43 protein-coding genes and 1 pseudogene (2 of these 44 only partly in view) are annotated in these 57671 nt (G+C 64.2%); 11 read left to right on the top strand and 33 right to left on the bottom strand.

Annotated elements, in window-relative coordinates:
* The 4 genes from QTI45_RS32175 to QTI45_RS32190 form a co-directional block, all read right to left on the bottom strand.
* Positions 1-1446: the 5' portion of an aldehyde dehydrogenase (NADP(+)) gene (locus QTI45_RS32175; protein ID WP_286657266.1), read on the bottom strand. Its footprint begins 141 nt before the window's first position; the window shows 1446 of its 1587 coding nt (coding positions 1-1446); the start codon lies at positions 1444-1446; the stop codon falls past the left edge of the window.
* A 131-nt stretch (positions 1447-1577) separates the two neighbouring features.
* The gene (locus QTI45_RS32180) at positions 1578-2270 is read right to left on the bottom strand and encodes a response regulator transcription factor (RefSeq protein WP_286657267.1); all 693 of its coding nucleotides are present in this window, start codon (positions 2268-2270) and stop codon (positions 1578-1580) included.
* A gap of 174 nt (positions 2271-2444) precedes the next feature.
* On the bottom strand, positions 2445-3677 hold the full coding sequence (locus QTI45_RS32185; protein WP_286657268.1) for a YbfB/YjiJ family MFS transporter: 1233 nt from the start codon (positions 3675-3677) through the stop codon (positions 2445-2447).
* A gap of 26 nt (positions 3678-3703) precedes the next feature.
* A complete protein-coding gene (locus QTI45_RS32190) occupies positions 3704-4615 on the bottom strand; it encodes an alpha/beta fold hydrolase (RefSeq protein WP_286657269.1) in 912 nt (303 codons plus the stop codon).
* Between the two features lie 474 nt (positions 4616-5089).
* Between QTI45_RS32190 and QTI45_RS32195 the strand changes: the two genes are divergently transcribed.
* Positions 5090-6373 carry a carbohydrate porin gene (locus QTI45_RS32195; protein WP_286657299.1) on the top strand — a complete coding sequence of 428 codons (1284 nt, stop codon included), beginning with the start codon at positions 5090-5092 and terminating at the stop codon, positions 6371-6373.
* Between the two features lie 45 nt (positions 6374-6418).
* Here QTI45_RS32195 and QTI45_RS32200 read toward each other — a convergent pair whose 3' ends face one another.
* From QTI45_RS32200 to QTI45_RS32220, 5 genes are all read right to left on the bottom strand, one after another.
* Positions 6419-7477 carry an alpha/beta fold hydrolase gene (locus tag QTI45_RS32200; protein WP_286657270.1) on the bottom strand — a complete coding sequence of 353 codons (1059 nt, stop codon included), beginning with the start codon at positions 7475-7477 and terminating at the stop codon, positions 6419-6421.
* A 122-nt stretch (positions 7478-7599) separates the two neighbouring features.
* A complete protein-coding gene (locus QTI45_RS32205) occupies positions 7600-8433 on the bottom strand; it encodes an enoyl-CoA hydratase/isomerase family protein (RefSeq protein WP_286657271.1) in 834 nt (277 codons plus the stop codon).
* 109 nt (positions 8434-8542) lie between these two features.
* The gene (locus QTI45_RS32210) at positions 8543-8731 is read right to left on the bottom strand and encodes a hypothetical protein (protein WP_286372996.1); all 189 of its coding nucleotides are present in this window, start codon (positions 8729-8731) and stop codon (positions 8543-8545) included.
* 32 nt (positions 8732-8763) lie between these two features.
* A complete protein-coding gene (locus QTI45_RS32215; protein WP_353621359.1) occupies positions 8764-9264 on the bottom strand; it encodes a VOC family protein in 501 nt (166 codons plus the stop codon).
* Between the two features lie 44 nt (positions 9265-9308).
* A complete protein-coding gene (locus QTI45_RS32220; protein ID WP_286657272.1) occupies positions 9309-10712 on the bottom strand; it encodes a dihydrolipoyl dehydrogenase family protein in 1404 nt (467 codons plus the stop codon).
* A gap of 342 nt (positions 10713-11054) precedes the next feature.
* Between QTI45_RS32220 and QTI45_RS32225 the strand changes: the two genes are divergently transcribed.
* Positions 11055-12383 (top strand): epoxide hydrolase family protein, encoded by a 1329-nt coding sequence (locus QTI45_RS32225; RefSeq protein WP_286657300.1) that lies wholly within the window; start codon positions 11055-11057, stop codon positions 12381-12383.
* A gap of 451 nt (positions 12384-12834) precedes the next feature.
* Here the strand turns inward: QTI45_RS32225 and QTI45_RS32230 are convergent, their stop codons facing one another.
* On the bottom strand, positions 12835-13545 hold the full coding sequence (locus QTI45_RS32230) for an SDR family NAD(P)-dependent oxidoreductase (protein WP_286372999.1): 711 nt from the start codon (positions 13543-13545) through the stop codon (positions 12835-12837).
* 245 nt (positions 13546-13790) lie between these two features.
* Here QTI45_RS32230 and QTI45_RS32235 point away from each other — a divergent pair, with 245 nt between their 5' ends.
* The 3 genes from QTI45_RS32235 (at position 13791) to QTI45_RS32245 (ending at position 19828) form a co-directional block, all read left to right on the top strand.
* Positions 13791-14906, top strand: a complete 1116-nt coding sequence (locus QTI45_RS32235; RefSeq protein ID WP_286373000.1) for a redoxin domain-containing protein — start codon at positions 13791-13793, stop codon at positions 14904-14906.
* Positions 14907-15368: 462 nt separating this feature from the next.
* Entirely contained in the window at positions 15369-18431 is a 3063-nt protein-coding gene (locus tag QTI45_RS32240) for a PAS domain-containing sensor histidine kinase (protein ID WP_286373001.1), read from the top strand.
* Between the two features lie 440 nt (positions 18432-18871).
* The gene (locus QTI45_RS32245; protein ID WP_286373002.1) at positions 18872-19828 is read left to right on the top strand and encodes an enoyl-CoA hydratase/isomerase family protein; all 957 of its coding nucleotides are present in this window, start codon (positions 18872-18874) and stop codon (positions 19826-19828) included.
* A 501-nt stretch (positions 19829-20329) separates the two neighbouring features.
* On the opposite strand, the gene QTI45_RS32250 is transcribed toward QTI45_RS32245, so the two are convergent.
* The 9 genes from QTI45_RS32250 to QTI45_RS32290 form a co-directional block, all read right to left on the bottom strand.
* The gene (locus QTI45_RS32250) at positions 20330-20782 is read right to left on the bottom strand and encodes a hypothetical protein (RefSeq protein WP_286373003.1); all 453 of its coding nucleotides are present in this window, start codon (positions 20780-20782) and stop codon (positions 20330-20332) included.
* A 431-nt stretch (positions 20783-21213) separates the two neighbouring features.
* On the bottom strand, positions 21214-22245 hold the full coding sequence (locus QTI45_RS32255; RefSeq protein WP_286373004.1) for a D-cysteine desulfhydrase family protein: 1032 nt from the start codon (positions 22243-22245) through the stop codon (positions 21214-21216).
* Positions 22246-22354: 109 nt separating this feature from the next.
* Positions 22355-24553, bottom strand: coding sequence for a xanthine dehydrogenase family protein molybdopterin-binding subunit (locus QTI45_RS32260; RefSeq protein ID WP_286373005.1), 2199 nt, complete (start codon positions 24551-24553; stop codon positions 22355-22357).
* Position 24554: 1 nt separating this feature from the next.
* Positions 24555-25049, bottom strand: coding sequence for a (2Fe-2S)-binding protein (locus QTI45_RS32265; protein ID WP_286373006.1), 495 nt, complete (start codon positions 25047-25049; stop codon positions 24555-24557).
* A 46-nt stretch (positions 25050-25095) separates the two neighbouring features.
* Positions 25096-25608 carry a RidA family protein gene (locus QTI45_RS32270; RefSeq protein ID WP_286373007.1) on the bottom strand — a complete coding sequence of 171 codons (513 nt, stop codon included), beginning with the start codon at positions 25606-25608 and terminating at the stop codon, positions 25096-25098.
* A gap of 118 nt (positions 25609-25726) precedes the next feature.
* Positions 25727-26155: a cupin domain-containing protein gene (locus tag QTI45_RS32275; RefSeq protein ID WP_286373008.1), complete on the bottom strand. Its 429-nt coding sequence runs from the start codon at positions 26153-26155 to the stop codon at positions 25727-25729.
* 244 nt (positions 26156-26399) lie between these two features.
* Positions 26400-26780, bottom strand: a complete 381-nt coding sequence (locus QTI45_RS32280; protein ID WP_286373009.1) for an EF-hand domain-containing protein — start codon at positions 26778-26780, stop codon at positions 26400-26402.
* 165 nt (positions 26781-26945) lie between these two features.
* The gene (locus QTI45_RS32285; RefSeq protein WP_286373010.1) at positions 26946-27500 is read right to left on the bottom strand and encodes a flavodoxin family protein; all 555 of its coding nucleotides are present in this window, start codon (positions 27498-27500) and stop codon (positions 26946-26948) included.
* A gap of 52 nt (positions 27501-27552) precedes the next feature.
* Positions 27553-28269 (bottom strand): DsbA family protein, encoded by a 717-nt coding sequence (locus QTI45_RS32290; protein ID WP_353621360.1) that lies wholly within the window; start codon positions 28267-28269, stop codon positions 27553-27555.
* Between the two features lie 129 nt (positions 28270-28398).
* On the opposite strand from QTI45_RS32290, the gene QTI45_RS32295 reads away from it, so the two are divergent.
* Positions 28399-29316 (top strand): LysR family transcriptional regulator, encoded by a 918-nt coding sequence (locus QTI45_RS32295; protein ID WP_286373011.1) that lies wholly within the window; start codon positions 28399-28401, stop codon positions 29314-29316.
* Positions 29317-29362: 46 nt separating this feature from the next.
* Here QTI45_RS32295 and QTI45_RS32300 read toward each other — a convergent pair whose 3' ends face one another.
* Together QTI45_RS32300 and QTI45_RS32305 are read right to left on the bottom strand one after the other, a co-directional pair.
* Positions 29363-34906 carry a trifunctional serine/threonine-protein kinase/ATP-binding protein/sensor histidine kinase gene (locus tag QTI45_RS32300; RefSeq protein WP_286657273.1) on the bottom strand — a complete coding sequence of 1848 codons (5544 nt, stop codon included), beginning with the start codon at positions 34904-34906 and terminating at the stop codon, positions 29363-29365.
* A gap of 193 nt (positions 34907-35099) precedes the next feature.
* Complete coding sequence (locus QTI45_RS32305; RefSeq protein WP_286373013.1) at positions 35100-35345, bottom strand: hypothetical protein; 246 nt, start codon at positions 35343-35345, stop codon at positions 35100-35102.
* Between the two features lie 389 nt (positions 35346-35734).
* On the opposite strand from QTI45_RS32305, the gene QTI45_RS32310 reads away from it, so the two are divergent.
* A complete protein-coding gene (locus QTI45_RS32310) occupies positions 35735-36148 on the top strand; it encodes an Hsp20/alpha crystallin family protein (RefSeq protein WP_286373014.1) in 414 nt (137 codons plus the stop codon).
* On the top strand, positions 36148-38586 hold the full coding sequence (gene lon / locus QTI45_RS32315) for an endopeptidase La (RefSeq protein WP_286373015.1): 2439 nt from the start codon (positions 36148-36150) through the stop codon (positions 38584-38586). Before QTI45_RS32310 ends, lon begins: the two co-directional genes overlap by 1 nt.
* A gap of 189 nt (positions 38587-38775) precedes the next feature.
* On the opposite strand, the gene QTI45_RS32320 is transcribed toward lon, so the two are convergent.
* From QTI45_RS32320 to ligD, 3 genes and pseudogenes are all read right to left on the bottom strand, one after another.
* Entirely contained in the window at positions 38776-41682 is a 2907-nt protein-coding gene (locus tag QTI45_RS32320; RefSeq protein ID WP_286657274.1) for a sensor histidine kinase, read from the bottom strand.
* 876 nt (positions 41683-42558) lie between these two features.
* A pseudogene (locus QTI45_RS32325) lies at positions 42559-43439 on the bottom strand (exodeoxyribonuclease III).
* Positions 43440-43492: 53 nt separating this feature from the next.
* The gene (gene ligD / locus QTI45_RS32330) at positions 43493-46060 is read right to left on the bottom strand and encodes a DNA ligase D (protein ID WP_286657275.1); all 2568 of its coding nucleotides are present in this window, start codon (positions 46058-46060) and stop codon (positions 43493-43495) included.
* A 206-nt stretch (positions 46061-46266) separates the two neighbouring features.
* Here ligD and QTI45_RS32335 point away from each other — a divergent pair, with 206 nt between their 5' ends.
* Positions 46267-46452: a DUF3606 domain-containing protein gene (locus QTI45_RS32335; protein WP_286657276.1), complete on the top strand. Its 186-nt coding sequence runs from the start codon at positions 46267-46269 to the stop codon at positions 46450-46452.
* Positions 46453-46546: 94 nt separating this feature from the next.
* Here QTI45_RS32335 and QTI45_RS32340 read toward each other — a convergent pair whose 3' ends face one another.
* Both QTI45_RS32340 and QTI45_RS32345 read right to left on the bottom strand, forming a co-directional pair.
* Entirely contained in the window at positions 46547-46789 is a 243-nt protein-coding gene (locus QTI45_RS32340; protein WP_286657277.1) for a hypothetical protein, read from the bottom strand.
* A gap of 878 nt (positions 46790-47667) precedes the next feature.
* Complete coding sequence (locus QTI45_RS32345) at positions 47668-48825, bottom strand: PAS domain-containing sensor histidine kinase (protein ID WP_286657278.1); 1158 nt, start codon at positions 48823-48825, stop codon at positions 47668-47670.
* Positions 48826-48982: 157 nt separating this feature from the next.
* Here QTI45_RS32345 and QTI45_RS32350 point away from each other — a divergent pair, with 157 nt between their 5' ends.
* Positions 48983-50275, top strand: coding sequence for a phospholipase D-like domain-containing protein (locus tag QTI45_RS32350; RefSeq protein WP_286657279.1), 1293 nt, complete (start codon positions 48983-48985; stop codon positions 50273-50275).
* A 107-nt stretch (positions 50276-50382) separates the two neighbouring features.
* Here the strand turns inward: QTI45_RS32350 and QTI45_RS32355 are convergent, their stop codons facing one another.
* From QTI45_RS32355 to QTI45_RS32375, 5 genes are all read right to left on the bottom strand, one after another.
* Positions 50383-50547, bottom strand: a complete 165-nt coding sequence (locus QTI45_RS32355; RefSeq protein ID WP_286373022.1) for a hypothetical protein — start codon at positions 50545-50547, stop codon at positions 50383-50385.
* A 296-nt stretch (positions 50548-50843) separates the two neighbouring features.
* Positions 50844-51290: a hypothetical protein gene (locus tag QTI45_RS32360; RefSeq protein WP_286657280.1), complete on the bottom strand. Its 447-nt coding sequence runs from the start codon at positions 51288-51290 to the stop codon at positions 50844-50846.
* A gap of 130 nt (positions 51291-51420) precedes the next feature.
* Entirely contained in the window at positions 51421-52224 is an 804-nt protein-coding gene (locus QTI45_RS32365) for a tetratricopeptide repeat protein (protein ID WP_286657281.1), read from the bottom strand.
* A gap of 52 nt (positions 52225-52276) precedes the next feature.
* The gene (gene ku / locus QTI45_RS32370; protein ID WP_286373025.1) at positions 52277-53206 is read right to left on the bottom strand and encodes a non-homologous end joining protein Ku; all 930 of its coding nucleotides are present in this window, start codon (positions 53204-53206) and stop codon (positions 52277-52279) included.
* Positions 53207-53344: 138 nt separating this feature from the next.
* Positions 53345-55777 carry a catalase gene (locus QTI45_RS32375; protein ID WP_286657282.1) on the bottom strand — a complete coding sequence of 811 codons (2433 nt, stop codon included), beginning with the start codon at positions 55775-55777 and terminating at the stop codon, positions 53345-53347.
* 259 nt (positions 55778-56036) lie between these two features.
* Between QTI45_RS32375 and QTI45_RS32380 the strand changes: the two genes are divergently transcribed.
* Positions 56037-56420: a hypothetical protein gene (locus tag QTI45_RS32380; protein WP_286657283.1), complete on the top strand. Its 384-nt coding sequence runs from the start codon at positions 56037-56039 to the stop codon at positions 56418-56420.
* Between the two features lie 750 nt (positions 56421-57170).
* Here QTI45_RS32380 and QTI45_RS32385 read toward each other — a convergent pair.
* Positions 57171-57596, bottom strand: coding sequence for a hypothetical protein (locus QTI45_RS32385; protein WP_286657284.1), 426 nt, complete (start codon positions 57594-57596; stop codon positions 57171-57173).
* Positions 57597-57609: 13 nt separating this feature from the next.
* Positions 57610-57671 carry the 3' end of a hypothetical protein gene (locus QTI45_RS32390; protein WP_286657285.1) on the bottom strand. Its footprint extends 214 nt past the window's final position, so only the last 62 of its 276 coding nucleotides appear in the window; its start codon lies beyond the right edge, outside the window; its stop codon occupies positions 57610-57612.

A 57671-nucleotide genomic window follows, 5' to 3' on the forward strand; every position in this document is an offset into this window, starting at 1 on the left:
CATGCCGACGGACGTGAAGCGACTGTCCGTGGTGGCAGGAAATGGGCCCGTGTGAATGGCTGCATGGGAGACTTCCTGGGGATGCGAGAAGGCGTTGGCGATCAGACGGCCGGTGCGCCGCTCGAGGATCGGAATCAGGCGTGAAGCGGTCGGGGAGTCCGAGTTGTCCAGGTGAATGGTTGCCGTCAGCTGGCCGCGAAGCGATCGCGCCACCCGGACCATCTCATCGACGGACGCTACGACGACCAGCAGGGCGGAGGGTCCGAAAACCTCCTCGGAGAGAGCGGGCTGGGTCAGGAACGTCGATCCGCTCGTTTCGAAAAGACAGGCCTGGCCGTGCCATTGGCCGGTCGGCGCCTTGCCTTCGGCGATCCGGCGCGCGCCATGGTCCCGCATTCTCGTCAGGCCGGCCGAGTAGGCGCGGAAGATGCCAGGTGTCAGCATCGTCCTGGCCTCCGTCGCAACGACCATTTTTGTCATGGCCGCGCGAAGGCCGGCGAGGCCCTGACCGTCTACGGCGATTGCGATAGCCGGTTTGAGACAGGCTTGCCCGACGTTCACGAGCATTCGCTCGATGAACCCTGCGCCGATCTCTGCACCACGGCCGGCCACGGCGCCCGGCAGGAGGAAGGTGGGATTCACGCTCGTCATCTCCGCAAACACCGGAATCGGCTCTTCGCGCGATTGCGCAGCGCGAAACAGCGCCATCCCGCCGCCTTGGGAACCTGTGAAGGTGACTGCCTTCACTAGCGGATGCGTGACCAGCGCCTCCCCGATCTCGTTGCCCGGCCCGCGCAAGAGCGAGAACACGCCCTCGTGAAACCCGCTTTCGCGGACCGCGTCCCGAACGGCTCTGGCCTCTAGTTCCGAGGCGCCCGGGTGCGCGTTGTGTGCCTTGAGGATCACGGGGCAACCTGCCGCCAGGGCGGAGGCCGTGTCACCGCCGACCACTGAATAGAGGATGGGGAAATTGCTTGCCCCGAAGATGACCACGGGGCCCAGCGCCACCTTGTGCATGCGGTGATCCATGCGTGGACGGGGCAGACGCTCCGGTTGGGCCGGGTCGATGGCCACCCGCTGGAAGTCCCCGGATCTCACCACCTGCGCGAACTGGCGCAGCTGCGTTGCCGTCTTGAGCGCTTCCAATTCCAGCGATGCTGCGGGCAGGCCCGTCTCCATGGACGCGCGCAGCGCCAGTTCGCTGCGCAGAGCGTCAAGATTGGCTGCGATGCGCTCGAGGAACGCTGCGCGCAGTGACGGTGTGGTTTGGCTGTAGCTCTCGAAAGCCTCATCGGCCAGCCTTGCGGCGCGATCGACCTCTGCAATGCCTCCAAGCGAGAACGGCGGGTCGATCTCATGGCCCGTGTCGGGATCAAGTGCACGCAGGCTGCCTTCGGTTCCTATGACATCGATGGCACCGATGATCAGTGTTCCAGTCAGATTCACATTGATCTCCAGGTTGAATTCGAGGCGGCGCTATCTCACCGAAGAGATCGTGTGAGTCAGCCGTTGAGCGGGATGGGAGGTGGACAGCTGAGTCACGTGCCTTGCTGAGTTTCGCGGCATGCAGATGCGCCTCAGGCAAACTGCGGTCGCGCCTCGAGCATGCGCGCGCTCGGCCCAAAGCTGGCGAATGAAGTCGGCTTCTGCTCGTCGACCAGGCCGCGATTGACCGCGATGCTGGCGGCTTGCGTGCGGGAAATGGCACCGAGCTTGGTCATGATGGCGCTCACGTGCGACTTCACCGTCCCCAGCTCGATGGCGAGGTGCCTGGCGATCTCCTTGTTGCAATGACCCGTCGCGACGAGCCTTAACACTTGGTTCTCGCGCAGGGTGAGGACTGCCCCGGCGAGGCTGTCAGCCATGCGCTGCGCCGCGACGGGGCAGAGGTACCTTGCGCCGTTGCCCACTGCTCTGACAGCGTCGACGAGCTCAACCAGCGAGCCGCCCAGCAGCAGATACCCGTGAACGCCATGCTGGACGGCGCGCCGGATATCCGCCTCGCGGTCGTTGGCGGTGAGCGCCAGGATTCTCGGTCCAGCCGCTTTCCCGTGAGCCGATTGGCGACCCTCTTGAATGAGCCGTAACGCGTTTGGATAGTCTGCGATCACTATATCGATGTGGACCGGGCGGCACGTTGCGTCGTCACTGCCGTCGACGAAAATCTGAAGGTCTTCATGCTGGCGCAACGCCGTGACGAGACCGGTGCAAACGATAGGGTCAGGGTACGTGACCATGACGTTCAATGGACGAATCGGAAGGCGGTTCATTTGACTTCTCCTAAGATGATGGGGAATTGCCGCGTCGGCCCTGGGCAGAACCGGCGCGGCGCGATAACTGGCATATGACTACAAGGAAGAATGGAAGGCCATTGCACGTTGGTATTGCTGACACCTATGCATCGGCCACCTGGCGTTGAACGAGTCGAGCCATGGTCACAGGGGTCACTTTTGTGCGTCCTGCTGGGTGCGCCAGGCATCTGATGCAAGGTCGATGACCAGAGCCAGGGCAATCGCCGCTGCGCCCAGGTAAAACAGCAATGCGTAGTCACCGCCACTGCGGTCCAACAAGAACGCCAAGGCATAGGCAGCGATGGCCTGAAGCGTTGCAAAGCCCGTTGTCGCACTGCCCCATGCAGCGCGTTGCGCCACAGCATGGTGCTGGAGCAGCTCCGCGACGCGGCCCAGGACGAGCGGCACGATGCCAGGCGTGAAGGCGCCGACAACGAAACTCGAAACGATCAGCCAGACGGCGTCAGTGGCGAATGCGGGAATGACCACTGCTGCGGCTTGCATCACGTAAGCCACGCGGAGCGCCGTCCCGAAACCGATGCGATCGGCGAGGTGGCCGCTCAGGATCGGGCCGACCATGGCGCCCAAGCCGAACACGACCCAGTACTGCGCACCGGCTGCAAGGCCCCGGTCCAGGCCGCGGACCACAAAGTCGACAAGAAAGATCATGTGCGGCACCAGGCCGGCCGCGTTCAGCGCATATTGGGCGTAGAGCCCTTTCAGGCGATGCGTTGCCGCTAAGCGGGGAACGACGTCATTGACCTTGGCGGTGTTCGGCGCCTGGGCGGGCCACCCCATCCATGCGAGGGCCGTGAGCGAGAGGGCAAGCACGCCGAGACCGAGCCAGGTCTCGCGAAGACCTTGATGAAGCAGCAGCGGCACGAGCGTTCCGGATGCGGCGATACCCAGGCCGATTCCGGTAAAGATGACGCCGCTCGCAAGGCCGCGGCGGTTCGCAGGAATGTGTGCGAGCACCGTCGGTGCCGCCAGCACCATCAACGTGCCGCCTGCTGCACCGGACAGCAAACGCCAGGCGAAGAACCAACTGAAGCTGACGGGCCACGCGCACGCAAGGATTGCCAGCGATGCCAGCAGCATGGCGCAGCGCAATACGGTACGCGGCCGCAGATGCGAGGCAAGGGGTGATGCAATCACGGCACCTAGCAGATACCCGGCGAGATTGGCCGCACCGAGGTAGGCGGCATCGCCGGCGCTGAACCAACGGGCCCCGACGATTGCGGGCAACAGCGGAGTGTAGGCAAACCGTGCAAGCCCCAAGCCGACGAGACTGGCGCAAAACCCCGCGAGGGTGGCGCGCCAGGGCAGCACGAGGTCAGGCGATGCGCTGCCGCGGTGATCCAGTGAACCTGCACGGTACTTTGTCATGGCTTCTGTTCCGAGGGTTGTTGCGTTCAATCACGCCTGATAGGTCCTGCAACTGCCGAAGCATTGGAAAGAAACCTGCGTATGTGGGTCGCTGCGACGTCGACCGCCTCATCCAGTGCAAAGTGGCCGGCGTCCAGAAGATGAACTTCGGCATCCGGCAAATCTCGCGCGTAGGCCCTTGCGCCGTCCACCGTGAACGATGGATCGTGCCTTCCCCAAAGCACCAGGGTCGGCGGGCGGTTGTCTCGCAGCCAGGCCTGCCATTGCCCATAGGAAGCCACGTTGGTACGGTAGTCGTAGAACAGGTCTGATTGGATCTGATCCTGCCCTGGGCGGGAGAGCGCAGCGAACTCGTCGGTCCAGGTGTCGGGGTTGTAGCGATCTGGATGCGGACTCGTGCCCACGTGGCGAATCCTTGCGCCCTCCAATGAAGTGAAGGCAGAGAGAACGCTCGCTTCGTGCGCTTCGCGATCGGCCCAGTACGCGCGCCTTGCCTCCCACATCGGACCCAGTCCTTCCTCGTGCGCCACTGCGTTCTGGACAATCAAGCCGCGAATGCGCTCGGGTCGGCGCTGTGCATGGCGCAGGCCGATCGGACCTCCATAGTCTTGCATATAGAGAAAGTACCCTTTCAGATTCAACGCATCGGTGAATCCGTCGACGATCCGTGCAAGGTGGTCGAAGGTATAGGCGAATTCAGTTGCGGCTGGCGCATCGCTGTGACCAAAGCCAGGATAGTCCGGTGCGATCAGGTGGTATTGATCGGCCAGAAGAGGAATCAGCGTATCGAACATCCTGGAGGACGACGGGAATCCATGCAAAAGCATTAGCGTCGGAGCCTGCGCCGGGCCGGCCTCTCGATAGAAGATGTTCAGTCCCTCGACCTCGACGGTTCGATAGCGAGTGGTCGCATGGCTCACGGTGGCGTGCTTTGGCATGGGGGACTCCATTGGCGGTGCGGTAGATTCGCAGATCGAGGCTTCCGCTGATCGGTCCGATCGACAAGGTCGATTGACGACTCGATCTCTGGCGGCATGGCAATGACACCAGACGATTGACCTCAGGTCGATAAGACGATGGTGTCGATCAACACCTTCGAACTGGGCTTCACCGTGACACGGTATCTGAATTCGAGTGGAGCAATTGATCCCAGTCCTTCCGTGATCTGAAGAATCCGCGATACCTTCGTGCAATGGAATCACCCGCAGAGTTCTGATTTGATCGGTCTCCATGCGCACCAGTCGCGCATTCACACGGAGACCGAGTTGTCAACACCAGCGTCAATCCCAGGAATTCGATTTTCAGAACGTGTGAAAAAGGGCGACGGAGAAAGGGATGCGGCCGACGAACTCGTGCACTCGGACGATGCTCGGCGAGGATGCCGAACTGGAGTCGCGCGTGCGCGCCATTTCATTGGTGTCTTGGCAGCGCTCGGCCTTTCGATTGGCGCCAGCGGCGCACGTGCGGACCAGGTTGTCCCGGGCAGCTACCTGCTGGGCGACTGGGGCGGTCAGCGCACGCGGCTGGAAGATCAAGGCGTGCGCCTCAGTTTCGAATACGGCAGTCAGGTCGCGCATAACTTCAGTGGAGGCAGTGACCGGCTGACGCGATACGCCGACCAGTGGATGTTCCAGGCGACCGTCGACATGCAAAGGCGATGGGGGTGGAAAGGCGCGACTTTCCAGGGCACCATCACAGACCGCAATGGCCGCAACCTTGGCGCGGATGCAAAGATCGGCAACAGCATGCTGCTCCAGGAAATCTATGGCCGCGGCCAGACATGGCACCTCACCCAGTTCTGGGTCAACCAACGGCTACTGGATGATCGGCTTCAGGTGAAGTTTGGCCGCCTCACGGTGGGCGAGGACTTTGCGAGCTTCCTGTGTGACTTTCAAAATCTGACATTCTGCGGCTCGCAGCCCGGGAATCTGGTCAGCAACTACTGGGTGAACTGGCCCACCAGCCAATGGGCAGTGCGCGTCAAGGTTCAATCCTCCGAACGGACTTACCTTCAGTCCGGGGTGTACCAAGTCAATCCCCGCTATGTGGAGGACGACTATGCCCGTCGCAGCGGCTGGACGCTGGGCAATCCGAGCGGCACCACCGGTGCGTTGATTCCGCTGGAATTTGGATGGCAGGTCGTCCCCGGCGGCCGGAGCGGTTCATACAAGGTGGGCGCCTGGTACAACACGTCCGATGGGGCCGATCTGTACGACGACACCGCTCGCAACTCCCGCGGCCTCACCGGCCTGGATCCGCTTCAGCACAGCGGCCAGTACGGGGCTTATCTCAACTTCCAGCAGCAGATCACGGGTACCGAAGAAGGGCGCGGTGCATCCGTGTTTCTCAACATCACGCAGACCGACCGGCGTACGGCAGTCCTCGATCGGCAGATCGCCTTCGGCGTGGTGTATCAGGGGCCGTTCGGGCAGGTCCGCGATGCGATCGGCCTTGCGATGGGGACGACCCACAACAACGCCCGGCATGCGAGCTACGTGCGCGACAGCAACGCGCGCACCGGCGAGGCCATCGCGGCCGGCGGCGGCAACGAATACGCAATCGAAGCGTATTACACGTGGGCACCGTTGCCCGGACTCTATGTGCGTCCCAACGTCCAGTACATCGTGCACCCCGGCGGAACCAGCGCAAACAGAAATGCCTTCGTGTTGGGGCTGAAGACCCAGGTCTCATTCTGATCGCCCCTCGCAGGGGGGCCGGAGGCACCCCCTGCTTGCAGGGACTCAAAGGCGGACCGAGTCCACGACGGCGCTTGCAAACGCGTCAGGTGCCTCCTGAGGCAAGTTGTGCCCGATGCCGCCCTTGATGAGTCGATGGGCGTAGGGTCCCGAGAACCGCTTCGCGTAGGTGCTCGCATCGGGGTGAGGCGCTCCGTTGGCGTCGCCTTCAAGGGTAATGGTCGGTACAGTGATGGCTGGGCCACGCGCCAGGCGATCTTCGAGATCGAGATACTTCGCTTCGCCTTCCGCCAATCCCAGCCGCCAGCGGTAGTTGTGAATCACGATGTTGACGTGATCGGGATTGTCGAAGGCAAGCGCACTGCGTTCAAATGTGGCGGCATCGAAATCCCACTTCGGTGATGCAAGCTGCCAGATCAATTTTGCAAAATCCTTTCGATTCTTGTCGTAGCCTTCGCGGCCGCGCTCCGTAGCGAAGTAGTACTGGTACCACCACTGCAGCTCAGCTTGCGGCGGCAAGGGGATCTTTCCTGATGCCTGGCTGCCGATCAGGTATCCGCTGACCGAGACCAGTGCATTGACGCGGTGGGGCCACAAGGCCGCCATGATGCAGGCTGTCCGCGCACCCCAGTCGCATCCCGCGACGATCGCCTTCTCGATCTTCAGCGCATCCATCAAGGCCAGCATGTCGACGGCGATGGCCGCTTGCTGGCCATTGCGGACCGTCTCGCTCGACAGGAATCGTGTCGTTCCGTAGCCGCGCAGGTGCGGGACGATGACACGGTATCCCGCCTTGGCCAGCAATGGCGCAACGTCGACGTACGTGTGAATGTCGTAGGGCCATCCGTGCAGGAGTATCACCGGTGCACCATGGGCGGGACCCGCTTCGAAGTAGCCGACTTTGAGCACGCCGGCATCGATGTTCTTGAGTGGTTCGAGACGTTTCAGCGAAGCGCCGCCGCGCGGGGCCGCCGCTTCGCTGGAGGAAGACGATCCCGCAGGCTGTGCGAGGGCCGGAACGATGCCGCCTAGCTGCGAGATGGCCACACCGATCGATGCGGTTCCGATGAACGAACGCCGAGGCAGATTGAACGAGCGGGACATTGAAGACTCCTTGGAATCAGGGGGGAGAACGACGGCGCCGGGTTGGCGTTGCCGTGATGGCATGAGATGCGAGCAGGGTTGGAATGACGACACCGAAGCGCGTCGGAGACATCGAGTGCAAGTCAATTCCCTGGTCCGAGGTAGGCGGCCACGTGATGACCCAGCCGAAGCTCGGTGTCCGACATCGACTGCAAGCCCTTGGCGGCCAAGGCGGCCGATCTGGCGCGAGTTTCGGGACGGGCGACGGATGCGTAGAAAGCCTGGAGTGCCGGTGGAAAATCACTGTCTGGAGGCAGGCTCGCCTGATCCACGAAACGTTTCGTTTCGATGATCGCGGCTTTTTCAAAGCCGGCAAGCCGGCGCGCAAATGCATCGACAAAGGCAAGCAGTTCGGCATCGGGAAACGAGCGATTCACATAGCCGTACCGTTCGGCGAGCTCGCCGCCGAAATCGTCGGCGCCGAGCAGAACCTCGAGGGCCCGACCCCGGCCCATGAGGCGCGGCAGGCGAGCCATGGGGCCGCCGCCCGGAACGGCGCCTACGCCCACCTCGAACTGGCCCAGCATGGCTCTTTCCCGACTGGCGAAGCGCATGTCGCAAGCGAGCGCGAATTCACTGCCCGCCCCGCGTGCGCGGCCACGGATGCACGCGATCGTGGCGGCGGGGACTCTGCTCAACCGCGTCAGCACGTCCAGCCATGGATGCAAACCAGAGCGTCCGGGCTTCATCGCCATGGTGGTTGCGACGAACATGTCATAGTGCGCGAGGTAGAACTCGGGGTTTGCGCTGTCGAAGACCACAACGCGCACGGATGGATCGGTTTCCAGGCGTGCGATCAGCCCATCGAGCTCAACGATGGTCGCGGGGCCGATCACGTTGATCGGTGGGTTGTCGAAGGTGGCGGTCCAGTACGCAGGCGTGTGTTGTGTGAGTTTGATCTGGGACGCGGAGGTCATGCGTTCTCTCCAATGGGTTGAGTTCGGACACGAGCCTCGGAAGCCCGTGAGCAGCGACGAGAAACGCGGCGAAGTGTTCGCCTTGCGGTGAATGACGGAGGTGCGCCTTTCATTTGAGGACTTCGTCCATATGAAGCGCAGCAGCAATTTCGGATTCTTCGACACTCTTCCCGTGCGCTCGAGCAACGATGAAGGCGGCATACCAATCGGACCAGTGGTGCTTGGGGGCGGAGGCCTCGTAGAGTCCGTGGCGCTGCTCGGCGTCGCGGAGCAGCTCGGTCAATGTTGCGACGTTCATTTGGAGATTCGTCCAATCAGGTTCCGCTTGCGTCACACGCGTCCGGGAAGCCGGGTCTTGACCTCTTGGAGCAACCAGCCGTTGCCGTCCGGATCGCTGAACGAGGCCCACGAGCAGTAGGAGCGTCCCTCGGGATCCGGGCCTGCAACGCGTGCCTGCTTTCCAGCGTGGTGAAACACCCCGCCCTCGTCATGAAAGACCGCGTCGACATCGACACCTTGGCGGATCAGCTGGGCGCGCGCGGCTGCGATGTCGTCGACGACGAGCATCAAGTCCTGAATCGAGCCCGGTGCAGCCGCCGTCACGTTGCTGCCGAAGATGACCGAGCATTGCGACCCGGGGGGCGTCAGCTGCACCACCCGCAAGTCCTCGCCATTGGCGAAGTCGGCATCGAGGCGCCATCCCAGGTCAGTGTAAAAGCGTTTGGCGCGATCCACGTCGGACACGGGTAGCACGACGACTTCGAGCTTCATTTCGACGATGCGATCGTTCGCCCGCTGTGGTGCTTGCTCGCTGCCCTTTGGTTTGGCCATGATGAACTCCTTGGTTTGAGGGATCTGTACCGAGAGCTGCTCGGTCAGTGAGTGACCTTCGCCGCGAGTTCCTGGAGGCTTTCCCCCAGCACGCGGTTGAAGGCCGGAAAAGGGTGAATGACGTCGGCCATCACTTTGAGTGGAATGCCCAGCTTGACCGCAACCACGAGCTCTCCGATGACTTCGCCTGCTCGTGGGGTGACGAGGGTGGCGCCGACCAGGACGCCGCGCTTTCGATCGCCGATCAGTTTCAGCATGCCGCCGCGGAAGTCATGGATGTAGCCGCGCGCCGTGTCTCCCGGTTCTGCGCGAACAACAACCACATCGATGCCGCGCGCTTGGGCAGCGGCCTCCGTGAGCCCGACGGAAGCGACCTCGGGGTCAATGAATGTCACGCGCGGAACGGCGGAATGATCGGCCTGTTCGTCGAGTCCGCGCAGGCGCCGCGCGACGATTTGACCGTGGTAGTAGGCAAGATGGGTGAAGCCCCCGAGTCCCGTGACGTCGCCCGCCCCCCAAATGCCACTTTGCGACTCCAGCGTCCTTGGGTCGACTTTCAGCCAGCCTCGTTGTGTCTGGGCGATGCCAGTGGCGGACCAGGCCTCGGCGTTCGCGCGTCGACCGGTTGCCACCAGCAGGCGCTCGGCGGAGATCACGCTGCCCGATTTCAGATGAACTTTGACCGCCGCACTTCGTCCGGGGTTGGCGCGCGAACTGGCATCCGGATCCCGCTCGACGGCAACACAGGGATCCGAGACGATCAAGGTCACGCCGTCGGCCTCAAGATGAGGTCGCACCGCAGCCCCGACCTCTGGCTCTTCGAGGCCCAGCAGTGCGGCTCCCGCCTCGAGAATCGTCACCTTTGCCCCGAGGCGCGCAAAGGCCTGGCCAAGTTCCACGCCAATGGCGCCGCCGCCAAGAATGGCCAATGAACGCGGCACCTCGTTCGGGAGGGTCGCCTGACGATTGGTCCAGAAATCGACGCTGCCCAGTCCTGGGATCGGTGGAATCGACGCTGTGCTTCCAGTGGCAATCACGACCGCGCGGCGCGCGATGAGCCGTTGGCCGCCGACGTCCACGGTGCGCGTGTCGGTCAGATGGCCGACGCCTCGGTAGAGGCGTGCGCCGGTGGATTCGAGCGCCTTGGCGGGGCGACCGTCGTCAAGATCGCGTGCCATCCAGAGGACGCGTTGGGAGATCTTGGGTACGTCGATCGTCCATTCGACTCTCGACGCCGCCAGGTGGCGGGCACGCTTGGCTTCACTCAATGTTTCGCCCGATCGAAGCAAGGTCTTGGAAGGAATGCAGCCCCAGTAGGGGCATTCGCCCCCCACCAACTCACGCTCCACCACAGCGAGTGACAACCCGCTGTTCTTCAAGCCCGTAGCGATGGCTTCACCGGCGACCCCGCCACCGAGGCAAACGACGTCGAATTCTTGTGATGACACGGATCCTCCTTGGGTCGCAGGTGCACATTGCAGGCGACGATGGGGATGAAACCAGACTCAACGACGTGAGTCGATTGGACGATGGTATTGACGGGCGCCGGTCGCCATTGAACTCCGCGCTGCGGCCTCGTTGCAACGCAGGTCAACAATGCAATTTGATGCGCTCACGCTCCACGCGTCTGGCCGCAGCAACCAGCGCCGGGGCCGTGATGGCGTTCGCAAACAGATTGCCGGCAACACCATCGTCCAATGGCGAACCACTCCCGCTTCTGTTTTGATCGCCTCGCTTGCGCCTTTTGGTCGCGCAACTGACCGACTCACTACTTAGCAACGGGAATGATCATGTCTTCAGTACTTATGTCTTCGAACCGACGTGGCTTCTTCGCGGCCTCCGCTGCCGCAGGCGCCCTTTTCTCCAGAACTGCGCTCGCGCAAAACAGCATCGGGGACGAGCCCCAAGGTCCACCCGTGGATGCGGGCGTCGGGAGGCGCGAACCGACCGGCGACACGTCGATCCGACCCTTCCGCATCCATGTGCCGGAGGCGGTGCTGGTCGATCTGCGGCGCCGAATCGTGGCGACGCGGTGGCCCGAGCGCGAGACGGTGAACGACCTGTCGCAAGGCGTTCGGCTGGCCAAGATCCAGCCGCTGGTGACCTACTGGGGAACGCGGTACGACTGGCGCAAGGTGGAAAGGAAGCTCAATGCCCTGCCACAGTTCGTGACCGAGATCGACGGGCTCGACATCCAGTTCGCGCACGTGCGATCGCGGCATCCCAACGCGATGCCGCTGATCATCACGCATGGCTGGCCGGGTTCGGTGATGGAACTCCTGAAGGTGGTCGGGCCACTGACCGACCCGACCGCTCACGGTGGAAAGGCGGAAGATGCGTTTCATCTTGTGTTGCCTTCGATGCCAGGCTACGGCTTCTCAGGGAAGCCACGTAGCACGGGCTGGGGCGCAGATCGCATTGCGACCGCGTGGGATGTGCTCATGAAACGATTGGGCTACAAGCGATATGTGTCCCAGGGTGGAGACTGGGGATCCGTGGTCGCCGACAAGATGGCGATTCAAGCGCCTGAAGGATTGCTGGGCATTCATGTCAACATGCCGGCGACTGTGCCGCCGGATGTCGCCAAGGCGCTCAATAACGGTGACCCCGCCCCTTCCGGCTTGTCGGAGAAGGAGAAGGCCGCGTTCGATTCGATGAACTACCTCTACAAGAAAGGTGCCGGTTACGCCGCGATGATGGTGACGCGCCCTCAGACATTGGGCTACGCACTAGAGGATTCGCCCGCCGGACTTGCAGCGTTCTTCTACGACAAGTTTACCGACTGGAGCTACAGCGGCGGCGATGCGGACAGGGCGTTCACCAAAGACGAGATGCTCGATGACATCACCCTCTATTGGGTGACGAAGACCGCAACCTCCGCTGCCCAGCTCTACTGGGAGAACAACGCCAACAACTTCAACGCCGTGAGCATCTCACTGCCTGCAGCGGTAACGGTATTCCCTGGAGAGATCTACCGTGCGCCCCGCAGCTGGGTCGAGCGAAGCTATCACAACCTGATCTATTTCAACGAGGTGGACAAGGGTGGACATTTCGCCGCGTGGGAGCAGCCGGAGATCTTCAGCAGGGAGATTCGCGCGGCGTTCAGGTCGTTGCGTTGATCGATGGGTCGGTTTCGTCCGAAGGATCGTCTCGTTCGTGACCTTGCGGTCGCGCCGGAGCATCTTGTCGCGGGTGCTGGAGGGCACCGCTGCCGGGCGCATCCACTCGCGGTCGGGATGAGCATGTGTGGGACAGCGGCGCTGCGCTCAAGAGCGCATTGCACCGCCTCGATCGGATGTCGGCAGGCTCTCCCTGTGAGTGCAGGGCTTGCTTGGGCGTGCGGGATCGCCCATCGTGCAAGTAGCAGTCGTTGGCTTTGCCAGCCAGGACAGAGGGCAGGGAGCCGAAGCCTCACACGGCAAGGGCCCGTCCGTTCCACGGGGACGTCTGCTCTCGCTATCACCTTCAAGAGTGGCCGAATCGGCTCCGAGCAAAGGGCTCTCCCGATTCAGCCATCACAGCGCCACGCGCCATTTTTTGGGGGCGATCAAACTGGTGGAAGGTATCTGCTCAGTGGCCCGCGCTTTGGCCGCCGTCCACATGCAGGATCTCACCGGTCACGAAAGACGCGGACTCCAGGTACAGCACCGCTTCGACGATATCGCGAATGTCCCCGATGCGCCCTACCGGGTGCAGGGCCGACAGCGCGGCGTGAGTCTCGGGAGAATGCATTGGCGTCTTGATGATGCCTGGGGATACAGCATTGAACCGGATACCGCGGGCGGCATACTCAATGGCGAGCGACTTGGTCGCGGAGTTCAACCCTCCCTTGGTTAGTGACGCCAGAACGGACGGCACATTGGCATTTGCATGATCGACAAGGCTTGTCGTGATGCTCACTACGTGACCGGATCGATTCCGCTCCATGGCTTCGACGGCCGCTTGGGTGATGTAGAAGAAGCCGGCAACATTGGTCGCCAACTTCGAGCGAAAGTCGGCCTCGGTGTATTGGGTGAACGGCTTCGCAATGAAGATCCCTGCGTTGTTGACGAGACTGTCGATGCGTCCGAAGCGCTCGAGACCTTGTGAGATCACGCGCTTCGCAGTCTCTCCGGTCCCGATGTCCCCGGCGACTGCCAGGACGTCGGGGTCGTCGGAGGCCTTGATGGATCGTGATGTAGCGATGACTTTGTAGTTGTGCTCGCGAAATCCTTTGACAAGTCCGGCACCGATGCCTTGCGAGGCACCGGTGACAATGACGACCTTCTGTGGAGTGCTCATGATTCTGGGTCCTTCGATGGGCCAAGTTGCTTGGCGTTGGTTCCATCTGACCACGAGCGGTCCGGACGGTCCATTGCACGAAGGTATCGGCGACTTGCTGCCGAGTCCCCAGAGCACGGGTGTACCGACACCATCGTGCAATGGATCTGCGTGAATGCAACTGCTTGAATGGCCTGAAGTAGCGGGCGGATGCCGATGACGATCCTTCTGGCGACCGGGCGCGCGAAATCCATGAGGAACTGGCCATGAAAGCGTCGAATCTTGTTTTGCTCCTTCTGATCGCCGGCGGCGCCTGGTCCCTCGCCACGCGTGCCGTTCAGGAAACTGCCCCTCAGCCGGGGACACCGTCCAGCGTGTTCCCGCCCAACGGGGTCGAGAAATCGACCCAAGCGCTGCCCTTCGAAGGCATGTTCCCACTTCTCGAAGGGGCGATCGAGTGGATCAATTCCCCGCCACTGACCCCGGCGGACCTCCGAGGCAAGGTGGTTCTCGTCGAGTTCTGGACCTATTCCTGTATCAATTGGCGGCGCGAATCACCCTATGTCCGTGCATGGTCCGAGAAGTACGGGCGCTACGGACTCGTCGTGATCGGTGTTCACTCGCCGGAGTTCACATTCGAGAAGGATCTCGACAACGTTCGCCGGGCCGTCAGCCAGATCGGTCTCAGCTACCCTGTTGCGGTCGACAGCAATCACGCCGTCTGGCAGGCATTCCACAACAACTACTGGCCGGCGCTCTACTTCATCGACGCCAGCGGCCGGATCAGGCATCGTCGTTTCGGCGAAGGTGAGTATGAAGAGTCGGAGAGGGTGATCCAGCGCCTGCTGACAGAAGCGGGGGCCAGTGGCATCGATACGCAATTGGTATCCGTGCTCGGCCAAGGACCCGAGGCCGCGGCAGACTGGCAGAACCTGAGATCCCCGGAGAACTACGTGGGGTACGGGCGCACGCAGAACTTCGCCTCAACCGGAAGACTGGCGCCTGATCGGCGACAGACCTATGCTGCGCCAGAACGTCTGGCACTCGATCATTGGGCGCTGATCGGCGATTGGACCGTGAAGGCAGAGCTTGCCGCGTCGAACAGCGTCGCCGCCAGAATCGCCTACGGTTTTCATGCGCGCGATCTTCATCTTGTCATGGGGCCGGCGGACGGCGCAGCGCCTGTCCGGTTCCGCGTTCTCCTCGATGGGGCGCCACCGGGCAGTGCGCGTGGCGCCGACGTCGACGAGCAGGGCAACGGCGTCCTGAGGGAGCAACGCATGTATCAGCTGATTCGCCAGCACTCGCCCATCAAGGACCGACGATTCGAGATCGAGTTTCTCGATCCGGGGGCCGAGGCGTTCTCGTTCTCGTTCGGGTAGTGGCGACTGGCACGAATCGCCGGTGTCATGGGACTTGTCGGCGCGCCATCGGCTCCTGGCTCGCGCTACGGCCGACTATCGGAGCGCACGGCGCAGTGCAAGGAGGCTTCGTGCGTGAAGCGATACCAAAGTATCATGGACGCTGGACGGTAGATCGCGCAATAGTCTCTTAACGGCGACAGCCTCGGTGTCTGGCATTGGGCGGACGGCTGTGACCTACGGATGCCTTTCGATTGACCACGGCGTACAGAGACCCATGCCTAGAATTCCTTCGCTCGTGACAGTGGTGGACGACGGTGAGTCGGTACGGGAATCGCTGCCGAATCTGTCGAATGGAATAGCCATCGCCGCGAAGGCGTCCACGTCGGGATCAGGGTTGCTCGCATCCGACGACGTCGAAGACCCCCGATGCCAGGTCGCCTTGCTCGAGGCGCTGAACCTTGCGATGGGCAGAGGCCGACCGTGAGGCTCGAGGGCGATTTTGCCGCTCTTGTCGACGCGCTGCCGGGCCTCGTGTGGCTGGCGTCGCCAGGCGGCAATGTCAATTTCGTCAATCGGCGCTGGCGGGACTACACCGGCATCAATCTGATGCAGGCATCAGGTTCGGGATGGCAATCAGCAGTTCACCGCGTTGACTTGCTGGATCTTCGCGAACACTGGCAACGCACCCTGGCATCTGGCGAGCCCGGGGAGATCGAAGTGCGATTGCGTCGGCGCGACGGAGCCTACCGGTGGTTCCAGATCTCAAGCAACCCGGTTCGTGATGACGCGGGAGGCATCGTTCAGTGGTGCGCATTGAGTACGGACATCGATAGCCGCAGGCCGGCGGAGAAAACTGAGCAATTGGATTTGCAGGACAGCGATGGAGAAGGCCATCAGTTCGAAGAGAAGCTGGCGACCGGTCAGGCAGATCTACGTTCGATCATTGACTCGGTCCCCATGACCGCATGGTCGGCACGCGTTGACGGCTATTGCGACTTCGTGAACCGCCGCTGGCTCGACTATGCCGGGCTTTCGCTGGATCAGGTGGTGGGTTGGGGTTGGACAGCGGCGATTCACCCCGATGATCTTCCCGGACTGGTGCTCGAGTGGCAGTCGTGCTTGGCATCCGGAGAACCCATGAACGCTGAAGCGCGCATGCGGCGCTTTGACGGTGTCTATCGATGGTTCTTGTTCCTGGGAAATCCCCTGCGCGACGACGCAGGGCATGTCGTCAAGTGGTTTGGAACGAATGTCGATGTGGAGGATCGCAGGCGGGTCGAGGAAGCCCTACGTGCCAGTGAGCGCAATCTGAATCAGATCATCAATACCTTGCCGACGACGGCTTGGGCGACCCGTCCGGACGGCTACTGCGAGTTTCTCAGCGATCGCTGGCTTGACTATGCGGGCTTCACGGCGGCGGAAGCTTTGGGTTGGAACTGGAGTTCTGTCATTCATCCCGACGATGCGGCGGCGCTGATCGAGTACTGGCAAGGGTGTCTCGCCACGGGAACCCCGGTAGACACCGAAGCGCGCATGCGTCGTTTCGACGGGGAGTACCGCTGGTTCCTGTTTCGCGCCAATCCGTGGCGCGACGAAGCGGGCAACATTGTCAAGTGGTATGGAACGAATGTGGACATCGAAGATCGCAAGCGCGCTGACCAGGCGTTGCAGGCGAGTGAGCGCAATTTGTACCAGATCATCAACACCATCCCCACGACTGCATGGTCGACACGCCCGGACGGGTACTGTGACTTCCTCAGCGACCGCTGGCTCGACTACGCCGGTTTCACGCAAGAGGAGGCGATAGGCTGGAACTGGAGTTCGGTGATTCACGAAGGCGACGCCGCGGGATTGATCGAGTACTGGCAGCGCTGCCTGGCAAGTGGCACGCCCGTTGATGCGGAGGCTCGCATGCGCCGCTTCGACGGAGAGTACCGCTGGTTCCTTTTTCGCGCCAACCCCCTTCGCGATGTTGCTGGCAACATTGTCAAGTGGTACGGCACGAACGTAGACATCGAGGATCGCAAGAAGGCCGATGAAGCCTTGCGTGCAAGTGAGCGCAATCTGAGCTTGATCATCAACACGATGCCGATGCTCGCTTGGTCGACTCGCCCGGACGGATTCTGCGACTTCGTGAACCAGCGCTGGATCGAGTTCACAGGCATGTCGACGGAGAAGGCCCGGGGCTGGGATTGGGAGGCCGCCATCCATCCTGAAGACGTCAATGGACTGGTGGAGTACTGGCAATGTGCCTTGGCCACGGGACAACCCATGGATACGGAGGCACGCATGCGCCGCTTCGATGGGGTTTATCGCTGGTTCTTGTTTCGTGGCAACCCGCTGTGTGACGAGCAAGGGCGGATCGTCAGATGGTACGGAACCAACGTCGATATTGAGGACCGCAAGCGCGCAGAGGAGAAGCTGCGTCGGAGCGAGGTCTTGCTCGCGGAGGGGCAGCGAGTCAGCCTGACGGGGAGCTTCTATTGGAGCGTCGACACGGATGGCATAAGGGCCTCGGAGCAACTTCACCGCATTTTGGGACTCGAGCCAGGTACGCCGATTGCGCTGAGCGAGGTGGCAGAGCGAGTGCATCCAGAGGATATTCCATTGCTGCGCGAGAAGATCGCGCTGGCGCGCGGCGGCAAGGGAGAAATTGAGCACGAGGTTCGCTTGAGGATGCCGGATGATTCGCTCAAGTACCTGCGGGTCAACGCATACCGGGATCGAGACCGTGATGGCCGCCTGGAGTATGTCGGCGCGATTCAGGACGTAACTGAGCGGCGCCGTTCGGAGGAGGCCTTGGCCGGCGTGCGTTCGGCGCTCGCGCAGATGACGCGTGCGGCGAGCATGGGAGTCCTGGCCGCCTCGATTGCACATGAAGTCAACCAGCCGCTCACGGGAATCATCACCAACGGCGGCACCTGCCTGCGCATGCTCGCTGCGGATCCTCCGAATGTCGAAGGCGCGCTGGAGACCGTGCGGCGTACGATCCGCGACGGCAACCGCGCAGCTGCGGTGATTGCGCGCCTGCGCGCACTCTACGCGAAGGGCGAAACAGCCATCGAACTGGTGGATCTGAATGAAGCTGCACGAGAAGTCTTGGCGCTGTTGGCCAGTGAGCTACAGCGAAACCGCGTTCACGTGAGAACCGAGCTTGCGAAGGCGTTGCCTTTGGTGATGGGCGATCGGATCCAGCTCCAACAAGTGATTCTCAACCTGCTCGTGAATGCCTTCGCCGCCATGAGCACCGTGGACGATCGCCCACGATTGCTGGTTCTCAGTACAGAGCAGGACCTCGAAGGAGGTGTTCGCCTGTCGGTGGAAGACAATGGAGTGGGAGTAAGCGGCGATGACCGGGAGCGCATCTTCGAGGCTTTCTACACGACCAAGAGCAACGGTCTTGGAATCGGGCTGTCAGTCAGCCGGACCATCGTCGAGAACCATGAAGGGCGGCTTTGGGCGTCGCCCAATACCGGTTCGGGGACCACCTTCGTCTTCACGATTCCGAGTCGACTTGTGAGCGGCACGTCTGATCCAGATTGACTCCAGGCGGAGACGCGGAGCGACCTTCGACGCAGTATCGGACTTTTTCGATGCTCTCGGCACTTGTCTGTGGGGTCCATTGCAAAGCTCCTGTTTGCCGCAGGCGAGGCGGGTTCCCGGTCTCGGCATGGACGTGTGAACGTGCTGCGATCGACAAGCGTTGACGGCCCAAGGAGCGCGGGCGAGGCGGCCGACGGTCTTTCATCGACGACAGACGCTGCAACGATTGCCGCTCGCCTGGCTCGATCCCCGGCCGTACCAAAGTTGTACGTTCCGATACGACATTGGCATCATCGATCCGTACGAATTCAGTGAGATGGCGCATGGAGGCATTGCTCCTAATCTGCCTCTTCCTGCGGCTGGATTGTCGCAGGCGACGACCAATGAGTTCTTGATGTGCGAGTCGCACGTCTCATCACCATCGAACTTGGAAACGAACCATGAAGCTACAACTTCTCGGCGCAACGCTTGCACTCGCGGCCATCGCGCTCACGGCCCCCGTCCATGCGCAGAGCCGCCCCTCGACTGCGCCGCCGCCTGTCAAGGTTCGGTCGGCTACCGATGCCAAGGATCAGATCCGGCTTACGCGCGTCACGCCCGAGTATTGGCGGGTGACGTTCCACAACCCTCCGTTCAACATCTACGGCCCGAACACGACACCGCAGCTGAACAAGGTCGTGACCGCCATTGAATCCGACCCTCAGGTGCGGGTCGTGGTGTTTGAGAGCGACGTGCCAGATTTCTTCCTGACCCACTATGACTTCCTGCCGCCGTTGACCGAGACGACCAGTCTGCCTCCTGGCCCTACCGGGTTGCCGCAACTGCCGGACATGCTGGTGCGCCTCAGCAAGGCGCCGGTCGTATCGATCGCGCTGATCCGAGGCCGGGCAAGCGGCGTCGGGAGCGAGCTTGCTCTGGCCAGTGACATGCGATTCGCCAGCCGCGAGAAGGCTTTGCTGTCGCAGTTTGAGATCGGCGCCGGGTTTGTTCCCGGCGGCGGTCCGATGGCGAGGTTGCCACGCCTTATTGGCCGCGGTCGTGCCCTGGAGGTGCTGTTGACCGGAAGCGACATCAACGGGGAGCTCGCTGAGCGCTACGGGTACGTCAATCGTGCACTGCCTGATGCTGAGTTGGACGCCTTCGTCGATGCAATGGCCCGTCGCATTGCGGGGTTTGACAAGCAGTCCCTCGCCGAGATCAAGGGCTTGGTGAACCTGAACAGCCTGCCGCCGAACGACCAGGTGGGGGCAGAGTGGGAAGCCTTCCTCAGCTCAGTAAAGCGCCCGGCTGCGCAGCAGCGCATCGGGCACTTGATGGAGCTTGGCCTTCAGACCAATCCGGACGTCGAGAAGCGCTTGCCGGACTACACCGGCAAGGTGGGGGCAGCTCCGAAGTAGTTCGTCCGCGTCTGAGGCCCTCTTGTACTCGGACGTTGACCCATTTCATGTGCACGGCCCCTCCGACGGCACTGAGGCAATTTTCCGTCTGCCGTTGTCGCAGGAGCCTCCTTGATGCCACCGGCTCACGCATGCCGAGCACGCCTTGGGCGGGCGCGGGGTGTGGATCCAAGCACGCATGACGTCTGGATGGCGCGTGGCGGTGGCTGAGGGGCAAACGCCGGAATTCGTAGCTCCGCCGTAGGGCGGCGCCGGCGGTCCAAGCCCACACCGTACCGGCCAGCGGAGGGTTTATTCAGTCAGATCGCGCGTGCTCTTCAGCGGCGGCTGATGCAACGGATTTCCTTGACCATGCAACTGAACTTCCTGAGGGTCGTGCCCGAACGGAGGCTGACGACGGGGTGGCAGAGATTCGCATGCTTACCCGCGACGTCGCTGGCACGTTCCGACTTCCTAAAGGTTCGGCCGGCTGCGTGTCGGCGACCCAGCCGTTCACAGGATTTACTTTGAAGCAAGCCCGGGCTGTGGGGAGGTCCTCGTACGGCCGGCCGTCAGATCGAACGAGCCACTGTCTTCCCGATAGAAGCGGTTGAGCGTGCCGTCCTTTTCAGCGGCTGCAAGCTCGGCCTTCACGTCCGCGCGCGAAGTGTTGAGCCTTTGCTGGCGTGCAAGGTAGAACGAACCACTGTCGCTGCCATTCAGGATGTTCAACGTGCCGTCTGCGCGGGCTTGATTGATCCTTGCCTTGACGTCGGCACGGGGTTCGATCGAGTGAAATTGTGAGGACAGGTATGTCGATCCGCTGTCCTCTCCGGTGAGCGCGGCAAGTTGTCCGTTGGACAGTGCGGCCTTGAGTTGCTGCTTGACTTCGGCGCGGCTCACTTGCGCAGATGACCCGTTGGCTGACAGGATGAGGACGGTGAACAGGACCAGGGGCTTATTGAACGTTTTCATGAAGAGTTCCTTTGCGCGTCTGAAAGTAAGGAGAGGCAGCGCCGACAGACACGCATCGGACGCTCTCTAGGACTTGGCGCCTTGCGCCTGTTGCTATCGCGGGCGATGTCGCGCGCCAGGTCAACTGCGAACGGCCCGCCTTCGCTTGCGAGACCGCTCGGTAACGCGACCCTGCGAACAGCACGCTGCCTTCGTGGGTAGTTTCGACGTCAGACGAGATGCAGGCCAGGCGAGCGATTGGTTGATCCGTCGTGCATCGCCAGATGTCAGCGCAGGTGTCAGCTGCGCATGGCTCACTGGCGTGAGCAGGTGGCCGCGGGCCTTCTCGTTGAAGGTCTGGCGATAGTGCTCTTGCCTCGTCCGCATCGTCGCCATGCTTTCGCCAATCCACACACCTCCGACGTCCCTCTTCGGCATGGGTTCACCACCCCTCATGCCTTACCGCGGAAATCGCTCGCATATGCGTAGAGGCCGGGGGTCCCGCCGGTCATGAGGAAGAGGACGTTATCGCCAGCCGCGTATCTTCCGGCTGAGATGTCCGATAGCAGGCCTGCGAACGCCTTTCCGCCGTAGACAGGGTCGAGCAGCAATCCCTCTCGACTGGCCATCAGCCTGACCGCTTCAATCATCGCTGGCGTCGAAACGCCGTAGCCGCCACCCAACTGGTCGCCCGACACCTTGACATCGTCCGTATTCACAGAGGCATCAAAGCTCAGAAGTCTCAAAACGGCATTGGCCTTCTCGACCGTCGCCGCTATCGCGCCGGCTGCGGGCGCGAGCACCGAGTGGGAACTCACCCGCGTTGCATCAAGTCCGAGCGCCCGATATCCCGCCACCAGTCCCGCCTGTGTCCCGGAACTTCCATTCGGCACGACGACTGCAGCGAAATCGACGCCGAGCGCGGTGGACTGCTCCTGGATTTCGAGCGCGCAGGCCGCGTAACCGATGCTTCCCACCGGGGAGGAGCCACCGAGCGTGGCTACATAGGCGATGCGGCCATCCCGTCGAAGTTCCTCGGCCCGAACATGCGCGAAGCGCGTCGAATCAGCACCGACCGGCAGATCGTGGAGACGGGCGCCGAAGAGACCGTCCAGCAGTACATTGCCATTGAGGTCGTAGTCGTCTCCTTCGCGCGGCACCATGCGGGAGAGAACGAGCTCACAGGCCAGGCCTAACCGTGCGGCCGAAGCGGCTGCGAGGCGGGCGAAGTTCGACTGGCGCCCGCCGGTGGCGATGATGGTGTCCGCGCCGGCTTCAGCAGCATCGCCGAGCAGGAACTCAAGCTTTCGCAGCTTGCTGCCTCCGCCCCCGAGTGCCATGGAGTCATCGCGCTTGGCGTAGATTCGGACGCCATTCAACGAGGAGCCCAAGGCCTCCTCGATGCGAGTAAGGCGCTGAATGGACGTCGGCCCGTCCAGGAGGGTGCGACGCGGCAGGCGGTCGAGGGATTGGGAAAGTTGCATGATGACGGTCATTAGGGATAGGTTGGCAGCGGCGCAACTGCTTTCTGTGCGCCCTGTTCTGAAGTTTCATGGCCGCGTGGTCCCCAAGGCATCGTCGGCCCAATCTTCATCAAACGAGCTTTTGCGAAGCTGGCCGCAACTGCTCCCCAACCGGCAGCTTTCGGATTCTCTTGCCGCTCGCGGCGAAGATTGCATTGGTCAAGGCCGGCATGACGCATGAGGTACCGGGCTCGCCGATGCCGCCAGGCGCTTCCAGGCTCTTGACGATGTGCACGTCGATCTGCGGGATCTCGTTGATGCGCAGCACCCGGTAGTCGCCGAAGTTGGTCTGCTCGACGCGGCCGTTCTTGATCGTGATCTCGCCATGGAGCGCAGCGGACAGGCCGAACACGATGCCGCTCTCCATCTGGGCGCGAACGGTATCGGGATTCACCACGACGCCGCAATCGACAACGCACCAGGCCCGCATCGGCGTGACGGTGCCGTCCTTGTCGGTGGTGATCTGGACGACCTGTGCGATGTAGCTGCCGAAGCCCGTGCAGAGTGCGATGCCGCGGGCTTGTCCTGCCGGCAGCGGCTTGCCCCATCCGGCTTGCTGCGCGGCGAGCTGCAGGACCGTCTTCGCGCGCGGGTTCTTGTCGAGCATGGCCACGCGATAGTCCAGTGGATCCTGCTTCGCGTTGGCCGCCAGCTCATCCACGAAGCTCTCGACCGCAAAGGTCCCGCGGGTCACGCCCACGCCACGCCAGAATGCCGTTGGAACGCCGGGGGGCTCCGCTGCGACCCAGTCGACATGGATATCGGCAATCCCGTACGGCTGGTTCGCCGAGCCATCAACCGCGTCGGGATCGATGCCGTCCTTGATCCATGCAGGGGAATAGCGCGCAACGATGGAGGAGCCGGCGATGCGATGCGACCAGGCGAGTGTCTTGCCTTTGGTGTCCACACCGGCGCTCAAGCGGTCGTAGTAGTACGGGCGGTACATGTCGTGCTGAATGTCCTCCTCGCGGGTCCATATCACCTGCACGGGTCCCTCGACATGCTGGGCGATCTGCACGGCCCGCACGGTACCGTCGAATTCCAGCCGCCGGCCGAAACCACCGCCGAGCAGATGGTTGTGGACGCGGACCTGTTCGCGCTTGAAACCCGTCAACTTCATCACGGCCGCTTGCGTGAGACCGGGAACCTGGGTGCCGACCCAGATGTCGCAGGCGTCCTTGGTCATGTGCACCGTGCAGTTCATCGGCTCCATTGCCGCATGGGCGAGAAAAGGCTGCTCGTAGACGGCGTCCACCCGGCCGGCGGCCTGTGCCATGACCGCGGCCGCATCGCCATCGTGACGCGCGACCGCCCCCGGCCTTTCCGATGCCGAGGCGAGCTGTCTCGAGATGTCAGCCGTCGACAGCCTCGCGTTCGACCCGGCCTCCCACTGCGGATCGGCGGCGGCGAGGCCTTGTTTCGCGGCCCACGTGTGACGGGCCACGATCGCCACCGCATCGTCGAGCCTGACGACCTGGCTCACACCAGGGACGGCCTTCGCCTTCGCTTCATCCAGCGAGACGAGCTTGCCGCCGAAGGTCGGCGAAGCGCTCACAACGGCGAACTTCATGCCAGGAAGACGGCTGTCGATGCCGAACTTGGCGAATCCATTGACCTTGCCTGAGGTGTCCAGGCGTCGATGCGGCGTCCCGATGAGCTTGAAGTCAGCGGGTTCCTTGAGCACCACCTTCTCCGGTACCGGCAGCTTCGCAGCGGCATCCACGAGCCCGCCATAACCGAGTCGGCGACCGGTGGGACCATGCACGACTTCGCCGTTCTGCGCACGGCAGCTCGACGGGTCGACACTCCAGCGCTGGGCCGCTGCCGTCACGAGCATGACGCGGGCCGTTGCGCCCGCACGTCGCAAAGGTACATAGGTGCCGCGGATGGCGGTCGAACCCCCTGTCATCTGAACGCCGATCAGCGGATTCACATAGATCTTGTCGTCGGGCGGCGAATGTTCGATCGCGACCTTGTCCACATCGACCTCGAGTTCCTCGGCGATCAGCATCGGAATCGAGGTGTAGGTTCCTTGCCCCATCTCGATGACGGGCATCACGAACGTGACCACGCCGGCGCGATCGATGCGCAGGAACGCGTTCGGCGCGAACGCCGCGTCGGTCGTGAGACTGTCGCGTAGCTCGCCACGTGCCGGAAGCCCGAAGCCGAGGAGCATTCCGCCCCCGAGCGCCCCGGTCGCGGTGAAGGCGAGGAAGTGTCGCCGCGAGACGCCTGCCAGGTCGGAATCAGCGATCGGTTCGAGTTTCATTTCACACCTCCTTCATGGCGCCGGGTTGGGACAGGGCGGCCTTGGTTGTGCCGGCGGCCTGGTGGATGGCCGCGCGAATGCGCGGGTAGGTACCGCATCGGCAGATGTTCCCGGCCATCGCAGCGTCGATGTCGGAGTCGCTGGGCTTCGGGTTGGTGGCGAGCAGCGCGCAGGCCGACATCACCTGGCCCGATTGGCAGTAGCCGCACTGAGGTACGTCCAATGCGAGCCAGGCGGCCTGGATCCTCTTGCCTGCAGGCGAGGCGCCGATCGCTTCGATCGTGGTGATCTTCTTTGCCACCGCGGCCGAAACCGGGGTGAGGCAGGACCGTGCCGGCTGCCCGTCGATGTGGATCGTGCATGCGCCGCAGAGACCCATGCCGCATCCGAACTTGGTGCCGGTCATTCCTATGACGTCACGCAGTATCCACAGCAGTGGCATGTCGGCGGGCACATCGAGGGTGCGGTTCATCTCGTTGACGTTGAGAGTGATCATCACGTTGCTCCAGGGTGGGGGGCCATCTCGATCGAAGCGGCGGGCTTTACTCGGCGATCTCGAAGATGAGTTCGAGTTCGACCGGGGTGCCGAGGGGCAGGCTTGCGACGCCTAGCACCAGACGGCAGGGATTCTTGTCTTTGCCGAAGACGTCCTGGAGCACTTGCGAGGCGCCGTCGGCGACTTTCGGATGGTCGCGGACATCGCCTGATGTGGCGATGGACACGCCGAGCCGGACGACCCGCGCCACCTTGTCGAGCGATCCAAGATGCTTGCGAACGACCGCGAGGCCGTTCAGCGCCGCAAGATAGGCCGCCTGCCGCCCCGCCTCGACATCCAGCTCCGCACCGACGCGACCAAGGAACTTGGCCTGGCCGCCCTCGGTCGGCAGCATGCCGGTCAGAAAGAGCAATTTGCCGGACTGGACCGATTCCACATAGGTGCCGAACGGGCTGGGAGGTGACGGCAACTGGATGCCCAGTTGAGTCAAGCGCTGCTCGGCGCTGACGGGTTCCGATTCAGGGTTGGCGGGGCGAGGCGACGACGATGAGATGGACAAGACGACTCTCCTTGGTGATGCAGGTGGTCATCAAATCAGAGGACTGACGCCGGATCCATTGGACGATGGTGTCGGCTATACCTTGGTGTCGGGGACCGGATGGCATCCGGGCATGCCGCTATGAATGGAGCTCTCGCGGGTCATCGTGAGAGTCCAGATACTCGAGGCCCAGTGGGCCGATGGCGGTGACCTGAGTGACATACTCGCCCGACTTCGCCCAGTGGAAGTGCGGGGTGTTGCCGGGGAGCACGATGACGCTGCCGGGTGGATGCGCCGAGACCTTGTCGCCATCGAAGCAATCGCCAAGGCCGATGTAGAAGACACCCGAGATGACCGTATAGATGCGATCCTCTGGGTGGGTGTGGGGCATCAGCTTGGCACCGCCAGGTACCTTCACTCTGATCAGGTAGAGCCCCGGCTTGGTGGGGTCGCCGACAACGATGGCGAGGCGGACTTCGGGTGGAAACGCCGGGAACGGCCTCCAGTCGATGTCTTCAGGCAAGACCGATCTGAAGGCGTCTTGTCCAGGCTGGTGGGTGGGCTTCATGGTTGTGCTCCTGTCTGAAGAATCGCCCGGGCGAACGGAGTGCGCCGAGTTCTTCTGTCAATCGGCTTGCGCGTGCCGCGGCAGGGAGGCTCGCCCTTTCGCAGAGCCTGCCCCGCCCAGGTCGGCAATGGCTGCCCGCATCAACGGATTGTTCGATCCATCCAGCGATGAGGAATCTGCAACAGGTCCCACGCGCGCGTCGGCCGAAAGGCCGATGGCGACATGACGGGGCGCGTGATGTCGACTAGCTTTGACCAGCGATCGGCAGTTCTCTCTCCCTCGGGCGATGTCCGACAGAGAAGAATCGCTCGGTCGTCTGATTGACCAAAGTCTGCAGCGTGGATTCCAGGGAGTTTTCACTGGCACTGGCCGGCATGAGCACGCCGGTATTTTGCATTTCTGCCAGACTCACGTCGCCGTCCGCGTTGGCGTCCATTCGGTTCCGGTACTCTTGCTCGCTGATGGCAGGCGTCCCGTTCTTGTCGACTGCGATGCCGGGCGTCAGGATCTTGTAGAAGTCCTTGTACTCTTCGGCGTTCAGCTTCCCATCCTTGTTCTGATCAAACTTGTTGAAAGCGGTGTCGAGCATTCGGGTTAGCGGATTGGTGCGATCTACTGGCGTCATGAAGTTTCAGTCTGGAAGGTTGAAGACGACGCAGTATCGAGGCGTGGTTTCGGCGTTCATCGCAAGAACAAGGGGCCGAAACCCCGCCTCCTCTCCAGATTGGCCAGCGCTGATCCGTGATGCCGGTCTTGCCGGCAATCGTGGCGATGGGAACGCCCCGCGGGCTCAGGCGATGCGTGCGGTGAGCTCGCGCAGTCGGGCGCCAAAAAGTCGCGCCGTGGCCAGGTCCCCGGCCGGGATCTCGTCGATCGAAGCGTCTGAGGGCGAGGCAGTGGCAAGGCCGACGAACGAAGACAGGTAGTTGATGTCGTCGCGCGTGGAGGTCTTGGCATTGCTGGGCATCAACCCGGTGCCAGCCCACAGCATGCCGTGCTGCTGCGCGAGCGTGAACAGGGTGTACAGCGTGGTTTGCTTGTCGCCGGCGACCGATGCCGAATTGGTGAATGCGGCGGCCATCTTGTCCTTCCAGCCCTGCTTCGCCCAGACTGCGGACGAGGCATCGGCGAATCGCTTGAACTGCCAGCTGACATTGCCCATGTAAGTCGGGGTGCCGAACACGATGGTACTGGCCTTGTCGAGCACGTCCCATCCGCCGTCGGGCAACTGGCCCTCGGCGTCGATGGCGAGCAGGGTGGCACCGCTGGCGGCGGCAACAGCTTCGGCGATCTTGGCGGTGTGGCCGTAGCCGCTGTGGTACACGATGACGACGTTGGAACTCATGATATTTCTGGTTGATGGGATTGAAAGAAGGTCAAGGATCGACTGACAGCAGTCATGCTGCCGTGGTCAGCGAACGCAGCGCGGCGTCGAGCTGGCGCTCCAGTTGATCCACGTGGGCGTAGCCGGGGCTGACTTCGATCAGCTGGCCGTTGGCCTCGAGCAGCAGAGCCGGGAAACTGCGGATTCCCATCGCCTGCACTTGCGCAAACTCGGCGGATGTCGTGGCGATGGTGGCGGAGTCCAGCCACGTCTTGTGGAAGGTGGCTGCGTCGACCGTGAATTGCTGCTCCGCCAGTTCCGCGCTGGCGGCCTGGGCCAGCACCGCGCCATCGGTGGTGTCGAGGCCGTCGACGTAGAACGCCCGTTGCAGTGCACGGAACACCGCCAGTTGGTTGGCCTCGGGTGCGATGCGGCGTGCTGCCACGACCGCGCGGCAAATCGGCTCGGTGTCATAGACGAAGTTCCTGCGCGCCAGCAGGGCCCCGCGGTTGAATGGCAGGCCGCTGCTTTCCTCCACGCGCGCCCAGTGCACGAGGCGGAACTGCTTGCCGTTGTCGTCAAGCACATCGGTAGCGCCGGCGCGCAAGCCGCCGACCATGATCTCCAGCGGCAGTTCGGGGTGGCGCGCCGTGAGGGCAGTCAATTCCTTGCCGAAGCCGTAGCACCATGAGCACATGGGGTCGCCAACAAAGATGAGTTTCATGGCTTGCTCCTGGCCCTGGATAGCCCTTGAGGCGCCGGTAGCGATCACGGTCGTGTTCGAGTTCATGGTGCGATTCCGTTTGATTGGTTGAGGAGCTCACTTTATTTATTACTTCTCAGTCAATAAAGCCACATGAAGGCAAATTACCTGATACATGACGTAATATGGCGCCCTCGGGGAAAGCAGGGAGTGGTCATGAAGCGCAATTTCGAGGAGATGCAACTCGGAAGCATCGAACTGTTCTGCCAGGCGGCCGAGCTGAGCAGCTTCACCGCGGCTGCCAATGCTGTCGGCGTGACGCCGGCGGCGGTCAGCCGTTCGATCGCACGGTTGGAGGAGCGGCTGGGTGTGCGCCTTTTCGTCCGCACCACTCGACAGATCCGGCTGACCGAAGGCGGCCGGCGCTACTACGAGCAGTGCCGCCAAGCCTTGCGCCAACTCGTCGAAGCCGAGCGCGAGGTGACCGGCGCGCAGGCGGCGCCCGCTGGTCCACTGCGCATCAGCGTCCCGACGCCGTATGGCCACTACCGCCTGTTGCCCTTGCTGCCGAGATTCAGGCAGCTGTACCCGGACGTGACGGTCGAGGTCCATGTCAGCAACCGCAATATTGACTTCCTGGAAGAAAGCTACGACGTCGCGATTCGCGGACGCACCCCGGCCGACTCCACGCTCATCGCACGTCCGCTGGAGGATGCCGAACTGGTGCTGGTGGCTGCGCCCTCCTATCTGAAGCGTCAGGGCACGCCGGCATCGCTTGATGACCTGCACCGGCACGAATGCATCCAGTTCGACCTGCCCAGCACCGGAAGGAAGATTGCATGGCCGTTCCGGGTCGACGGCAAGCATGTCGAGATGATGACCACGGGTGGGTACACATGTGCGGAAGATGTTCTAGGCATCGTGACGCTGGCGCGCAGCGGCGCGGGCCTTGTGCAGACCTATCGCTTCATTGTCGAGCGTGACCTTGCGGAAGGCGGGCTGGTGGAATTGCTGCCGCAGCATGGCGGCACGTCGCGGCCCTTCTTCCTGTTGTACCCCGACGCGCGCCACCTGTCGTTGCGCGTGCGAACGTTTGTGAATTTCCTCGTCGAGAACTTGAGCCCGCATTCCTGAGGGTCGACAGCCTCACGATGGGTGCCTGCTGTGTTTTCAGGAGGCCCTATGGCGGGCCCGTGCGCGCATTTTCGATGCAGGGGATGGAAAACCGAAACGTCGCCCCATAGCCTTCGTTTCGCTCTGCCCAAAGCCGACCCGCATGGCGCTCGACGATCGAACGGCTGACCGACAGGCCGACACCCATGCCGGCGTTCTTGGTCGAATAGAACGCGTCAAAGATCCTGTGCTCGTTCTGACTGTCGAGGCCTACCCCGGCGTCGGTAACGCTCACGCGCACGCCGTCGCTGCCATCTCTTTCGGTCCTGATCACTAACTGCCGAATGCGATCGTGCACGTCCGCCATTGCCTCGGATGCGTTGCGAAGCAGATTCAGGATGACCTGCTGGAGCTGGATTCGAACGCCCATGATCGATGGAGTGTCCTCGGCAAGCTCGAGACGCACATTCACGCCGTCCCTTTCGAGGTCACCCGACAACATGCCCAAGACCTCGCGGATCGCATCGTTCAGGTCCGTCGGCTCCAGCATCATGTCTCGATTGCTGAAAAGAGCGCGCAATCGACCGATGACGTCGGCAGCGCGCTTTCCATCACGAAGGGTCCGTCTGGCGGTTTCGCGGGCGCCGTCGATATTGGGGGGATCGGCATCCAACATTCGAAGGCCGGTGCCCGCATTGGTAATGATGCCGGCGAGTGGCTGGTTGAGTTCATGGGCGATCGATGCAGACAACTGCCCAATGCTCGCGACACGGTTGGCATCGAACAACTGGATTTCGACATCGTGGTACCTTCGCTCGCTGTCGAGCGCAGCCTGCTCGGCGTTCTTGCGATCTGTCAGGTCGAGCACGAAGGCCACGCCTTCAGTTGGTGTACCGTCGAAAAGCGCAGCGCCAATTAGCACAGGGACGCGGCTTGCGTCCTTTCGGACGTATTCGCCCTCGAAAGGTGGAACAGCGCGGCTTGCCAGAAGCGTGGTCATGATCTGATCGTCACCTTCGTCCCACTCGGGTGGCATCAAGTCCTTCCAGCGGATTCGTCCCGATGTCAAGTCGTCGATGCTGTATCCAATGGTTTGCGCAAACGCCTGGTTCGCGTCGATGATCCGCCCATCAAGATTCCAGGTGAAGATCCCAATGATGTTCGAATTGAAGAGCCGCCTTACTCTTGCCTCGCGTTCCTGAAGGTCCCTGTACAAATGCGCGTTCTCCAGGGAGATGGCAGCTTCAGAAGCGAGGACTTCAATCAGCGCCATGCGCGCTGCCGTGAATGCCCCGACGGTGAGGTCGTTCTCGAGATAGAGCACGCCGAGCAATCTGGCTTGCCTGAGCAGTGGCAGGCACAGGACCGAGCGGGTGCGCCGGCGAAGGATGTAGTCGTCAGCCGCGTGCGGATGCTCGGCCGATGCGTCTCGCAGGAGTAGCTTTTCCTTGGTACGCAACACATACTGAAGCACCGATTGCGGCAGATCGGCGATGCCGATGCTCGACTGCTGCAGATCCACATGCACTTCGTCGGCACCGGTCGTTGCTTGCGCTTCGATGCGGTAGGTATCGGCATGCGGCAGGATGAGCAGGCCGCGTTCGGCGCCAGCATGTTCGATCGCAGTGCGAACGAGCGTGTCGATCAGCTTGCTGAGCAGGATCTCGCTGGAGATTGTCTGCGAGACCCTTATCACGGTGGCCAGGTCGAGCGCATCGATGGGTGTCTGTATCGTGCGTGTCGAGTCGGACGCCTGCGTGTCCGCTCTCAGCGAGGGATAGAGCTGGTCCAGCTGCCGTGCCTTACCCTCCGCCCCCCACTGAAGGTAGCACTGCCGCGCTTCTTGCAAATAGGTGCGCGCGAACTTGTCGAAGCCGCGTGCGGCATAGAAACGCGCCGCCACCTCGTGGGCCACGGCCTCGATATGGACGAATCCGTGGAGATGGGCCGACCGGATGGCCGCCTCGTAGAGGCGTTCGGCGTCCAGCGGCCGGTCTTCTATGCGGGCAATCTCGGCGGCGGCCAGCGCAGTTCGGCAGTCGAAGTTCACGGGACAGTTCGCTGCCCAGATCTCGAGTTGCGCATGGTGATCGATCAAGGCAGCAAGCTGTTGCCCTTTTTGGTGCGCAGGCGCAGCATCCCACGCCGCAGCGTGCGCCAGTGCCCCGAAGAAGCGGAAGTCGGCAGTCTCCAGTTGCGACGGGGCCGTCCACAGCAACTCCTGGGCGCGCAGTGAGGCGTGGACCGCCGCTTCATGGTGGCCGGCCAGGTAGCGCGCCTGCAGCTTTCGAGTGCGATAGAAGAACTCCGCCAGTGACAACGCCGGATTGCTGATGAGATGGTGCTCTGCTTCGCGTTCGTTGAATTCCTCGTCATTGAAGCACCCGAACTCCGGCGTCAGCCCGCGCAGGGTGCGGATCAGAGCCAATTGCGCGCTGCACAGGTCGACCGCCATACCGAATCCTGCGGACCGTGCAAAGGCAATGCCGTTGTCTGCGTCCGAATGCACTTCGGCAAGGGCTTCCCCGGTGGCAAGGCAATTGGTGATCAACGCATGCCAACTGTAGGCCGCAAATGTGAGATCGCCCATCCGATAGGCGGTGTCGAACGCGCGACGTATCAGATCACGGCCGCTGCCGGCGTGTTTGGCCCAAGGGATGACCATGTTCCCGAACGAGATGTAGGTTCGCGCCTGATAGCGCCTCAGGCCTCGTTGCTCGACCAAATCGTAGCCGAGCTGTCCAAATCGATACCCATCCCTGTAGTTGCCAAAGCGCGGGCCTGCGAACGTCGCAAAAAACACGTAGCCAAAACAGGAAACGTCGCAGTTTCCATATTCCAGGCTCAAGTTCACCATGCGGCAGAGGATGCGTGAGGACAGGTTTTCGTCGTAGAAAAAGGCCGGCGTCACGATTTCAGAGCAGACGTCGAGCATGTCGAGCACATCCGGGTCTGTCATCAGCGGCAGGGCGACCAGGTCTTCGATTCGTCGATCGCCGACCAGAGTCCAGATCCGCTGGTACTCGCGCATGACCTCCTCGTCGGTGGGGTGCGGCGACCAATCGGTTCCGCAGCGCCGCAGGTAATCCAGGAACACCTCGACGCAACGGTCGCCGCGGTCCTGCGCGGTGTAGAGCGTCAGGCGAAGTCGCGCCACGGTGGCGAAATCGTGGCGCGTGGCGGCCCGCCCTGCCAGTGCGGCCAGGCGCTTTTCAGCGCTCGCAAGGCCGGCAGTCAGCAGTTCGCATTCGGCCGTGAGGCTTTCGATCGCGAAGACGAGGGGGTAGTCGCTGTCCCCGCTCGTGTCCTCCAGGGCAGCGGCGCCTGCATGGAGGTATGCCAACGCGGAGCCGTATGCTGTGGACGCCTTGGCGCGCCTGGCAGCCCTCAGGTTGAGCGCCGCTACGTGCATACGGTCATCCGGGGCGGTGACCAGGTGGATACCGCGATTGAGCTGGTTGACGATCTCGAAGATGCACTCTTCCTGCTTGTCTGGCGGCGTATGCTCGGCGAGCAGCCTGCCAATGCGTAGATGGGCTCTGGCCCGGGCATTGGCTGGGATCAGCAGATAAGCGGCTTCCTGCACTCGGTCGTGCAAAAAGCGATAGGAGTTGCCGGAGCGAAGGATCAGACCGGCTTTCGCTGCGTCCAGAAGCTGGCCTTGCAGTTGCTCGACCGTTACCTGGCACACGGTCTGGAGCAAGCTCAACTCGGCACGGTCGCCGAGGCAAGCGAACTGCTTGAGAACGTCGAGCACCAGTTCGGGCAGGCGACTCAGCTTGCCGATCATCAGTTCAGCCACGACGTCGGTGTAGCCCTTGGCGTGGATGCGAGCCAGGTCCCAGGACCACTGCACTTGGTCGTAGTCGAACGTCAGCAATCCCTCGTCGGCGAGGGTGAGGATGAACTGGACCGTGAAGAACGGGTTTCCGCTCGTTTTCTCCAGAATCAGTTGCGCCAAGGGCGTGGCGCCGTGTGGTGCGCAGTGAAGTGAATCGACCAGGAGCTGTTCCAGATCGGCCTGTGCCAGGGGGGCGAGGACGATGTCGTGCGTCGAAGCACCGGACTGCCGAACGCGTTCGAGGGTCCGCTTCAGCGGATGGAGAGCCGAAACCTCGTTGTCCCGGTAGGCGCCGATCAACAGCAGGTGTTGAAGGTCAGTGCGCGACAGGAGGTCTTCAAGAAGATCGAGCGTGGCTTCATCGAGCCACTGCAGATCGTCGAGGAAGAGGGCCAGAGGGTGCTCGGGCCGCGCGAATACGCCGATGAAACGTCGGAACACCAACTGGAAGCGACGTTGAGCGTCCTGCTGCGGCAGCTCGGGCACCGGTGGCTGCCTCCCAAGAATGTGCTCGAGTTCCGGCACGAGATCGACGATCAGAAGTCCGTTTGGCTCGACCGCCTCCTTCAGGGCTTGGCGCCATGCATGCAACTCGCCCTCGCTCTTGCTCAGGAGCGGCCGCACGAGGCTCTGGAAGGCCTGTGCCAACGTGGCATAGGGCACGTCGCGCTTGTACTGATCGAACTTGCCGGAAGCGAACAGCCCGCGCGGCGGGACCAGCGGCTTGTGGAGTTCGTTGACCAGTGCCGACTTTCCGATGCCTGAGTGGCCGGAGACCAGCACCAGCTCCGGGCGGCCACCGGCGAGCGTGCGGTCGAACGCGCTCAGAAGTGTCTTGATATCGCTCTGCCGACCGTACAGTTTCTCCGGAATCATCAGACGGTCGGGCGTGTCGTGTTGGCCCAGCTCGAAATCTGCGATTCGCCCCGTGGCCTGCCACTCGCCGAAGCAACGACGCAAGTCGCACTCCACTGCAGCTGCGGTTTGGTAGCGCTCCTCAGCGGTCTTGGCTAGCAACTTCATCGTGATCGCCGACACCGCGGAAGGGATGGTGTGCAAGCGATGGATCGGCGGCACGGGCTGGCGTGCGATGTGGCAGTGCACCCAGTCCATCGCGTCCGTCGCCGCAAACGGAAGATTTCCGGTCTGCAGCTCATAGAGCAAGACGCCGAGCGCGTAAAGGTCGCTGCGCGAATCGATGGAGCGATTCATGCGGCCAGTCTGCTCGGGTGACATGTAGGCGAGCGTTCCGGCGATGTACTCGGGCGCCTCGGGCAACTGTCGCTCTCGACGCAAGGGGGAGGCGATGCCGAACCCGGTCAGCCAGACTTGGTCGGTTTCGGAGTTCACGAGTACGTGGGCGGGCTTGATGTCCTTGTGAATGAGACCACTTCCGTGGACGCGGCCGATCGCACCCGCCAGCGACACCGCGATTCGCAAGAATCGACCCATCTCGATGGGGGAGCCGACGAGCCTGTCAAGCCACTCGCCGCCCGGATAATCGACCACCATCAGCACCTGTCCGCCCTCGCGCACGAGTTCCAGCGGGCGCAAAGCCCATGCGCCATCCAAGTGTTCCCTCAGACCGAACTCGTGGACGATTCGCGCGAGACTCTCCGGAGAAGGGCGCTCGTCGAATGCTGTCGCGGGTATGAAGGCGTACCGCTTGCCGGCGCGGTCGAGTTGGCAGAAGGCGCGCTCTGCGTCTTTGCGCAAGACTTGGGCGCCTACGTCGTTGTCAACGGCGCGGAAGGGAGGGGGTGCGGTCATTGATCGTGCCCCAGTACCGGGGGTGGGCTTGCTCCAAATGTAACGTCTGGACTACGGCGCCGCTGGGGAGCCGTGCTGGCGCCTGACGCTTTAGAAATTCTGCAATGCCTGGCGGTGAAAAGCACCCCATGGTGACAACCTGGCGCCACGATATGCTGCTCATTCGCGTCCAGGAATGCAGCGCACGCCTGCATCAACTTTTTGCTCCGCCGTCATCCGAACAAAAAGGCCGAAGTCTGCGCAGAAGTTCTGGGTACGTCAACTCAAGCAGGGCGAGGCGGTGCGTGGTGTAGCGCTGGACGTACCACGGCGCTGCGACGTCTTCGGGTTGTGTCTGATCGGTCCAGCTCGCCTTCGAGATGCCCGAGGATATGGGCGCGTCCCGACCTTCAACTCGCTGGCGGCGGCGCCCGTCACCTCCAAGCAGCAGCGTCTGCATCGGCGATCGCCGATTGCCCATGGGGGGCACCTCAACACGGCGAGCCGGGACGATGGCACCAAGGTAGTAGACGGGGACCGAGCGAGCAGCGAACGCGAAGCTTCCTGAAGCACCGATACGAAGGTATCGCAAACACCTTCGTCTAATCGACACGACGTCGTGCGTCTGGTTTGATCGTCTTTCCACTCGAGCCTTGCAGGCCTGAAATGATCGATCTTCCGCCAATCACCGAGACTGCGATCCGACCGCCTGGGGCGCCGTTGCTTGCCGTGAGGCTCGTGTTTCTCGTCGCGCTACATCAGGCCCGTCCCGGTCGACCCCAGAGGAGTCGAGCATGATCGATTCTTGCCTTGATAAGGACGTGCCGAAGTCCGCCTCGAAAGTTGCCCATGCCGCGTGACCCCACAGCCATGATGTGGTTGCAGGCCTGCGAGTTGCTCGAACGGGCCGATGGCCTGCAACGGCAGTTCTTTCGCCTGACGACGTCACAGCGCCAGACTGCGGTGTGGGAGCCACCGGTGGACGTGATCGAGGACCCGGATGAGATCGTCTTCGTCGTAGCGATGCCAGGCGTATCGGCCGGGCGCATCCAGGTGGTGAACGACGCCGGCGCACTGCTCGTGCGCGGCGTGCGTCCGTTCCCAGTGGTGAGTTCGAATCACACTGTTCGACAACTGGAGATCCCCTACGGCGTCTTCGAACGGCGCATCACGCTGCCCCTCGGGCGATTGGAACTGGGCACCCCCCAACTCGTTGAGGGGTGTTTGGTACTGACGGTCCGCAAGCTCGGGCGGGAGCGGTGATGAAAGCATCACGCATGGATCCGGGCAATTTGCTCTCTGCCGATGCGCAGGAGCGGGGCTCCGGCGCGCCGCAAGCGCGCCCCGCACAGCACTCGCCCGATGCCTCTCGGCCAATTCCGGTTGACGCGTTGATCATCTTGCCGGTGCGCAACCTGGTCGTCTTTCCGGGCACCATTTTCCCGCTCGCGCTCGACCGGCCGCGAACGCAGGCGGCGGTTCAGGAGGCGATGCGGTCGGAACGGGCGATCGGCGTACTGCTGCAGAGTAGGCCTGAAGTCGACGAACCCGGTCCTGACGCACTGCATTGGGTAGGCACCAGCCTTGCGGTGCTGCGTTACGTCACGGCGCCCGACGGCACGCACCATGCAGTGGTCAAGGGCTTGCGCCGCTTCCGCGCGTTGCAGTTCTTCGAAGGGTATGCGTTTCCAGTCGCTCAGGTGCAGTTCATCGAGGACGCGGCGGTCGCGGACCCGGAAATCGAGGGTGCTGCCCGCGCGCTGAAGCTCCTTGCCCTCGAAACGCTGGAGTTGCTGCCCCACATGCCCGCCGAGGTTGGCGCTGCGCTCGAAGTCATTGACGGACCGGCTCAACTGGCCGACGTGGTGGCCAGCGTGCTGGACGTCGCCGCACCGGAGAAGCAGGCGTTGCTCGAGACCTTTGATCTTCGGACGCGGATCGAGAAGCTGCTGAAGATGTTGGCTCGTCGCATCCAGGTGCTCAAGGTCTCGCGTGACATCACCGAGCGCACGCGAGAGTCGATCGGCGAGGTCAATCGCAAGCACCTGCTGCGCGAGCAGATGCGAGCCATCCAGACGGAACTCGGCGAAGGCGACGAAACAGCAGCGGAGTACGATGAACTGGACGGCGCCATCACCGACGCCGGCATGCCTGCGGAGGTCGAGAGTGTCGCACGCAAGGAATTCAAGCGACTGCAGCGTATGCCGGAGAGCGCAAGCGAGCAAGCCATGGTCAGGACCTACCTCGACTGGCTGACCGAGTTGCCGTGGAAGACCGAGCCCGAACCGCCGATCGATATCGCGCAGGCGCGCCGAATCCTCGACCAAGACCACTTCGGGCTGGAGAAGGTCAAGAAGCGCATCCTTGAATACTTGGCGGTGCGTAAACTCAACCCGAAAGGCCGCGGCCCGATTCTTTGCTTCGTGGGTCCACCAGGGGTTGGAAAGACCTCGCTCGGACAGAGCATCGCGAGGGCCACCGGACGAAAGTTCGCGCGCATCAGCCTGGGCGGTGTGCACGACGAGTCGGAGATCCGTGGCCACCGTCGAACCTACGTCGGCGCGCTGCCCGGAAATGTCGTCCAGAACCTGCGCAAGACAGGCACGCGGCAGGGCGTGATGATGCTCGATGAGATCGACAAGCTGGGTGCCGGGGGCTTTCAGGGCGACCCCGGTTCTGCACTGCTGGAGGTACTGGACCCGGAGCAGAACGTGAGCTTCCGTGACACCTACCTGGCAGTGCCGTTCGATCTGTCTGAAGTCATGTTCATCGCTACCGCGAACGTGCTCGACACGATCCCGGGGCCGTTGCGCGACCGCATGGAGGTGATTCAGCTGCCCGGCTATACGGCGCAGGAGAAGCTCGAGATCGCGCGCCGCCATCTGGTGCCTCGCCAGCGTGATGCCGCCGGCTTGACCGCAGTGCAAGTCGAGATCACAGACGCGGCGCTGACGGCGATCATCGAGGACTACACGCGTGAGGCCGGCGTGCGCAATCTCGAACGCGCGATCGGCAGCGTCTGGCGCCACGTCGCGATGCGCTTCGCCGAAGGCAGCGTCCAGAGTCTGACGATCGCCGAACCCGATCTGAGGGCGATCCTTGGCGCCAGAAGATTCGAGGCCGAGGTTGCCATGCGCAGCGACCTCCCCGGTGTCGCCACCGGCCTCGCGTGGACCCCGGTCGGCGGCGACATCCTGTTCATTGAGGCCGCGCGCACGCCAGGGGGAGGGCGTTTGATCCTCACCGGGCAGCTCGGCGAGGTGATGAAGGAAAGTGCGCAAGCTGCGCTATCGCTGGCGAAGGCCCGAGCGGCTTCGTTGGGAATCGCGGCCGGGACCTTCGAAAAATCGGACATTCACATCCATGTGCCGGCGGGAGCAACGCCGAAGGACGGGCCGAGCGCAGGCGTCGCGATGTTCATTGCGCTGGTTTCCTTGCTGACCGGAAAACCGGTTCGCAGTGACGTCGCGATGACTGGCGAAGTGAGTCTGCGCGGCCTGGTGTTGCCGATTGGTGGCGTTAAGGAGAAGGTTCTCGCCGCGCTGCGTGCCGGCATCACCACGGTAATGCTGCCTGACCGGAACCGGAACGACCTGGACGACATCCCGGCCGGTGCACGGTCGCAGTTGCAGTTTGTGTGGCTGCAGCAGGTGGATGAAGCGATCCGCATCGCGATACCAGGCGTTGCAGAGCGGCCCTAGTCTGCAGAATACTGGAATTAGGGTTGACCGTGTCGATGCCGCGAAGGGCGCGCTGCGCTGCTACGCCATGCTCTCCGTCCAGGCCACCCGGGTAATGGCGCGCCTGCCACCGCAGAGGAACGCCTTCCATCGCATGTCGACTTCATCTTCGCGACGGCGCCTCGAAAAACCGTCGCACCGATGACAAGACTAGTGAATGTGACTTCGAAGAATCAGCAGTTTGGCTCGCAACAATTCTGCCCAGCGGCGCAGTCCCGCCGAGTTCTGACGAACGCTCGGATACGCCACGGCGGCCGGCACACCCAGTTCCACCTCGGTGCCGGCCCCTTGCTTGCTCCAGACCGCCAAATGCGCCCCCAGTTTGTTGGCCCGCTCTCGCATGCCGATCAGACCAAAATGGCCGGGGCGCCCCGAAGCAAGCACCGCTGAGCCGATGCCCTGTCCATCATCGCGTATGCAGATCTGCAGAGCCTCCACTCCATATGTCACCTCCGCTTCGATGTTGACCGCACGCGCATGTTGGAATGCATTTCCCAGCGCCTCCCGCGCGATCAGCAGACTTTCCTCGTGCACGATCGGATGCAGCTCCCGAACTGCGCCCAGTACTCTGATGCTGAAGGCCGCTGGTTGAAATTCGGCGAACTGCGCGCCTTCAATTGCGAGGGCTTCCTCGAGTGTCTTGACGTCGCTCGCCGACGGCCGCAGATCTTTGACTTTGTCGCGACTCTCCAAAAGAAGCTTGTCGGCACGGTCGAGTGACTTCTCCATGAGCGCTCGGGCGGGCACGTTGTGCGGAATTCTGTCAGCCGCGGCCTGGAAGCGCAGGATCAGGCCCTGGATCCCCTGCAGCAGTGTGTCGTGAAGGTCGCGCGCGATACGCTCCCGCTCCGCAAGCCGGGCTTCGAGCCGGCCGCGGATCTGGCCGGAGACTTGCCGCAGACGCAGTCTGTGCAGTGCGAAAAGCATCACGAACGAGGCCAGCGTGCACAGCCCGTAGAACCAAAGCGTCTGGTAGTAGGCGGGAGCAATTGAAAACTCGAGGGTGTCGCCCTCGTGATTCCACACGCCGCTGGGGTTCGCGGCGATTACCCGGAAGCGGTAGTCGCCAGGCGACAGGTCGGTGTAGAACGCCTGCCGGCGCTGACCGGCGTCCTGCCAAGCTGCGTCGCGCCCCTCCAGCTTGTAGCGGAACTGCACCTTCTCCGGCGCCGCGAAGCTGAGGCCGGTGTAGTCGATCGCAACGTCGCGTTGCAATGGCGGCAGCCGCAAGCCAACCTGTGAGTCGAAGCGCTTTCCATCGCTGACGAGTTGTTCCACGTGCACCGGCGGGGGAATGCTGTTCTTTGGAATCCGCGCGGGATCGATCATGACGATGCCTTCGCTCGTCTTGATCCAGAGTCGCCCGTCCTGTGACTGAGTCATGAAGGGCGTCGTGTTTCGCATCGCGGCGAGTCGTGCACTGACGGAAAAAGTCTCCGAGGGCACGACGCCGTCCGATTGGTCGAGCACTTGAAAGTCGAGCTTCGGAAGTTCGGCAGCGCGATCCGCAGCGCCCCCCCACGCGTCGATCGCCGTCCGGGCGACCCGAATAACTCCACACCGAGCGCGCAGCCAGAACCAATGGGGGTCGGACAGCGTCTCGAGCACCCGGTCGCATGGCAAACCACTGTCGCTGTCCAACAGCGTCACGCGACCGTCTTTCACCCGACTCAAGCCATTTCCGTTGGAAACCCATACGGTGCCATCGGTTTCAACCCGAATCTGGCTGACGCGCGGAGAATCGCGAGACTCGCCGAGCTCGAAGAATGCGCGAACCCGCCCGGCAGCGAGGTTCATGAGCGCACCTGACCAGGAACCTAGCCATAGCGAGTCGTCGTTCGGGTCGACCGTGATCGTCGACACGCGGAAAGATGGCCGAACGCTCGCCCACGGCGTTTGCTCGACGCTCCCGTCGGGTCGAAGAAGCAGGAGGCCTGCCTCTCGGTGCGCGATCCAGAGGTTGCCTCTCGAATCGTCATCCATGCCATCTACTGCGCCGGTGGGAACGCTCGCCACCGTTGTCAATCGTCCGCCGTCGAAGTAGCCAAACTCGGACAGCGAGTACAGCCAGACTCGCCCTTGACGATCTTCGAAAAGGCTTCCCGGCGCACCTCGCCGAACCTCCATCACCTCGGGTTGATCGAGTCGGTAGACCGCCTTCGTCGTGACAGCCCAGATGGCACCATCGTGCGTCGCGAGGATGGATCGGGCCCGTCCCTCGAGGCCCTTGTTGGCCGCGAACAAGGCGCCCGCAACTGGCCGAAACTGGTCCAGCCCGCCCGAATTGGAAACCCAGACATTGCCTTCACGGTCTTCGAACAAATCGCGGATCTCGTTTCCTGACAGGCCGTCGGCCGTTGTGAACGACTCCGCCCGGTCCTTGTGCAATCGCACCAATCCGAAATCCGCTGCAGCAAGCCAAAGTGCACCGTCGCGATCACCCCGAACCCTCGTGAATCTGAGGTTCTTCATCCAGTCCGGAAGCGACATGGTTTCAGCCTTGCCGTCGGAGATGCGCACGACGTGTCGTTGTGTCGCCACGATGACGTCACCGTCCGGAGTGCCCGTCATCGTGCGAACCGCAGTGATGGCGCTGGGTAGCTTGTAGCTGACCGGCGACTGGGGTGTCCACTTCCATACGCGGTCTGTTCCTGCAACCCACAGCGCATCGGAAGGGTCGCGATGGAGAGCGACAATGGAGTCCCCCAGGCGGCCATCTTCGCCCTGGCATTCCGTGCCCGACTTTCGAACGGCGCAGAGGAAGGCGTTCTCCCGTCCCGAGTCTCCAAGCCAGCTCGTACCCCCGACCCAGATCGTTCCATCGGCGGTTTCTTCTATGGCGTTGACAGCCTTTCCTTGTAGCGACGGGTACACCGTGAGCGTGCGGTCCTTCAGGCGGGCGAGTCCCCGTAACGTGCCGATCCACAGCGCGCCATCACTGGACCCGAACAGAGTGCGAACTCGGTCGTCGGGTAGTGCGGTACCACTCGTTGCACGCCATGGGACCCCACGCACGCCGTCAAAGCGCAGCAGAGCGTTTCCGGTGGCAAGCCACATGTATCCGTCGGTCGTCTGCGCAAGGGCAATGACTGTTCCCTGAAACCCGTCGAGGTCCCGCCAGGTCCGATGCCCGTATTGAGATATTTCAGGGGAAGGATTCAGCGCCCGAACGTCGGAAACGCCTGTGGAAGCCAGCAAGACCACCAGGAAAGGTGCGACATATCGTGCGATCCGCGCTAGGAACACAAAAATCCTTGGGAATCGTCGCCGGCGGAACGTAGACGCGCCGCTGAAAGAGGGGCATCTTAGTTTTATCCCCCCTGGGAGTCGATTGCTACTTTGGTGTTGGTTTGCCCGTGCTCGACGCCTTTCAAGATGTGCCGCCCACTCAAGCGAACGATCAATGCGTCGGGCTTTGCCTGGCGGACGTGGGAAGCGTGTCCTATCAGCATCTCGGTGTCCAAGAAGGTTGCGTGCCTCGAATGCGCAGGCCAGAGAGCGCCGGCACGCCTTGCGGGCAACGACCGCGATGTACGCGAAAGAGATCGTGGAGGGCCGACCGGGGCCGAAGCCGCCGGCCGATAGCCGCGAAGCGCCCCTGCCGCCGCACGGTGCCGGCTTGGCCGTCGAGCCGATGCTGGCGGGTGGTCCGGGCTGAGGCGCGACTGCGCTCGTGCCGGGCCCCGAAACGGCCGGCCCCCGAGGACACGGGGCAGGGAGCCGGTGGCGCGGGCTTCAGTGGCCCGTCGTGCCCCGGCGCGGCTGCGACTGTTCGAACTGCCGGTCTGGCTCGCCCGGTCGTCGCGGCTTTCCGCGGTCCGCTGGGCCTCGTGCTTCTGGGTGGTCGGCTGTGCCCCCGCCTTGTTCGGCTGCTCTCGGAGGTGCTTCGGGCCTTGCTCAAGACGGGCTCCTCGGGTGGATGGAAAACCGAACCTAGACGCTTCCTCGCCGCGCGGTGTCAGCGCCGCCTGCGACCGTGGTAGGAGGGGTCGTACCGCGCACACGTCCGGGGGTGCACGCGTGCCAAGGGCCTCGCCCTCGCGGGTCTCGCAGGTGCACCCAGATGGGGGCGTGATCGCTCGCGCCTTCCACGCCGCGGACCGCGCGATCGACGCCCGCGCCTTGAAGCCGGGTGGCCGCCACCGGGCTCAGCAGCACGTGGTCGATGCGCATGCCGGCGTCGCGCGGCCAGCGATGGCGCAGGTAGCTCCAGAAGGTGTAGAGCGGCCATTCGGGGGACGCCCTCGCGAGGGCGTCGGTCCAGCCGGCCTCGAGCACCTCCCGGTAGCAGGCGCGGACTGCGGGATGCAGCAGCGCGTTGTCCTTGAGGGACCGGGTGGCGTGGATGTCGGCGTCGGTGGGCACGACGTTGTAGTCCCCGGCCAGGACGACGGGGTGGCCCGAGGCGAGCAGTCCCGCGCGTGGTGGTTGAAGTTCCGGAACCACGCGAGCTTGTGGTCGAACTTCGGCCCGGGCCTTGGATTGCCGTTGGGCATGTAGAGCGAAGCGACCACGACGCCCTGCACGGCGGCTTCGAGGCAGCGCGCCTGCGGGTCCGGCGCGGCGTTCGGCAGTCGCCGGCGAATCTCGATGGGCGCGGCGCCGCGGCTGAGAATGGCGACGCCGTTCCAGCTCTTTTGGCCGTGCACCAGCGCGTGGTAACCCATCTGTTCGATCTCGCGGCGGGGGAACGCCGCCTCGGCGCACTTGAGCTCCTGCAGGCACACGATATCGGGCGCGGTCACGTCGAGCCAGGCGCGCAGGGGCGCCAGCCGTTTGCGGATGTCGTTGACGTTGTAGGTGGCGATGCGCATGGGACCTCACGGACGATGAACGCGCCGCGCGACCACTCGCCCGGCGCATGGCGTCAGGCGCGCGGGTACCCCAGGACCTTCATCGCGCCCGCCAGTGTCTGTCGCTTCTTCCAGTAACCGCTCCAGGGGTCGGTGGTCTGGAACGACAGATGCTCGCGCGCCGTCGCGATGGTCCATTGCGCGCCGCTCTGCAGGGTCGACAGGTCGTCCCATGCCACCGGCATCGACACGCCCAGGCCCGGTCGCGCACGCGCGGAGAACGCCGCGGCGGTGGTGGCCCCATGCCCGTTGCGCAGGAAGTCGACGAACAGCTTGCCCACCCGGTTCGACGGCCCGCTCTTCGCGACGAAACGGGCGGGAATCGTCCGCGCCAGATGCTGCACCACGGCCTGCGAGAAACCCTTGACCGTGTCGTAGTCGAGCCGTGGCGCGATCGGAACGACGACATGCAGGCCCTTGCCGCCGCTGGTCTTCAGCCAGGCCTCGAGGCCCAGCCCGGTCAGCAGGGCGCGCACGAGCACCGCGGCCTCCTGCACATGCTGCCAGCTCGTGCCCTCGCCCGGGTCGAGGTCGAAGATCATGCGATCCGGGCGGTCGATGTGCTTTGCCTTCGAGTTCCAGGTGTGGAACTCGATGACGTTCATTTGCGCCGCCGAAGCGAGCGCCTGGGCCGACCCCACCTCGAGCAGCGCGCCGTGGCCCGGCCACAGCGACGCGGGAAGTTCCTGGATGCCGGGAATGCTGATCTTCTCGTCGTGCTTCTGGAAGAACAGTTCACCCGTCACCCCGGTCGGGCCGCGCACCAGCGAACAGGGCCGACCCTGGAGGTGCGGCAGGATCCAGTCGGCGACCGACTCGTAGTAACGCACCAGGTCGAGCTTGGTCAGGCCCGTGCTCGGGTCGATGACGCGGTCGGCGTTGCTCACCTTGATGGCTCCGACCGCGGCCTTGCCGGCGGTCCTGACCGGCCCGGCGTCCCCGAGCGCCTTGGCGGTCTCGCGCACGATCGAGGCCGCGGGCTTGTCGCTGCGCAGCGAGACGTAGGTGGCGTGCCGGATCTGCCCGTCGGGCGTCCATTCCGCGAACGCGACCTCGGCGACGAGCTTCGGCTCGACCCAGCGTTCGCTGCCCGGCGCGCGCTTCGACCAGCGTCCGGGCTTCGCGGCCCCGGCGGGGAAGGGCGGCTTCGCGATCTCGAGTTCCGAGAGCTTGCGCTTGAGGGCCGTGGCTTCCTCTGCGTTCCATCCGGTGCCGACGCTGCCGACCGAGAGCAACGCGCCCGACGGGGCGTGCACGCCGAGCAGCAGGCTGCCGATCTGCGGCGAGCCGTCCGAGCGGTTCGTGTAGCCCGCCACGACGAACTCCTGCCGCTGCTGGCACTTGAGCTTGAGCCAGGTCTCGGTCCGCCTGGAGGCATAGGGCGCGTCCGCCCGCTTGGCGATCACGCCCTCGAGGTTCATGCGGCAGGCGGAACTCAGCACCGACGCCGGGTCGGCTTCGAACGCGGCGCTGAAACGCAGGTGCTCCGTGCCTTTCTCGTCGAGCAGCGCCTGCAGCAGCTGGCGCCGGGACACGAGCGCGACTTCGCGCAGGTCGTAGCCTTCGAAGTAGGGGACATCAAAGAGGAAGTAGACGATCTGCGCGTTGACCTCGCCGCCATCGAAGGCTTTCTGCAGCGCGTTGAAACTGGGCAGCCCCTTCTCGTCGAGCACGACGATCTCGCCATCGAGCCAGGTCGCGGCGAGGTCCAGGCTGTTCAGCTCGCGCACCAAGCCCGGCATCCTGGCCGACCAGTCGTGGCCGCCCCGGGTCACCAGGGTGGCTTGGCCTTTCTCGATGCGCGTCATGATCCGGTAGCCGTCGAACTTGATCTCGAACAGCCATTGCCCGGCGGCCGGGATGCCGGTCGCGAGGGTCGCGAGCTGCGGGCTGAGCCGGGGCGGCAGCGGCGCCTTCACGGCGCCGGGCACGGCCGCGCCCACGCCGGTGCGCCTGGCGCCGCGTGGGGCGGCGGGCCGTTTCGCTGTCTTGCCCTCGGCGGCAAGGTCGCGCAGCGGCTTGGCGATCACGCTGTCGGGCAGGGCGGAGAGGACGTCGTAGTCGGCCTTGGGCCGCGCGAACCCGTCGCGTTTCTTGAACAGGATCCACGGCTCCTGCTTTTCACCGTCTTTGGCGATCTTGACCAACTCCCACAGGCCGGCGAGCTTGTGGCCGTGCAAGGTGAACAGCAGCTTTCCCTTCCGGAGGCCTTCCCGGGGGTCCCCGACCGGCTCCCAGGTGCCGCGGTCCCAGACGATCACGGAGCCGGCCCCGTAGTGCTTGGGCGGGATCGTGCCCTCGAAGGAACCATAGGACAGCGGATGGTCCTCGACATGGATCGCCATGCGCTTGTCGGCCGGGTCGAAGCTCGGACCCTTGGGCACGGCCCAGGACAGAAGCACGCCGTCGAGTTCGAGCCGGAAGTCGTAGTGAAGCCGGCTGGCGGCGTGCTTCTGGACCACGAACGCAAGCGACCCGGTACGGGGCGACTCCCGCTGGCCGCGAGGCTCCGAGGTCACGGCGAAGTTGCGCTTCGACCAGTATCGTTCCAGGGGATCGGCAGGCAAGTCGCGGGCGGCCATGGCACCAATCTACGGGCAGCGCCCGTTCGTGTCGAGAGTGGGAGACGCGCGCGTCTGTCGGACGGTGGCGGTGGGATCCCGCGCACGCGTGGCGCCGGGAGGTCGTCTGCCCGAAGTCCGTCGGTGTCCTGGACAGCCACGCGTTGCCGTCTGCCACCCGGCACCTGGCGGACGGGCGATCTTCGGATCTTCAAAAGGAGAACACCATGCCAGACGACACCAGCAACCGCGGCGCGCAGGACCGCGCCCGCATCAACGTGAACGAGGATCACGAGATCCGGTATTGGACCCAGGCGCTGGGTGTGACGCAGGCGCAGCTCCGCGAGGCGGTGGCGGCGGTCGGCGTCGGCGCCGACGCCGTCCGGCAGCATCTGGGCAAGCCTAGGAAGTAGGCACCCATCGAAACGGCGGTCCGCGAGCCGCCGTCCGCATGACGACCGCGCAGCCCGGGCGCGGAACATCGACGCCGCCGACAGCCGAACCCACCTAGCGCTGGGCGTCGTCCTGGCGTTTCGCTTCCTCGGTCTGCGCCGCATCGGTACCGATGTCCCGCGTGCCCGGAAAGCCCGCCTTCTTGTGGGCTTCTCGACCCATCCTGCTGCCTGCCATGGGATCGTCCTGTCCGACCGCACGGTTCTGTTCGATGTTGCGGCCGGAGGCGTCGCCTCGATCGCCGAGGCGGGCCTCGTGTTCTCCCAAGGGTCCGATGGGGCGTTTCGTGTCGTTCATGGCGCAGTTCCTTATGAAGCAAAGTGTCAGCCTCCACGAGAGCGTCCGAGGGCGTGGCAGTCCGGGGCGGCGCCTTGCCGTAGGAGGGATTCGGTTCCGTGCCGTGCCTGTCTTGCCAGGGTGCAGGTCGCCGTCACGGCGGCGGGATTAGAGCTGCCCGCCTCGCAGGATGAGGGCTTTCAACATGGCCTCCGGGGCGCCGGGTTGCCAACGCAATGTCGAGGAAGCCCCGATCTCCGCATCGAAGGAAGCTAGACGAGACGCACGCTCGACCTCTTTCCAACGTCCTGCCCCTCGTGGCCGTGCTGACGCTGCGATGGGGAACCAACTGGGTCCTCTTTACGCTGGCTGTATGAGAGGTCTCGGTCTGGACGTTCCGCTCGGCGTCGCTGATCGGCTCGGGACTGCTCCTGCGCTTGGTTGCGCGACTACAGGGCAATTCGCTGCAGGCTCCACCGCGCCAGCGAAAGCCGCTTGTCGCTGCGGCCGGCACGTCCCTCGTGGTATGGAACATTGGCAGCACCATGCGGCCATCTCATTCCGTCGGGCCAGGCGGCCGTCCTCGGTTTTGCCATGCCGGTGTGGGCGACACTGTGCTCCTGGCTCCTGGCTCCTGGCTCCTGGCTCCTGGCTCCTGCTCGGCGAGGCCATCCGCTCGCGTGATCTGCAGCGGGCCTCTCGCCGCATTGACGGAGGCCCCCACGTCGTGCGTCCTTCAAGCGTTCAACCGGCGGTCGGAGCAAGGGCCCGACGGGAGGCGACCGGGAACGTCCTGTCTCGGCGTGACGGGCTGGACGTCGGCGGGCGCCAGGCCGACGTGACCGAGCAAGCGGCTGCGCCCTGACGAGGTAGGCCCGCCGAGCGTCGGCGGCAGCGCCTCAGGGCCCCGAGGCGCCTTCCGCCGAGGGCGCGCGCAGCGGCAGGCGCACGGTGAACTCGCTGCCGCGACCCTTGCCGTCGGAGCGCACCTCGACGAAGCCCTGATGGGCATCGACCAGATCCTTGACCAGCGAGAGACCGACGCCGAAGCCGCCTTCGGCCTGGTGCGGGTTTTCCTGCGTGAACAGCTCGAAGATGACCGGCAGCAGTTCGGAAGGGATCCCTTGGCCGTCGTCGCTCACCTTGATGACGGCCTGATCGATCTCCACGGTGCAGTGCAGCCAGATCCGCCCGCCGCGCGGCGTGTACTTGACGGCGTTGTGCAGCAGATTGAACACGATCTGGTGCACCCGTGCCTGGTCCGCGTGCAGCCGGATGGGCGCCTGCGGCGTCAGCACCTCGAGGGTCTGCAGCTTGGCCTTCGCATCGGGCGTGACGGCCGCCGCGATCTCCCGCAGGTCGACGCCAAGGTCGAAGGCGGTCTTCGCGAGTTGCAGCTTGCCCGCGCCGAAGCGGGCCACCTCGGCCAAGTCCTCCATCATCCTTTCCATCTGGGCGACCTGGCGCTTGACGACCTGCAGCGGCATCGTCAGTTCGGCCGTGACCAGGCCGCGTCGCTCCACCACGTCGGTGACGCTGCGGATGGGCCCGAGCGCGTTGCGAACCTCGTGCGTGAGGCGGCCGAAGAACACGTCCCGGCCTCGCAAGGCGTCGTGGGCGTGGTCGAGGCGGTTTTCGGTCGTTTCCATCTGGGCCCGCAGGTTGGTGCGGTCGCACATGATCTTCGCGTAGCCGACATGCCGGTCGCCCTCATGCAGGGCGACCAGGCTGCCCGCCACCCAGATGCGCGTGCCGTCCTTGCGAAGGTGCCAGCGGTCGTCTTCGGAGTGGCCCATGGCGAGTGCAACGGTGCGCTCCATGTCGGCGAGGCCCAATGCCAGGTCCTCCGGCGCGAAGATGATGTCAAGCGGCTGGCCGATCACCTCATCCTCGGCATGGCCGAGCATCGCTTCGGCCGCGCCACGCCAACCGGTGATGCGACCGGTCGAGTCCAGCAGCACGAACGCGACGTCGGGCGCCTGCTGCCAGAGAAGCTCGAGCGCGCGCTCCGGGGTGATGCCCGGCGTGCGGAGGGGATCGTTCGGGGAGCCGCGCATGGACCCATCGTGCGCCCGTGCGACCCGCTGCGAAAGTAGGTCAAGGCCGCATTTGGGGCAGCGCCGGACTGGCGCCAGGGGCTCCCAACGCGCACCACGGACGGCGGGCGCTGGGAAGTCTTCGCCTTACCATGGCCTCCCCGACCCTGGAGGGCCCGTGCCTGGCAATGTTCTGCAATTCGCTTCGTGGCCCAAGGCCCTCGCCTTGGGGCTGCTCGCCCTGAGCGTGATCCTGGGCCTCGTGATCTGGTCGATCCGTCGTCACCGCGATCCCAGGCTCGAGATCGACTGTGACGCTCCGATCGGTGAGCTCCTGCCTTCGATCGCGGGGCTCTCCCAGGGAACCGTCCACGAGGGCAATGCGGTCGAGCTGCTGGCGGACAACGCGTTCTTCGAGGCGATGTTCGAGGCGATCGGCAATGCCACGCACTCTGTGCACTTCGAAACTTTCCTATGGAAGGAAGGCCGGCTCGGCGCGCGTCTCGCCGATGCCCTCGTCGACCGCGGCCGGGCGGGCGTGGCGGTGCGCATCCTCGTGGACGCGGACGGTGGCAAGGCCATGGGGGAGGAGACGCCGCGTCGTTTGCGGGCGGCCGGCTGCCGCTTTCACTTCCATCACCCTCGCCATATCCGCAACATGGGGGTCTTCAATGACCGCGATCACAGGAAGCTGGTCGTGCTCGATGGACGTGTGGCGTTCGTCGGTGGCCATTGCATCGTCGACGGTTGGATGTGCGCGTCCGCGGACCGATGCGACGATGTGCGTGACCTGGGCGTGCGGCTGGAGGGACCGGCCGTGCACGCCGTGCAGGCCGTTTTCGCCGAGAACTGGATCGAGGACAGCGGCGAGCTTTTCCTTGGGGACGCGTACTTCCCACAGCTGCGGCGCGCCGGCGAGGTGGCCGTTCACGTGGCCAGCATCAAGGCCGAGGGCTCGCCGCCCGCGGTGAAGATCCTGCATCACCTGGTGATCTGCGTGGCGCGTGAGCGTCTCTGGATCCAGAACCCCTATTTCCTGCCGGACGACGAGGCCATCGAAGCGCTGTGTGCGACGGCACGCCGCGGGGTGGACGTGCGGGTGATGGTGCCGTCGGCGCAAGCCTCGGACATGCCGATGGTGCAGCACGCCGCCCACCACAAATTTCAGGCTTTGCTGGACGGCGGCGTCCGCATCTTCGAGTACCAGGACTGCCTGCTTCATCAGAAGGTGATGACCGTCGACGGCGCGTGGTGCGCGATCGGCTCGAGCAACTTCGACGACCGTTCGTTTGAGACCAACGACGAGATCACGTTGGGGATCAGGGACCCCGCGATGGCGCTGAAACTGGAGGAGGTGTTCCAGCGCGACATGCAGCACGCGGTGGAGCTCGACGCGGCCCAGTGGGCCCGGCGTGGCCTGTGGCACCGTGGCAAGGATGGTTTCTTTCATGTCTTCAACGAGTTGCTGTGAGTCCGGCCGGGGCGTGAAGGGTCACCCGGGTGCCGCGCGCGTGGCTCCAATGACGCAATCGAGCGCACGATCGGCATCCGCCGCTCCGCGCTCGGAAATCCCGTTCGCTAGTCGTGGTCGTCGGGGTGCGGCGAGTTTTGCGCCTTCTCGGATTGGACGGTGCCCTCTTCGACGTGGACGTCTGCGACCCGCAGCTGCGCCTCCGTCCGGGCCTGCTCGAGCAGCGCCTCGGAGGTCTCGTCAATCGGTTCGGTGGGGAGGGGCTGGGTCATGGAAATCTCCTGGTGGAGGCGCGAGCGTGGCGCACGCAGGGAGATGTTCTTGTAAGACGATGGCGGAAGTCAGTTGGCCCCTTGACGCCGACTCCTGCGCGCAGGCGGTCCGGGCGAAGCGTTAGGACGCCGCGGCTTGCTTGCGGCCGCATCCGGCGGCCGGCCGGTGGGGCAGGCGGGCGCTGCGCCCGGGCTCGGCCCTTGCACCCCGTTCTCCGACCGGTTCAGCGGCCTGGCCAGACTGCAGCCCGTGCCCCCGGCGCACGGAGGGAAAGGGCCGCGGACGTTCGATGCCGTTAGGCGCGCATCCGTTCCTTCACCTCGGCTTCGTCGCGAAGCGCGAGCCCGACGCTCGACAGGATCCCGCGCACCTTCGCCACCGTGCCGATGCCGATCTCTTCCATGCCCATGAGTTCGGCTTCGGTCGTTTCCGAAAGGTCCTCGACGCAGTAGATGTGGAGGCGATGCAGCGCCTCGCGCGTCTTCACGCGCATCGAGATCTCCGTGAGCGGGGTGTCCGGCTTGATCGGGGCCTGCCGGGTGCGCGAGTGGCCGCCGCGAGGGCTCCAGCTGAACGCATCGAAGGCGACGGTCGATGCCGCGGCGGCGCGGCCTTCGCGCACGGCGGCCGCGTGGTGGCATCTCGCCTGCAGGATGGCTCGGCGCAACGCCTGGAAGCAGGCCAGCAGCTCCGCGTCGGGCAGCTTGGCCAAGTCGTCGACCGAGCGAATGGTCTGGGTCATCCCGGAGCCTTTCAAAGCTACAACCCGCCCAGCATAAACGGTTCTCATTGCCATTGAGACCCGCACCGTGCATGCGCATTGGACGCCGAAGGCAAGCCGGGTTGCAACGCGCCCGGAGGCCGCCGTGTGGTTAGCGGGACAGGCGGCGGTAGGCGCTGTAGTGACGGATGGCGCGCTGCGGGTGACCGAGTTCGTCGTGCAGCCGGCCGGCGTTGAAGTGCGCATCGGCGAGGTCCGGATCCAGTTGCAGCGCGAGGTCATAGCTCTCGAGCGCGTCGCCGAAGCGATGCAGGTCCTCGAGGGCCACCGCGCGATTGAAGTAGAGCAGGGGCTCCTCGGGCCGCCGCGCGATGCCCTGCGTGAACAGACGAACGGCGGCGTCGCACTGGCCGCCCTCGCACAGCAGCGCCCCGAGATTGAGGTAGGCGCTCGTGAAGTCCGGTGCCAGGGCGATGGCCTCGCCATAGGCGTGTTCGGCGGCGGCGAGGTCGACGCTTTCGAGCGCCTCGGCCTGCGCGAAGAGTTCCGCCGCACAGGCCATGCGTTGAGGCGCCGCGGGGCATCGGGCCGTGGTTAGCGGGCGGATGACCGCCGGCGCGGGTGCCTCGGCCTCGACGCACACGTCGAAGGCCATCAGCAGCTGGCCCGTGTCGGCCGCCCATTGGGTGTCCCGGGTTCGGACCACGACCTCCTTGCCCACCGCGGTGATCCGCAGGCCCGACAGGGGCGCTTCGGCCGGCAGTTCGTCCTTCAGGCGCCGCAGCGATCGCAGGATCTTGGCGGTGGGAATGCTCGCCGCCTGCAACACATGGGCGGTGCGCAGCAGCACGACATCCTGGAACGAAAACAGGTAGGCCCGGCGCGCCCCTCTCTGGGGCTTCACGAAGCCCATCTCGACCAGGCGAACGATCGCGCTGCGGGAGAGGCCGAGCAACTCCTGAACGCTTCGAAGCGTGTGCGACGGCAGGGCGACCTCCCGCGGCGCGCTACTTGCGCGCCCGGCTGCGGGTGGGTGCGGCCACGGGTTCATCGGCCTTGGGGGCACGCCGGACGCCCTTGCGTGGCGGAGCGCCCAGCGCCGATATGTTGTCGGCCGCGGCGGGCTTGGCCGCCGGGGCCTTCGCGGCCGACGAGACCGGCTTGCGCTTCAGGCTGGCCATGAGCGCCTCGGTCAGGTCGATCACCTGGGCACCGGGCTCCTCCCCGGCGTGCGGGGCCTCCACCACCTCCTTGCCCTCGATCTTGGCGTCGATCGCGGCCAGGATGCGCTTCTTTTCCTCGTCCTCGAACATCGTCGGGTCGTAGGTGTCCTCGGAGATCTGGTCGATGAGCTGCAGGGCGAGCTTGAGTTCCGCGGGGGTCGGCTGGGTGTTCTCGATGTCGAGGTCGGCCAGCGAGCGCACCTCGTTCGCATAGAGCAATTGCTGCAGCACCAGGCCGTCCTCGGCGGCGCGCACCTGGACGACGTACTGCTTGCCCTTCCACGCCCACTTCGCGAGCGCGCATCGGCCGCTCTCGCGCATGGCGGCGCGCAACAGGCTGTAGGGCTTGCCGCCGCGCTTGTCGGGTGCGAGGAAGTAGGCCTTGTCGTAGTAGAGCGGGTCGACTTCCTTTTCGGGAATGAACGCGACGATGTCGATCACGTGGCTCGAGCCTTCCTCGAGGGCCTTGAGCTCCTCGGGCTGGAAGAGGACGTACTGGTCCTTCTCGAACTCGTAGCCCTTGATCATCTCGCTGCGGGGCACCACCGTCGTCATGTCCTTCTCGGACACGTACTGCTGCTTGACGCGGCTGCCGTCCTTGGTGAGCAGGTTGAAGCGGATCGCGTCCGAGGACTCGGTGGCGGAGTAGAGCTTGACCGGGATCGAGACGAGCCCGAAGCTCAGCGAGAGCGATGCGATGGAACGTGCGGCCATGGGGTCCCCGTGTCGCGCGGCGCGAACCGGCCGCTGGAATTGCGAACTTGCCACATCCGGCCGCGCAACGGAAGAGGCGGGCAGCGCGAACGGGCCGTGGCGAGCCGGGGCGCCCTCGTCGGGCGCCCCGAAACTCACTCACGCCTTGGGCGGATCGTTCTCGCGCCCGAAATGACGGGGCCCGCCGATCGCGCCGATGAAGTCAGCGATCGCCGCGTCCGCATCGCCGACATCGGCCAGGATCAGTCCGGGGTCCGCGGCGCCGTCGGGCAGTGTCATCGGAATCTGCGCCTCGGAAAGCAAGGCCTGCGAGGCGCCGAAGGCCAGGATGGTCTTGCAATGCCAGTATTGGGCGCGCACGAACTCGAGCGTGTGGGCGTCCGCGTCGAGTGCTTCCACCGCGCCGGCACCATCCGGCAGCACCAGGGCGTCGAACAGGAAGCCGGGCGCGTTCTCCATGGTGGCGTCGGCCGCGAACTTTTCACCGCCGATGCCGACATAGGTGCCAAGCCGCGCGCCGATGAGGCGCGGCACGGCGCCGGCGGCCACCAGTGCCGACACGACCTTGCCAAGCGAAGCGCCTTCGACGCCCTGGGCGACCAGCACCGCCACCTTGCGGGTGCGAATGCCGCCGTCGCCGGGCCGGGCCAGGAGCGACAACGCCGGTGAGCTTTCGATCTCCGGGGTCGCGGGATTCTCGAGGGCCTTGGGCAGTGGGGGCGGCAACTCCATCCCGAGATCCTGCGCCAGGCGCGCGGCCAGGTCGGGCGAGGCGTTGATCAGGCTGGCGACCATGCGTTCGCGGATGGCGGGCACGGTGACCTTGGAGAGTTCGAAGCGGAAGGCGTTGCCGATGTGCGCCTGCTCGACCTCGGACTGGCTCTCGAAGAACAGGCGCGCCTGGGTGTAGTGGTCCGCGAATTTCTCGGGCTTGATGCGGACCTTGTCGGCGCTTTCCTTGGCATCGAGGCGCCGCGCCACGCTCGTGAAGCCCTGGGCTGCGCCGGCCTGGAACGGACAGCCGCCGGCCAGTGAATTGGGTTCGTAGGCGACGCGGCCGCGGTGGATCGCCTGCCGGTGCATGCCGTCGCGCTGGTTGTTGTGGACCTGGGCGACCGGTGCGTTGATCGGCAGTTCGTGGAAGTTGGGACCGCCGAGCCGGCTGATCTGCGTGTCGACGTACGAATGGATGCGTCCTGCCAGCAGCGGGTCGTTCGTGAAATCGAGGCCTGGCACGATGTGGGCCGTACAGAACGCGACCTGCTCGGTCTCGGCGAAGAAGTTGTCGGGATTGCGGTTCAGCACCATGCGGCCGACCAGCTGCACCGGGACCAGTTCCTCGGGAATGATCTTGGTCGCGTCCAGGATGTCGAAGCTGAACTGCTCGGCCTGCTCCTCCGTGAAGACCTGCAGGCCCAGTTCCCATTCCGGGTATTCGCCGGCCTCGATCGCCTCCCAGAGGTCGCGCCGGTGGAAGTCCGGATCGGCGCCCGAGATTTTCACGGCCTCCTCCCAGACCTGGGAATGGGTGCCGAGCTTCGGCTGCCAATGGAACTTGACCAGGACGGACTCTCCCGCTTCGTTGACCATCCTGAACGTGTGGACGCCGAAGCCTTGCATCATCCGGTAGCTGCGCGGAATGGCGCGGTCCGACATCAGCCACATGAGCATGTGGGTGGACTCGGGCATCAGCGAGACGAAGTCCCAGAAGGTGTCATGAGCGCTCGCTGCCTGCGGCATCTGGTGGTGCGGCTCGGGCTTCACGGCATGCACCAGGTCCGGAAACTTGATCGCGTCCTGGATGAAGAACACGGGCATGTTGTTGCCGACCAGGTCCCAGTTGCCTTCGTCGGTGTAGAACTTGACCGCGAAGCCGCGGACATCGCGCGCCGTGTCCTTGGAGCCGCGCTCGCCCGCGACGGTGGAAAAGCGCACGAACACCGGCGTGACTTTCCCGGCCTCCTTGAAGGGCGCGGCCTTGGTGAGCTTGGTGAGCGGTTCGTAGCACTCGAAGAAGCCGTGCGCGCCGGAGCCGCGGGCGTGCACGATGCGTTCGGGGATGCGCTCGTGATCGAAGTGCGTGATCTTCTCGCGCAGGATGAAGTCCTCCAGCAGGGCCGGCCCGCGCGCGCCGGCCTTGAGCGAGTTCTGGTTGTCGGCGATGGCGACACCCTGGTTGGTCGTCAGCACCTGCCCGGCCGAATCGACCCGCACGCGGTCGAGCGTGTCGATCGTGGCGTTGACGCCTTCGAGGGCGGCCGTCCCCGTCTTGTTCGAGAAATTCTGCTCGGAGAGCGTGCTGGCGCCGGGCAGCCGCGACGGCGGGGGCACGGTGACACCGGCTGGGGGCGTCGCTGCATTTGCCTCGCCGTGTTCCAGGGGCTTGTTCGCGTTCGAAGGCATCCCGGCGGCCAGCGCCTGGGTGTCGATGGCCTTCTGGGTCGGCGGGTCTCCCTTGCCGGCGGCGGCAGGCGCAGGGGTGGCGGGAGCGCTATCGGTATTGCGCGCCGCGGCGTGGGCGGCGTCGAATTCAGAGGAGGGCGGGGTGGGGGGAGTCGGTTTTTTGGCCATGTCGGTCTCGGGAGGTGGGACCGGGAGGCTAGGCTTCGAGATCCGGGGGGCCTGTAGGAGAGAGGCCTCTCCCCGCGTCCTGTTTCTCGACGCCACCGCGTTCCACCTTCGGCGTGTGCGGATTTCGGAGGTCGCTCCATGCGCTGGGCGCACCGGGGCCGCCGCCCCATAATCCGAAAGTTTCTGGCGCGCCTTGAGCGCTCGATCGATGCCGAGGCAAGCGCCGTGGTGCCAACCGCCGCACGTTGGAGAACATGCGATGAAGACCCCGTGTCAGGAAGCGCTGGAGTACGTCCGAGCCCACCCCCGAGCACCGGGCGCCGCGGCGCTGGCGGCGATTTTTCTTGGAGCGTGCGACGACCTGCCCTTCAGCTTCCAGGCATGCAGAACGGCGATTGACGCCGAGCGGCCGGGACTGGCGATGCGAGTCATGAGCCAGCTTGCCGGCGAGCGCGATCGGGCGCCCCTGAATGCCATCGCCGCGGAAATGCGGGGCAGGTTCCCGCACCTGTGGGCCTGCGGAACCCAGCTGACCTGCACCCCGCGGCATGGCGTTGCTCACTTGGCCGCCGCGCCTGCGATGGCCACCGCTGCTGACCTGCTTGTCGATCGCGCGTCACCGCGACGCTCGGAATTTCACTGACCGCGTGCGCGATGTGGCGACCTTGATCTACTGGGCACCAGCGACCCTGCAAGGGGAAGAATCGGGCTGGAGTTCTCCTCCGGTCCGGGCGCCCACAGCGAGCCTCCGAGCAAGGGCAGGTGTGTCGGGTCGCCTCCCGGTCGTGCCTGACGTATTGGACTGCTGACTACAGTGAAACCTGCGGCTGGGCCACCGGAGAAATCAGAACGGATACGCTGGCCGGGCCTTCAACCAGGAGAAGACATGTCGTCCAGAGCTCCGTACCGACGCCACGCGCGGGAGTTCAAGATTCAGCGGTGCCAGGACATCCGCAGCGGCGCCATCGGCCGGCGCGACGCACGAAGAAGTACACCCCATCCACCAACCTGCTTCAGCTTTGGCTGACGCAGTACGACCGGGGGGAACTCAGCGCCGAAGAGGCAGAGGCATCGGTCAGACGGATTACGAAGCCAAGATCGAATCGCTCGAGCGCAAGGTTGGTCAACTCACCATGGAGCTGTACCTGGTCAAAATAGGCGCCACGCCTGCGCCTGGTGAGCGAAAGCGAGAACTCCTCGATCGTCACTGGCCGAAGCCTGCTCCATCCGACGGGGGTGCCAAGAGAACAGCACGTCTGCCGCATGACGTGCCCGGCATGCCTTGATTCGCATTGCCGAACAGGCGAAGTGTAGGTCGGTGGTCATGGGCGGCTCGGATGCCGCCATTGACGGCCTCATGCGACTCGGCCCGAAGACGCCTGCCCGGCTCCGGTCATTCGCCCATCACGCACAGCCAGTGCCACTGCACGACGCGATGGCTGCAGTACTTCGCGACGATGCGGTTGACCTGGTCCGTGGGGTCCGAAGGATCCCAGCGCCGCTCAACCCATTGCAGCGCCTCGTAGAGGTCGTTCGAATCGCCCGCCAGGTCGTACCTGTCCATCAAGGCGTTGCTGAGTTCGACGTTGGAAAGTTCGTCGCCGGTCGCGGCCTGGTTGCGCAGTGCATCGAAGTGGGAAGGCGCGTCGCTGGACGCATCGCCGTGGTGGGCCACGGGGTGCCTGATCGCTGCATCGACATTTCCGGTCTGGCCGCGCCAGACCAAGACCAGCAGGACGCAGGCGAGCAGCGCCACGACGTAGCGCGGCGAGCCGCGGGTCGCGGCCGCGTTCAGGTAGCGAAGGGATCGGTCGAACATGGACGAGCGCTCCTCAGAGCACAGGTGGCATCGTGCGGCGCGTCTCCTGCGCGCGATCCCAGGCCACGCTGCGGC

This window comes from Variovorax saccharolyticus (genome assembly GCF_030316765.1).
In the GTDB taxonomy this organism is placed as follows: Bacteria; Pseudomonadota; Gammaproteobacteria; order Burkholderiales; family Burkholderiaceae_C; genus Variovorax; species Variovorax saccharolyticus.

Excerpts from the sequence above, each read along its gene's own strand:
- QTI45_RS32180 (WP_286657267.1), bottom strand. The coding sequence starts at position 2,270 with ATGAACCGCCTTCCGATTCGTCCATTGAACGTCATGGTCACGTACCCT.
- QTI45_RS32185 (WP_286657268.1), bottom strand. The coding sequence starts at position 3,677 with ATGACAAAGTACCGTGCAGGTTCACTGGATCACCGCGGCAGCGCATCG.
- QTI45_RS32190 (WP_286657269.1), bottom strand. The coding sequence starts at position 4,615 with ATGCCAAAGCACGCCACCGTGAGCCATGCGACCACTCGCTATCGAACC.
- QTI45_RS32200 (WP_286657270.1), bottom strand. The coding sequence starts at position 7,477 with ATGTCCCGCTCGTTCAATCTGCCTCGGCGTTCGTTCATCGGAACCGCA.
- QTI45_RS32205 (WP_286657271.1), bottom strand. The coding sequence starts at position 8,433 with ATGACCTCCGCGTCCCAGATCAAACTCACACAACACACGCCTGCGTAC.
- QTI45_RS32210 (WP_286372996.1), bottom strand. The coding sequence starts at position 8,731 with ATGAACGTCGCAACATTGACCGAGCTGCTCCGCGACGCCGAGCAGCGC.
- QTI45_RS32215 (WP_353621359.1), bottom strand. The coding sequence starts at position 9,264 with ATGGCCAAACCAAAGGGCAGCGAGCAAGCACCACAGCGGGCGAACGAT.
- QTI45_RS32225 (WP_286657300.1), top strand. The coding sequence starts at position 11,055 with ATGTCTTCAGTACTTATGTCTTCGAACCGACGTGGCTTCTTCGCGGCC.
- QTI45_RS32230 (WP_286372999.1), bottom strand. The coding sequence starts at position 13,545 with ATGAGCACTCCACAGAAGGTCGTCATTGTCACCGGTGCCTCGCAAGGC.
- QTI45_RS32235 (WP_286373000.1), top strand. The coding sequence starts at position 13,791 with ATGAAAGCGTCGAATCTTGTTTTGCTCCTTCTGATCGCCGGCGGCGCC.
- QTI45_RS32245 (WP_286373002.1), top strand. The coding sequence starts at position 18,872 with ATGAAGCTACAACTTCTCGGCGCAACGCTTGCACTCGCGGCCATCGCG.
- QTI45_RS32250 (WP_286373003.1), bottom strand. The coding sequence starts at position 20,782 with ATGAAAACGTTCAATAAGCCCCTGGTCCTGTTCACCGTCCTCATCCTG.
- QTI45_RS32255 (WP_286373004.1), bottom strand. The coding sequence starts at position 22,245 with ATGCAACTTTCCCAATCCCTCGACCGCCTGCCGCGTCGCACCCTCCTG.
- QTI45_RS32260 (WP_286373005.1), bottom strand. The coding sequence starts at position 24,553 with ATGAAACTCGAACCGATCGCTGATTCCGACCTGGCAGGCGTCTCGCGG.
- QTI45_RS32265 (WP_286373006.1), bottom strand. The coding sequence starts at position 25,049 with ATGATCACTCTCAACGTCAACGAGATGAACCGCACCCTCGATGTGCCC.
- QTI45_RS32275 (WP_286373008.1), bottom strand. The coding sequence starts at position 26,155 with ATGAAGCCCACCCACCAGCCTGGACAAGACGCCTTCAGATCGGTCTTG.
- QTI45_RS32280 (WP_286373009.1), bottom strand. The coding sequence starts at position 26,780 with ATGACGCCAGTAGATCGCACCAATCCGCTAACCCGAATGCTCGACACC.
- QTI45_RS32285 (WP_286373010.1), bottom strand. The coding sequence starts at position 27,500 with ATGAGTTCCAACGTCGTCATCGTGTACCACAGCGGCTACGGCCACACC.
- QTI45_RS32290 (WP_353621360.1), bottom strand. The coding sequence starts at position 28,269 with ATGAACTCGAACACGACCGTGATCGCTACCGGCGCCTCAAGGGCTATC.
- QTI45_RS32295 (WP_286373011.1), top strand. The coding sequence starts at position 28,399 with ATGAAGCGCAATTTCGAGGAGATGCAACTCGGAAGCATCGAACTGTTC.
- QTI45_RS32300 (WP_286657273.1), bottom strand. The coding sequence starts at position 34,906 with ATGACCGCACCCCCTCCCTTCCGCGCCGTTGACAACGACGTAGGCGCC.
- QTI45_RS32305 (WP_286373013.1), bottom strand. The coding sequence starts at position 35,345 with ATGCAGACGCTGCTGCTTGGAGGTGACGGGCGCCGCCGCCAGCGAGTT.
- QTI45_RS32310 (WP_286373014.1), top strand. The coding sequence starts at position 35,735 with ATGCCGCGTGACCCCACAGCCATGATGTGGTTGCAGGCCTGCGAGTTG.
- lon (WP_286373015.1), top strand. The coding sequence starts at position 36,148 with ATGAAAGCATCACGCATGGATCCGGGCAATTTGCTCTCTGCCGATGCG.
- QTI45_RS32320 (WP_286657274.1), bottom strand. The coding sequence starts at position 41,682 with ATGTGGCTTGCCACCGGAAACGCTCTGCTGCGCTTTGACGGCGTGCGT.
- ligD (WP_286657275.1), bottom strand. The coding sequence starts at position 46,060 with ATGGCCGCCCGCGACTTGCCTGCCGATCCCCTGGAACGATACTGGTCG.
- QTI45_RS32335 (WP_286657276.1), top strand. The coding sequence starts at position 46,267 with ATGCCAGACGACACCAGCAACCGCGGCGCGCAGGACCGCGCCCGCATC.
- QTI45_RS32340 (WP_286657277.1), bottom strand. The coding sequence starts at position 46,789 with ATGAACGACACGAAACGCCCCATCGGACCCTTGGGAGAACACGAGGCC.
- QTI45_RS32345 (WP_286657278.1), bottom strand. The coding sequence starts at position 48,825 with ATGCGCGGCTCCCCGAACGATCCCCTCCGCACGCCGGGCATCACCCCG.
- QTI45_RS32355 (WP_286373022.1), bottom strand. The coding sequence starts at position 50,547 with ATGACCCAGCCCCTCCCCACCGAACCGATTGACGAGACCTCCGAGGCG.
- QTI45_RS32360 (WP_286657280.1), bottom strand. The coding sequence starts at position 51,290 with ATGACCCAGACCATTCGCTCGGTCGACGACTTGGCCAAGCTGCCCGAC.
- ku (WP_286373025.1), bottom strand. The coding sequence starts at position 53,206 with ATGGCCGCACGTTCCATCGCATCGCTCTCGCTGAGCTTCGGGCTCGTC.
- QTI45_RS32375 (WP_286657282.1), bottom strand. The coding sequence starts at position 55,777 with ATGGCCAAAAAACCGACTCCCCCCACCCCGCCCTCCTCTGAATTCGAC.
- QTI45_RS32380 (WP_286657283.1), top strand. The coding sequence starts at position 56,037 with ATGAAGACCCCGTGTCAGGAAGCGCTGGAGTACGTCCGAGCCCACCCC.
- QTI45_RS32385 (WP_286657284.1), bottom strand. The coding sequence starts at position 57,596 with ATGTTCGACCGATCCCTTCGCTACCTGAACGCGGCCGCGACCCGCGGC.